Origin of the sequence: Pseudosulfitobacter pseudonitzschiae (assembly GCF_900129395.1) — a bacterium.
Classification (GTDB): Bacteria; Pseudomonadota; Alphaproteobacteria; order Rhodobacterales; family Rhodobacteraceae; genus Pseudosulfitobacter; species Pseudosulfitobacter pseudonitzschiae.
Genome location: NZ_FQVP01000003.1, coordinates 55,024 through 109,815, shown reverse-complemented (window position 1 = coordinate 109,815; position 54,792 = coordinate 55,024). Strand labels below are relative to the sequence as shown.

Here is a 54,792-nt window from a genome sequence, read left to right as displayed (position 1 = left end):
AAGACCGGCACGTCGACGGTGCAAAACCTGCTGCGGACCAATCGCGCCCTGCTAAAGCCAAACCTGGCCATGCGGCTGAAACCGCAGATGACCGACCTGCTGCACGCCACGCGCGGCTATTCGACGTGGCGTGACAAGATCTCGCTTGCCAAGGTTGCACGGCGGTTCGACCTGCTGCTGCAAGACCTGCCGGGGATGCCGCGCCGCACGCTGGTCATCTCTGCCGAAGAGCTTTCAGGCCATATGCCCGGCCGCGGCGACCTGGCGGATTATTCAGCCGCTCCAGAGTTGGCGCGCATCTATGTGGAGTGGGTGCAGCGGTATTTCCCGGCCTGCGAGGTGGCAATCTATGCCTCGACCCGCGATCCTGAAAACTGGCTGCGCAGCGCCTATTGGGAGCATGTGAAATCCTCCTCCATGACGCTGGATTTCACCGATTTTGTCGCCCGCTATGGCCATGCTGCCGATCTGGACGGGGTGGTGGATGACATCGCCGCCGCCGTGCCCTGCCGCGTGTTCCGCGCGCGGCTTGAGGCGGCGCAGACCTTGCGACTTGGCCCCGCGCAACCCTTGCTGGACCTGTGCAATGTGCCGCCCGAGACACTGGCACGGATCATGCCGCCGCCGGTGGCCAATGCCGCTCTGGATCAATCTGTGCTACAGGCCTTGCTGGAAGCGAACCGCACCTATACCGACCGTGACGCACGCAAGGCGGCCAAACAAGCCATCCTGGCCAGAGCCCAAGGAACAGACCGATGAAATCACATGGCCGCAAGAGCATTCGCGCGACGTTGAAGCCTTCGTCGCTGATGGACGAAACGCCCGATCTGGTCGGCGTCTGGCAGGCGCGGATCGTGACGCTGTTCCCCGGTGCCTTTCCCGGCGTGCTGGGCGAAAGCCTGACGGGGCGCGCGTTGCAGGACGGGTTGTGGCAGTTGCACACCCATGATTTGCGCGAACACGGGCTGACCAAGCACCGCAATGTCGATGACACCCCTGCGGGCGGTGGTGCGGGCATGGTGCTGCGCGCCGATGTGGTCGGCCCCGCCATCGCCGATGCGCAAAGCCATGCGCGCGGACGCTGGCCGATCCTGTACATGTCGCCACGCGGCCGACGGTTCGATCAGGCGATGGCCCGCGACCTGGCCCGGTGCGACGGCGTGACCATGCTGTGCGGACGGTTCGAGGGCGTGGACGAACGGGTGCTGGAGGCATTCGGCATCACCGAGGTGTCCTTGGGCGATTTCGTGATGACGGGGGGCGAACTGGCGGCGCAGGCGATGATTGACGCCACCGTGCGCCTGTTGCCCGGTGTGCTGGGCAACGCGGAAAGTGCGGTGGACGAAAGCCATTCGGCGGGGCTGTTGGAACACCCGCAATACACAAAACCTGCCGAATGGCAGGGCCGCGCGATCCCCGAGGTGTTGATGTCCGGCAATCACGCCAAGATTGCCGAATGGCGGCGCGAGATGTCGGAAAAGATCACCGCCGAGCGGCGGCCCGACCTGTGGGCGCAGCACAAAGACCGGCAAGGCGAGAAATAGACCCTATTTCTTGGTCTGCATCCGCTGGACCATTTTCAACACCATGCGGCGGGGCAACAGCGGGATGATCCAGTTCACCGCAAAGCCCAGCTTGGCATCGTTCACCGTCACCAGATCGCCGCGCATCATCGCGTCGTACCCGTGGCGGGCCACCGTGTCGGGCGTGGCCCCGCCGTTGTTCACCAGATCGGTGCCGTTCAGGTCGCTGACATCGGCAAATTCGGTTTTGACATAGCCGGGGCACAGCGCCGTGCAGGTCAGCCCGCGCTTGCGGTTTTCCTGATCAATCGCCTGGCTGAACGATTTGACGAAAGCCTTGGTGGCGAAATAGGTCGCCTGCAAGGGGCCGGGCATGAACCCGGCGGTCGAGGCGACGTTCAGGATTTTACCGCCGCCGTTCGCCACCATGTCGTTTGCGAACAGATGCGTCAGTGTCACCAGTGCTTTGATATTCAGGTCGATCATCGCAAGGTCGCGGGCCAGATCGCGCTCCAGAAACCGTCCCTGCCCGCCAAAACCTGCATTGTTGATCAGGATGTCGATGCTCAGCCCTGCGGCCTTCACCTGATCATACAGCGCCTGCGCGCCGCCTTCGGCCCCCAGATCCAGCGCAAAGACATGGGCGGTGACGTTATGCGCGGTCTGCACTTCGCTTGCCAATGCGTCCAGCGCATCCTTGCGTCGCGCGGTCAGGATGACATCACCGCCTTGCGCGGCGTGATAGCGGGCGAATTCCATACCGATGCCAGAGGAAGCGCCGGTGATCAGGGCGGTGTTGGGCATGCGTGCTGTCCTTTCTGCTCTGCTTCAAAACAAAGATAGCACGCATGCGCCGGTATTCATCTTTTAGGACAAAAGCCGTTTCAACGGTGCGATGCGCCGGATCACCAATGCATCCAGCGCCAGAACGGTCACCAACGTCAGCCCCGCCATCGGAAAGGCCAGCGAGACCGCCAGCCCCACGACCACAGCCCCCTTCCACAGCGGCATGTCACGCGGCAAGGGCGGTGCGGCCAGACGCAGGCCATTGCCGGCGCGACGCTTCCACCACATCACGACGCTGGTCAGACACAGGGCCAACACGCACAGGCAGAACAGCGTGTTCGCCAGAACGCTCCACAGGCCCAGCGTGCCCATGTGCAGGGCAATGCCCACCGCCATCGCCTTGCCCGCCAGTGAATAATCGTCATAGCGCACATCGGCCAGAATATTGCCCGTAAAGCGGTCAATGTGGGTGGTGCGGTCGGCTGTCGGGCTGACGCTGTCGTTGTTCATGGAATCGCGGGCCAGCGTCCAGACACCGTTCGCCCCGCTGGGCAGGTTCATCTGGTAGCGGCCTTCGAACCCGATCCGACGGGCCTGCGCGTCGATGCTGTCGATGTCCGGCGTCGCCTGCGCCGCAGGCGTGCCCGCCGTGCTGCCAGAGGCCGGCATCGGTGTCTGCTCCAACGCCCAGGGCACCTCTTTGGGGCCGTCGTTCATGCTGCCGTGGGTCTTGTCCGACAGGGGCACGTTGTCCCATTTCTCGGCCGGGAACTGGCTCCAGGCTTGCACCATCTTTTCGCCCCAGACACCCGACCATGACAGGCCCGACAGCAGGAAAAACACCAGCACCACGGAAATCCACAGGCCGATGGACCCGTGCAGCGACTTCCACGCACTGCGCCCCCCCTTGAACGACGGCACCAGCGCCCGACGCCCGCCGCCATCACGCGGCCACCACATGTACAGGCCGGTGGCGATAAGGACCATGCCCAGCGATGCGGCGATTTCCAGCATCCGGTCGCCGGTCACGCCCAGCAGCAACTCGGAATGGATATTGTCCGCCAGATCATACCACCCCGACCGACGCGGCCATGTCTGGATCACTTGGGCGGTATAGGGATCGACGGCGACCATCGTCGCCATATTGTCCACGTCCACACGGAACACCGCCGCACGGTCTGCGGCGCGCGGGGCGACATATTGCACCAGCACGCTGTCATAGACGGCGGCAAGGGCGGCGTCGGCCTGTATGCTGACGGCCAGCGGTGCCTCTTGCGGCACAACGGGGATGCGTTCGCCGTCACGACCGCCCAAAAAGGCGATCCACAGCATGGTCATGCCGGTCAGGGCAAGGATTGCGAAAAACGGGATGACATACAGCCCCGCATAGAAATGCCAGCGCCAGGCTGCGCGGTAAAAGGCAGACGTGTCGGATGACCGCGCAGGCGCGGCAGTGGGGTCGATCGAGACCATGGGAATGTCCTCTGACAAGGGTAAAGTGGGATAGGCGTGTGGTGTCAGAGAAGGATCGGCGGCCCGCGCGTATGGTTCTGGGTGCGCCCTTGTTGCCCGGCCACCAGTGCCGCCGTTTGAAACGTCGGCACATAGGCGCGGATTTGCAAGGCTGCGGGCACCATCAGCGGGCTGTGCAGCACCGCTTGGGCCACACCGGCGGACCAGTCACAGCGGTCGTGCTGTGCCTGGACCGGGTTGCCGCCGGCGTCCAGCGTCACGGTTGTGGTGCCGTCACCGGTACACAGCACCAGCGTGAAACCACCCGCCTGTGCGACAGGCATGGTGCCCGGCGTCAGACAGGAAAACGCCACGAACAACAGCACATGCACCGCGCGGATCAGCGCGGTTGACTTGCCGGACAAACGTGACACAAACGAAACCATGCAGGGGGTTTAGCAAAGCCACAGCATTGCGCCAGCGCAAAACCCGCCTGCGTCATTCTGCGCAGGAGCAACTCCCGTCACCTGCCCCCTTGACCGGGCCTGTCCATCCACCCTATACCGCGCAAGTTCGGAATCGGCCCATGCCGCCCGGACCGTTTGGCCTGTGGCATTCCTTCGATGATCCCGCACGGTGCGAAACGCATAACAAGGAACGGTGCTTGAACACTCCCTGCGGGCGGCGATGCCGGACCCGGCGAAGACAGGAAGCTCTGAGGCGCGCAAATCTTCGTGGAGCAACCACGAGCATAAAGGAGAAGGTCAGATGAACCTGATCGCACAGATCGAAGCGGAGCAGATTGCTGCGCTGGGGAAAGAAATCCCCGATTTCAAAGCGGGTGACACCATCCGCGTCGGTTACAAAGTGACCGAAGGCACACGCACCCGTGTGCAGAACTACGAAGGCGTCTGCATCGCGCGCAACAACGGCAACGGCATTGCCGGTTCGTTCACCGTGCGCAAGATTTCCTTTGGTGAGGGCGTGGAACGTGTGTTCCCCCTGTTCTCGACAAACATCGAAGACATCACTGTCGTGCGTCGTGGCCGTGTCCGTCGCGCCAAGCTGTACTACCTGCGGGCCCGTCGCGGTAAATCCGCGCGTATCGCAGAAGTCACCAACTACAAGCCCAAGTCGGGCGCCAGCGCGTAAGGAACCGGATCATGAAAGCCGATACACACCCCGACTATCACATGATCGACGTCAAAATGACGGACGGCACCGTGGTGAAAATGAAATCGACATGGGGCAAGGAAGGCGACCAACTGTCGCTGGACATCGACCCCTCCGTGCACCCCGCGTGGACCGGCGGCTCCAGCCGTCTGATGGACACCGGCGGCCGCGTGTCGAAGTTCAAGAACAAATACGCCGGTCTGGGCTTCTAAGCCTGACCGCAATCATGACGAAGGGCGCGGCCAGCGATGGCTGCGCCCTTTTTCGTTCTGGGGGAGGCAACGCACGCTGTGCTCAGGCAACCTTAACCCGTGGGCGGCATCCTTGGCCCCGTTGCAACACCCGCCGGCGTGGGCCATCACCCCCGTCGGCAGCCTACAGGACCAGAGGCGCGCGTGGCGCGTCATATCTGAACGGTTCAGACATGCAGGGATAAAATCCTGTCTCAATTCCGATCTGGCGGCGCCGCCTTTTTTACGGGCTTCCCACGATCCACATCAGATGAAATGAAACAACTGCCCCGGAGTTTTCCGCCGCAGACGTTCCGCGTGAGTGTATCTAACCCACACCGGCCCTTAGGTGCGGTATGGGGCAAGGTCCGGTGTGCTGGACGAAGCTGCTGTTCACCAAGCCCGGAATCAAGGCACGAAGTGCCGCCGGGCAGCGCCCGACCGCCCGTCACGCCGGAGGCGTGCCTAAGATAATCGGCGCACCTTTGGTGCGACGGGCGGGCGCTTCCTCACCGTCTTGCGGTTCTTCATCCTCACGCCAAAGTTTAGAAATAAAGTGGCACCTACGGATGTTGTGATGCCCACCCGCGGTCTGGCGCTGCCCTCTGTGGCAATGCCGCTCTGCCCCACAACCACCCCGCACACTGTCATTTTTGCCAGCTTTGCGCCTCTCCCTGCTTTTCACAGGTCGATCCACAACATATAGTGTGCCAAAGAAGGCAAACCGCACAGAAACAGCGGGTGCAAGGGGACAGGCATGGCGCATATTATCGTCGTCGGAAACGAAAAGGGCGGCGCGGGGAAATCCACCGTGTCGATGCACGTGGCAACCGCGTTGGCGCGTATGGGCCACAAGGTCAGCGCGCTGGATCTGGACCTGCGGCAGCGCACCTTCGGGCGTTATGTCGAGAACCGCCAAGGGTTCCTGAAAAGCGCCGAGCTGACCCTGCCCAGCCCGGAAGTGCACGAGCTGCCCGAGATTGACCCCGGCACGCTGAAACCCGGCGAGAACATCTATGACCACCGGCTCAGCGCCGCCGTCGCCTCGCTGGAGCCGGACAACGATTTCATCCTGATCGACTGCCCCGGCAGCCACACCCGCCTGAGCCAGGTGGCGCATTCGCTGGCCGACACGCTGATCACGCCGCTGAACGACAGCTTTGTCGATTTCGACCTGCTGGCGCGGATTGATGCGACGGGTGACAAGATCCTGGGGCCATCGGTCTATTCCGAAATGGTCTGGAACGCGCGGCAGTTGCGCGCGCAGGCGGGCTTGCAGCCCATCGACTGGATCGTGGTGCGCAACCGCATGGGCGCACAGCGGATGGTCAACAAGGAAAAGATGGAGCGCGCGATCAAGATGCTGGCCAAGCGCATCGGCTTTCGCATCGCCCCCGGCTTTTCCGAGCGTGTGGTGTTCCGCGAGCTGTTCCCGCGCGGGCTGACCCTGCTGGACCTGAAAGACATCGGCGTCAAACAGTTGAACATCTCGAACGTGGCCGCACGGCAAGAGCTGCGCGACCTGATCAAGGCGTTGAACCTGCCGGGCGTGACCGTCGATTTCTAAGACACCCGCTGCGCCAGCCGCAGCAACATGCGACGCAGGGCGGCCACGTCCTCGTCGCCCAGCATCTCGGCCAGCGCGTCGTCATAATCCTTGGCAATCTTGCGCAAGTCGCGATAGGCGGCCTGCCCCTGCGCCGTCAGCTCCAGATGCTCGGCCCGCCGGTCTTGCTCATCACGCACACGGGTCAGGAACCGCCGCTCGGCCAACCGCTGCACCGCGCGGCTGATCTTGGTCTTGTGCAGCCCCGACCGGTCGCGGATGTCCGATGCGGTCAACCGCCCGTACATTCCCAGATGGAACAACACCCGCCATTCATTGCGCAACATGCCATAACGGCCTTTGTAGACGCTTTGAAAATCCAGCGACGACGCCTCGGCGGCCTGGTTCAGCAGATAGGGCAGAAAGCTCTGCAGATCGAATGTGTCTTGATCGGCCATTTTCCACCCGTTGCTGTTGTTAGTTACAAATCCAACTATTACACATGCAACGAATCTGCAAGACTGCCGCATCAGGCACTGCACGGGAGGATCGCAATGAACACGCACACCACGCCCAGCACCATGGTTCAGGCACCCGACACCGGCGGCACCACCCCCGGCTATATGCCCGGCTTTGGCAACGATTTCGAAACCGAGGCCCTGCCCGGTGCCCTGCCCCAGGGCATGAACAGCCCGCAAAAGGTCAACTATGGCCTTTACGGCGAACAGCTGAGCGGCACCGCCTTTACCGCGCCCAGTCACCAGAACGAACGCACCTGGTGCTATCGCATCCGCCCCTCGGTGAAACATTCGCACCGGTACGCGCGCATCGACCTGCCCTATTGGAAATCCGCGCCGCACATCCCTGACAACGTGACCTCGCTAGGTCAGTACCGCTGGGACCCGGTGCCCCATTCCGGCCAGTCCTACACATGGCTCACCGGAATGCGTACGATGACCACGGCCGGTGATGTGAACACCCAGGTGGGCATGGCCAGCCACATCTATCTGGTCACCGACAGCATGGTCGACAGCTATTTCTACTCGGCCGACAGCGAACTGCTGATCGTCCCGCAAGAGGGCCGCCTGCGGTTCTGCACCGAGCTGGGTGTGATCGACCTTGCCCCGCAGGAAATCGCGATCATCCCGCGCGGGTTGCTCTACCGCGTCGAAGTGCTGGAAGGCCCCGCGCGCGGGTTCGTCTGCGAGAACTACGGACAGAAATTCGACCTGCCGGGCCGTGGCCCCATCGGCGCCAACTGCATGGCCAACCGCCGCGATTTCAAAACGCCGGTGGCCGCGTATGAAGACCGCGAAACGCCCAGCACCGTGACAATCAAATGGTGCGGCCAGTTTCACCAGACCCGCATCGGCCACAGCCCGCTGGACGTGGTCGCATGGCACGGGAACTACGCGCCGGTGAAATACGACCTGACCACCTATTGCCCCGTCGGCGCGATCCTGTTCGACCACCCCGATCCGTCGATCTTTACCGTGCTGACCGCCCCTAGCGGCGTCGAAGGCACGGCCAACATCGACTTTGTCCTGTTCCGCGAGCGCTGGATGGTGGCCGAGGATACTTTCCGTCCGCCGTGGTATCACAAGAACATCATGTCCGAGATGATGGGCAATATTTACGGCCAGTATGACGCCAAACCACAGGGCTTTGTCCCCGGCGGCATGTCGCTGCACAACATGATGCTGCCGCACGGGCCGGACAAGAATGCGTTCGAGGGCGCGTCAAATGCTGATCTCAAGGCCGAGAAGCTGGACAACACCATGTCGTTCATGTTCGAAACCCGGTTCCCGCAGCACCTGACCGAATTCGCTGCGAAAGAGGCGCCTTTGCAGGACAACTACATCGACTGCTGGACCGACATCGAAAAGAAATTCGACGGCACGCCGGGCAAGAAATAACGCCCCCGCGCCGATCTGAAATACCGGGCGGCCCGCGCGTGGCCGCCCACAATCCATAGGAACCACATATGCCCCTGATGAAAAGCTGGATCACCAGCGCCAATTCCGCCGACACCGACTTTCCGCTGAACAACCTGCCCTATGGCGTGTTCTCGGTCGGGGACGACGATCCGCGCTGCGGCGTGGCGATTGGCGACATGATCCTGGATCTGGCCGCTGCCGAAGATGCTGGATTGGTCACGCTGACCGAATACCCGCTGTTCGACGTGCCGTTCTGGAACGAGGTCATGGAAGAAGGCCCCGCCGTCTGGGCCGCCCTGCGCGCGCGCCTGATGCAATTGCTGTCCGAGGGCAGCGCCGATCAGGACAAGGTCGCACCGCTGCTGGTGCCAATGGCCGATGCCACGATGCACCTGCCGATGGTCGTGGCCGAGTACACCGACTTTTACGCCGGTCGCCACCACGCCACCAACGTCGGCACCATGTTCCGGGGCGCGGAAAACGCCCTGCCGCCGAACTGGCTGCACATTCCCATCGGCTACAACGGCCGCGCGTCGTCGGTCGTGGTGTCCGGCACCGACATCCGCCGCCCCTGGGGCCAGCTTAAGGGACCGAACGACGACAAGCCCCGCTTTGCCCCCTGCGCGCGTTTCGACATCGAACTGGAAATGGGCGCCATCGTCGGCACCCCGTCCGACGGCCCGCTGACCGTGGACGAAGCTGACGCTGCAATCTTTGGCTACGTGTTGCTGAACGACTGGTCGGCGCGTGACATTCAGGCGTGGGAATATCAACCGCTCGGCCCCTTCCAGGCCAAGGCGACCGCCACCACCATCAGCCCGTGGATCGTGACCAAGGCAGCGCTTGAACCCTTCCGCACCGACACGCCCGCGCGTGAATTCGAACTGTTGGACCACCTCAAGGACACCGGCCCGATGCTGTACAACATCGACCTGTCCGTGACCCTTACGCCTGCGGGCAAGGACGCCAGCGTGATCGCGCGCACCAACTACAACGAAATGTACTACTCCTCTGCCCAGCAACTGGCGCACCACACCACCGCAGGCAGCCCGATGACACCGGGTGACCTGCTGGGGTCGGGCACCATTTCCGGCGCAGAGAAATCCGAACGCGGCAGCCTGCTGGAACTGAGCTGGGGCGGCAAGGAACCCTTCACGCTCGACACCGGCGAAACCCGCAGCTTTATCGAGGATGGCGACACGCTGGGCCTGCACGGTCACGCGTCGGGCGACGGTTATCGCATCGGTTTTGGCCCCTGCATCGGCACCGTGCTGCCCGCGCTGGACGATCCGTACAAACGCTGACATCGCTTCATCTTGCTAGAAAAACGCCCGCCGGAGGCTCCGGCGATGACCAAAAAGGACCACATTCATGGCCAAGGCATTCGCGTCCCAAGGGGACATGACCGAAAAGAAAATCTCGTTCACCGAAGTCGGTGAGGGCCTCTATGCCTTTACCGCCGAAGGCGACCCGAACTCGGGCGTTATCATCGGCGACGACAGCGTGATGATCGTCGAGGCGCAGGCCACCCCGCGTCTGGCCAACAAGGTCATCGACTGCGTGCGCAGCGTCACCGACAAACCGATCAGCCACGTGGTGCTGACCCACTATCACGCGGTCCGCGTGCTGGGCGCGTCGGCGTTCAATGCCAACCAGATCATCATGTCCGACACCGCGCGCGGCATGGTCGCGGAACGCGGGCAAGAGGACTGGGACAGCGAATTCCAACGCTTTCCCCGCCTGTTCGAAGGCCATGAAAGCATCCCCGGCCTGACCTGGCCCACCACCACCTTCAACGACAAGATGACCGTCTATCTGGGCAACCGCCGCGTGGACCTGATGCATCTGGGTCGTGCCCATACGGCGGGTGACATCGTGGCCCACGTGCCCGACCAGAACGTGATGTTCACCGGTGACATCGTCGAATACCACTCGGCCTGTTACTGCGGCGACGGGTATTTCGGCGACTGGGGCACCACGCTGGACCGGATCAAGGCGTTCGACGTTGACGCCATCGCACCGGGGCGCGGTGACGCGCTGGTGGGGCAAGAAATGGTGAACGCCGCCATCGAAAACACCCGCGATTTCGTCGACAGCACCTATGCCGCCGCCGCCCGTGTCGCGGCACGTGGCGGGTCGCTGAAAGAGGCATGGGACGCCGTGCGCGAAGCCTGCGACCCCAAGTTTGCCGATTACGCGATCTACGAACACTGCCTGCCCTTCAACGTCGCCCGCGCCTATGACGAGGCCCGCGGCATCGCGCATCCGCGCATCTGGACCGACAAGCGTGACGTGGAAATGTGGGAAGACCTGCAATCATGACGACCTGGGGCGCGGTTTTTCTGGTGGTACAGGGGCTGGTCTTTGTCCTTTGGGCATTCCAGATGTTCCGCGCCCTGTTTCAGGCCCGCCGCATCGCCGTCGCCAAAAGTGGCAGGATGTGGCCCGGCCCTTTCGCTGCACTTGCCGCCTTGCGTGACTGGGCGCGCAGCCATCCGCGTGAGCGCAATCAGCTGCTTGTTACCACCGCCGTGCTTTTCCTGTTCATCGCACTTGGCCCGTTGCGTGCCACGCTCCACCCTTGAAGGACCCGACATGGCATATGATTACACCCCATTTCCTTATGTCGCCCCGCCCGGCCTGACAGAACCCGAAGCGCGCCACCCGGTTGTGATCGTGGGCGCAGGCCCCATCGGGCTGGCCATGGCCATTGACCTTGCGCAGCATGGCGTGCGCTCTGTGGTGTTGGACGACAACAACGTGGTTTCGGTCGGCAGCAGGGCGATCTGTTGGGCCAAGCGCACGCTTGAAATCTTTGACCGCCTCGGCGTCGGCGACCGGATGCTGGCCAAGGGCGTGACGTGGAAAGTGGGCCGCCTGTTCCATGGCGACAAACCGGTCTACAGCTTTGACCTGTTGCCCGAAGAGGGCCACAAATACCCCGCCTTCATCAACCTTCAGCAATATTACGTCGAACAGTATCTGGTCGAGCGGGCACAGGAACTGCCGGAGCTGATCGATCTGCGGTTCCTGAACAAGGTGACGGGGCATACGGACAAGGGCGATCACGTACTGATCGACGTGGAAACCCCCGATGGCACCTACCAGTTGGAAGCCGACTATTACATCGCTGCCGAAGGCGCTGGATCTCCCACCCGCAAGCGCATGAACCTGCCGTTCGAAGGCCAGACCTTCGAAGAGCATTTCCTGATCGTCGACGTCGAAATGCAGAAAAGCCCGTTCGAGAGCGACAGCCCCGAACGCTGGTTCTGGTTCGCACCGCCCTTTCACCACGGGCAGTCTGCGCTGTTGCACAAGCAGCCCGACAACATCTATCGCATCGACCTGCAACTGGGCCCCGACACAGACCCAAAGGCCGAGGCGACCGAGGAAAAGGTGATCCCACGGATCAAGGCCATTGTCGGGGATACGCCGTTCCGGCTGGACTGGATGAGCGTCTACAAGTTCCGCTGTGCCAAGCTGGACCGTTTTGTACATAATCGGGTGCTTTTCGTAGGAGACAGCGCCCACGTCGTGTCGCCCTTTGGGGCGCGCGGCGGCAATGGCGGCATTCAGGACGCGGACAACCTGGGCTGGAAACTGGCCGCCGTCCTGTCCGGCGATGCCCCTGCAACCCTGCTGGACAGCTACAACGAAGAACGCAGCCACGGCTCGGCCGAGAACATCCTGAATTCGTCCCGTGCCACCAATTTCATGACCCCGAAAAGCCCCATCGAAGCGCTGTTTCGCAACGCGGTTCTGGACCTTGCCGAAACCCACCCCTTTGCGCGCAAGCTGATCAACTCGGGCCGCTTGTCGCAACCCTGCTCGCTGCACGGAAAAGCCCTGCAAACCGGGGAGCACCCGATGGTGGGCCAATCGCTGATCGACGCGCCGGTGGGCGATGGCTGGCTGGTCGAACAGGCGCAGGGCGCGTTTACGCTGCTGAGCCTTGGTGCCGATGCCGCGCCTGATGTGGAGGGCATCCGCCCGCTGCACATCGCAGAACCTTCGCCTGAACTGTCGCGCCGCTATGGCACCGGGCACTATCTGATCCGCCCCGACGGCCATATCTGCGCCCGCTTCGACAGCGCAGACAGGGAACACATCACCGCCGCACTGGCCCGTGCCAAAGGACAAGCACGATGATCCTTCAAGACAACCTCGGACCGAATGGCGACACGATCTACAACGCGCTGATGCACGCCCACGAAGGGCTGACCGAGGCCGAAAGCCACGCCCTGAACGCCCGCCTTGTGCTGATGCTGATCAACGAAGTGGCCGATCCCGACCGCATCGCCGCCCTGCTGCAAGAGGCCCGCCGCCCCGCGTCGTCGGTGTAGTCAACGCGAAGGTCTATGGCGCGTACAGCCCCGTCCGGCAGGCCCGACTGATCACTTCGGGCTGCGCGCCCTGACCCAGCAGTTGCCCCACAGCCGCCGCCTGCGCCGCCTGCATCCGTGCGACCAGTTCCGCGTCGGACAGGTCGTGGCGGGTGACCTTGGCAAACCACGCTTCTTCCAGGATCAGGTCCTCGATCAGCGGATCGATCACCGCGCCGCCGCCACCGGGATAGCGGTAGTGCCCCACGCCGCCTTTCTTGCCCATGCGCCCCTCGGCCACCATGCGCGGCAGGATGGGCGACGCCGCCCCCTGCCTGCGGTCCAGCACCACGTCCAGCCCCAGCAGGTCCATCGCAGCACATGGCCCCATGGCATAGCCCGCCGCCTCCAGCGCCTCGTCCAGCTCCCATGGGTTCGTGTGAAACATCAGCAATCGATCCGCCGCCAGCCAAAAGCTGTCCTGCAAGGCGGCCGCGACCTCGGCTTCGGTCAAACGGAAATACTCTCGACAAAGCGGTGTTTGGCGATCACCGCCAGCAGGTCGTTCACCGAGGATTGCACCGGACGGTTGGCGGTGTCCACCTGTGCCTGTGCGCGCTCGTATTGGGGGGTGCGGGCGGTCAGCAGCGCCTTGAGCTGTTCCATCGCCGCCGGATTGTCCTTCATCGGGCGCAGGTCGCCTTGGGCACGGACACGCGCCATATGTTCGGCGGGGCTGGTGCGGACCCAGACTGTGTGGAAGCGGTCCAACAGGGTGGTATAGGTCTGCGGTTCGGCAACGATGCCGCCGCCCACCGCCAGGATCATGCGGTTTTCGCTCTGGATCACCTCGTCCAGCACCTCTTGTTCCAGATCGCGGTAGCCGTCTTGCCCATACAGCCCCATAACCTCGGACACGGGCATACCTGCGTGTTCCTCGATCAGCTTGTTCAGCTCCAGGAACGGGATGCCAAGTGCCGCCGCCGCAGCCTTGCCCAGCGTCGATTTTCCCGCGCCGCGCAGACCGACCAGACAGATCCGCTGTGCCCGCGCGCCGCCGGGCGCGTGCGGGGCCAGCATCGCGCGCACGCGGCCCTGAACCTCCGGTCCTGCAGCCTGGAACAGATGCGCGACGCGCAAGGTGTCATCGCTGAGCGGTGCGTCATCCGCCAGCAAGGCCGACACCGACACGCCCAGCGCATCGGCAACACGGGCCAGCAACAGGATGGAAATATTGCCCTGCCCCGTTTCCAGTTGCGCCAGATAGCGCGGCGACACGCCCGACCGGTCCGACAGCGTACGGCGCGGCAGTTTTTGTGCCTTGCGCGCCTCGCGCACCCGCTGGGCCAATCGCTGGATCAGCGGGTTGTCGGTGGGGGTGTTGGACTGGTCCGTCATGTCGTCAGGGCCGGATCAGCGGCGTGACCACCGCACGGATGTCCGGCGGCGCGGGCTGGCTTTTGAACACGTCCGCCACGGTAAAGACGCAGATAAACGTGCCCTCGAAGCACAGCACCTCGTCCTGGTAGCCATCCACGCGGAAGGTGATCGACTTTTCGCCCAGCCGCTGCGGCCACACGTGGCACATCAGCCGATGGCGCGGGGTGACGGGGCTGCGGAAATCCATCGCCAGATTGACGAAAGGCGTGCCGACATTGCGGTCCAGCTCCAACTGGAACCAGCCGTCACCGTCCAGATGCGCCTCCCACCAGGCGTTGATCGCATCCAGCGCAAAGACCGGCAAGCGGCCCGTATAGGCAATACGCGCCGGATCGCAATCGCCCCATGTCACTCGAATTTCATGAACAAAAGGCGAAGGCAGATTTGACACGTCAGTAGGTTTCCACATGATACCGGCCCTCTTCGCGCATCACGTCGCGCAAAGCGGTCCATTGCTGCCCGATACTTTCGGCAATCGAGGTCATGGCGCGTTCCACGCCTTCCTCCATCCCCTTCAGGCCACAGATGTAGATATACGTATTTTCATCCGCCAGCAAATCGGCAACCGCCTCTTCCTCGGCGATCATGCGATCCTGTACATATTCCTTGTTGCCGGTGCGCGAGAACACCAGATGCTGCTTCATCTGCGCTTCGGGCACTTTTTTCAGCGGGCCAAAATAGGGCAGCGAATCCGGTGTGCGCGCGCCAAAGAACATGGTCATCTGCGCCGTGGCCCCGCTGCGCTGGCGCTGCATGGTAAAGGCACGCATAGGCGCCGATCCGGTGCCGGTGCAGATCATCAAAAGCCGCGCCTTTGTGTCATTGGGCATCAGGAATGTCGCACCAAAGGGGCCGGTGACGTCCACGCTGTCGCCTTGCGCCAGATCGCACAGGTAGTTCGACGCCAGCCCCTGCGCCTCGCGTTTTACCGTCAGCGAAATGTTGTGATAGCCCGCGCGTTCACCGTCACGGGGGCTGGAGATGGAATAAAGCCGGGGCAGGTGTGCCTTGCCGTCGGCATCGGTGCCGGGCGGGATGATGCCAACCGACTGTCCCTCGAGCACCGGAAACGGCAGCGCGCCGGGGTCCAGGATGATGTGGCGCACGTCGTGGTCGGGATCGTCGGTCAGGCGATAGTTGCCCTGCACCGTCATCCTGGCCGGTTTGCCAAGGTTGTACATGTTGATTGCCGCCTTGGCCGCGCTGACCGGCGCGCGGGCCTTGCCGCCTGCCCCCTGATGCGCCTCGGCCAGAAGGGCCGCGATGGGGGCGGCCACCGCGTCGTCCCCTTCGGCGGGTGCTGCGGTTTCGATCTCTTGCTGGTCGGGCAGTTCGTCAAATTCGTACTGTTGTTCCAGTGTATAGGGCACATCGACCACACGCCATTCGTCGATCGACCCCGTGGGACAGACCGGAATGCAGTCCATGCAAAAGTTGCACTTGTCCACATCCACCACGACGTTGTTGTCGTCATGTTCAATCGCGCCCACCGGGCAGGTCATCTCGCAGGTATAGCAGCGGATGCAGATCTCGGGGTCGATCAGGTGCTGTTTCAGCGGTTGGTTCATGGGGCACGCCCGTTCAGGATCAGGTCCGGGATCAGCATCGCGTCGATCAGGGCCTGACACAGACCCTCGCAGCCTTTGCAACCGACACAGGGGCCTTGCAATGCCACCACGTCAGCAGCCAGTGCATGGGTTTGCGGCGCATAGGCCACGGTGCGTTTGGTTTGCATGGGTCGTCTCCTGAGCGAAGGGAAAACATGGGCCCGGGCCAAGGTTCCCCCCGCCCCGGGCCCACGTCATTAAGCCATGTGCAGTTTGACGTATTCGAAATCGCCGGGCTTGTTGTCGATGCCAACCTTGGGCGGGGCGATCCACGAGGCATATTGGCCGGGTTCATAGCAAGGCTTCATCAGCGACTGGATATAGTCGCCATCGGCCTTGGTCGGCAGCCATTCGTTCTGACGTTTCGCCCATTCCTCGGACGAGATGATGTTGCCATCGGGGTCCACGGCCACGGCCGAAAACACGCCGATCTGGCGGTGGAACCCTTCGTGCGGCAGCTTCAGTTCAAAGTCGACGCCCGCCTTGGCGATCTGTTTGTTCCAGCGGCCCACGCCACCGGCGGCGTCGCGGACATAATCGTCGCGCAGGCGCATGTTGATGGCGGTCAGGGCGGGGACGTCTTCGGTCACGATCTTGCCGTCCTTGATCGAGGTGACGGGATAGGTGGCATCGGACAGCTTGTGGTCGTCGTCGATCCGCTGCTCCATGTACCGGCCCTTGATACCGCAGTTGAAGGCGTTGGCGGCGTTGGTCGACACCTCTTGACCGAACAGGTCCAGCGACAGCGTATAGTGCAGGTTCAGCTTTTTCTGCATCGTCGGCAGGTCGATGACGCCCAGATCGCGGATCTTGTTGATGTCATAGGGATCGGTAATGCCATGTTTCGCCATCGCCTCAAGCGTCGCCTGAATGGTGCGGCCCACGCCGGTTTCGCCGACGAACATGTGGTGTGCTTCTTCGGTCAGCATGAACCGGCAGGTGCGCGACAGCGGGTCGAAACCCGACTGCGCCAGCGATTCAAGCTGCATCTTGCCGTCGCGGTCGGTGAAATAGGTGAACATGAAGAACGACAGCCAGTCCGGCGTTTCCTCGTTGAACGCCCCCAGCATTCGCGGCGCTTCGTCCGAGCCGGACGAGCGGACCAGCAGATCGTCGGCCTCTTCCCGGCCATCGCGGCCAAAGTATTTTTGCAGCAGATAGACCATGGCCCACAGGTGGCGGCCCTCTTCCACGTTCACCTGGAACAGGTTGCGCATGTCATAAAGCGACGGCGCGGTCAGCCCGAGGAACCGTTGCTGTTCGACCGACCCCGGCTCGGTGTCGCCCTGAATGACGATCAGACGCTTCAGCATGTTGCGGTATTCGCCCGGCACTTCCTGCCAGGCGGGTTCGCCATAGTGTTCGCCCATCGGAATGGTGCGGCCCTCGACCTCGGGGGCCAGCAGGACGCCCCAGCGGTATTCGGGCATTTTCACATAGTCGAACTTGGCCCAGCCCTTGGGGTCCACGCTGACGGCGGTGCGCAGGTAGACCATCGATTCCTGGAAATTCTGCGGGATCAGGTCGTTCCACCAGTTGATGTAACCGGGGTGCCATTTCTCCAGCGCCTTCAGCACCTTCTTGTCCTGGCTCAGCCCCACGTTGTTGGGGATCTGGGTGTCGTAGCTTACGTTGATCAGGTCCATCATCTTCGTTCTCCAATCTGGTGCGGCGCGCTGTCCGTATCGCGGACGGCTGCGCAGGTTCAGTTACACACGTTCCATGTTGTAATCGCCGCGCTTGCCGGTGCCGTAGCGTTGCAGCGCGCCATCTGCACCAACCGCGTTGGGGCGGTTGAAAATCCAGTTCTGCCATGCGGTCAGACGGCCAAAGATGCGGGTTTCCATCGTTTCGGGTCCGGCAAAACGCAGGTTCGCCTCCATCCCTGTCATCGCGTCGGGCGAATAGCTGGCGCGTTCTTCCATGAAGATGCGGATCTCGTCCTCCCAGTCGATGTCGTCCAGGATCATGGTGACAAGGCCCAGTTCTTCGGCCTCTTCGGCTTCAAGCTGTTTGCCTATCGCGGCCTTGGCCTTGTCCACCGCCTCGGGTTCGCCCAGGAAACGGGTTTCCAGACGGGTCAGGTCGTTGGACATCGGCATCGGGCCAAAGTTGGCAGCCGTCAGGGTGATCGTCGCCAAGGGGCGGTTGTCGCCGTCAAATTCGTCTTCCATCATATAGGTGCGGTCGACCGAGAACAGGATTTCCGCCAGAATTCCGGTAAAGCACGACCCGTGTTCCACCAGCGCCACCATGCTGCGCGAGGTCACGTCGATGCGTTTCAGGATACGCTTCCAGTATTTCAACACTTCGTTGGCAAGCCAGTGATCGGCGTGGTCCATCAACAGCGCCTCGTGCGCGGCAAAGCGTTCGGGGTCACCCTGAGAGCGGAACACCAACAGGCCCGCGTCCATCTCGTTCAGGCGCAGATGCAGGATGGCATCGTCCAGCTGCCGCGCCAGACGCAGCATGTAAGCCGCAGCACCCTGTGCGGTGAAAGTGTCCATATCGGCGGGCGCGTCCTCTTCGGGGCCTTTGATCGTGATCGTGGCGCGGCGGGCCTCACGGTCCAGCGCCACCTCGATCAGCTCATAGGACAGGCTGCCATCGTCGGCGATGGTGCGGTCGATGGGTGTCAGGGTGATGCCCTGCGCCACATCTGCCTTGGCCGATGCCTCTGCGAATTCGCGGGCACGTTCCTGCACGGTTTCGTCAAATTTCGAGTTGGCGATCACCTCGTCCACCAGCCGCCAGTCCTGCGCCCGCTTGCCGCGCACGCCTTCCTCTGTGGAACAGAAGATATCGGCGCGGTCGCGGCGCACCTTGCGTTTGTCGGTGACGCGGGTCAGCCCGCCGGTGCCCGGCAGAACCGCCAGCAAGGGCACCTCGGGCAGGGACACCGAGGACGTGCTGTCGTCGGTCAGCATGATATGGTTGCACGCCAGCGCCAGCTCATAGCCGCCGCCTGCGCACGCCCCTTTGACCGCCGCGATGTATTTCTGGCCGCTGTCGGCCTCGGCGGCTTCGAACGTGTTGCGCGTTTCGTTGGTGAATTTGCAGAAGTTCACCTTGTGGCTGTGCGCGGCACCGCCCAGCATGCGAATGTTGGCCCCCGCGCAGAACACCTTGTCCTTGCCCGACTGCATCACCACGACCTTGACCTCGGGGTGTTCGAACCGCATCCGCTGCACCACATCGGCCAGCTCGATGTCCACGCCCAGGTCATAGCTGTTCAGCTTCAACTGGTAGCCGTCGAACAGGCCCGCGTCTTCGTCCACGTCCATGAACAGGTTGGCCACGGGGCCGTCATATTCGACACGCCAGTGGCGGTATTTGCTGGGATCGGTGCGGAAATCAATGATCTTGGTCACGGTGCAAGTGTCCTTTTGGCGGGGTGCAGAACAGGCTGCACTGGCTTCTTGTGTAGTATAATTACAAACTTTCGCTTTCCGAACCAACGATTAGGCGCGATATTGCGTATATATGGCATTATAGTTCACCATCAGCGGCTTCAGCGGCCAGTTCCGCAGCATTCGCGGCCCATTCCAGCAATTCGGTTGGCGTCGCACCGGGAATCGGGCGGCTGGCGCGGCCTGCGACCAGATGTTCCTGCACCATGGCGCACAGACGCAGCGTGGCCTTGGGCCGGCCCATCGCCAGCTTCAGCCGCGCGTTGGCCAGCTGGATCACCGCCTGCACCATGTGTCGTTCGGCGGAGGGATCGGGCAGCGCCAGCCAGACAGCTTCCAGAACCTCGTGGCATTCCCAGAAATATCCGGCGTGCAGATAATCCAGACCGGCCCGCATCGCGGGGCTGTCGAAAGGGTCGGCGTTGACCGTTTTCAGCGGATCGAACCAGCCCTCGGGGTGGCGGGCCGTCTGGCCGGGCACATAGGCGTGCGCCGGCGCAGGGGTGCCGCCGGGCAGCTCAGGCAAGTTCCACCTCGGCCTCTTCCATGCGCTTGAGCCGCGCGCAGAATTCGGTGATGGCGGCGACGGTCTGCTCGGTCGCCTCGCGGTGGGGCGCGTGGCCGACACCATCAAGGACCAGCGTTTCCAGTGGCGAATAGATACGGCTGTCAATCTCGTCGATCTGGGCCATCGTGCCGTAAGGATCGGCCGTGCCCTGCACCGCCAGCACGGGAATACGCCAGTGGTCGATGCTGTCCGCGACATTCCATTTGGCATAGTCGGGATGCGTCCAGATGTCGTGCCAGCCGTAATAGGCGTTGTCGGGATGGGCGTGGTATTTGGCCAGCTTCTGTTTGAGGTCACCGTTTTCATAGGCGTCCCTGGTCGCTGCAATCGCGGCCAGCCCACCCGGCTCGGTAAAGAAATGCGGCGCGATCAGGATCAACCCGCGCACCCGCATGTCGCTGACGCTGCCCGCATATATCGCGGCAATGGTCGCGCCATCCGAATGGCCCAGCAACACGCAGTCCTGCACACCGGCTGCATCCAGCAGCGGCCCCAGCACGTCCACCGCCTCGCGCGTCTGGTAATCCAGCGGGCGCGGCAGGCTGGCGGCGCTGGACTGCCCGTAGCCCGCCCGCGAATAGGCCAGCACGCCAAAGCCTGTCTGATCGGCCAGCGTCTGTGGCAAGTCATGCCATTGCGCCACGCTGCCCAGCCCCTCGTGCAGCATCACCAGCGTGGGTGCATCCCCCGGTGCCGCGCCAAAACAGGCGTATTCCAGCGATGCCCCACCCACTTCGATAAATCCGTTGGTCCAGTCCATCATGCATCCTCTCGCAGTTTGAAACGCTGGATCTTGCCGGTTGCCGTCTTGGGCAATTCATCGACACAGGCGATCCAGCGCGGATATTTCCATTTGCCGATTTTCGTTTTCACATGCTCTTTCAGCGCGGCCTCGATGCCGTCGGGTGACACGCCTGCGTTCAGCACCACGAACGCCTTGGGCTTTTCCAACCCGTCGTCATCGCGCGCGGCGACCACTGCGGCCTCGAGCACATCGGCGTGGCTGATGATGGCGCTTTCCACCTCGAACGGGCTGACCCAGATGCCCGAGACCTTGAACATATCATCAGTGCGCCCGCAGTAGACGAACCGCCCGTCATCGCGGCATTCGTATTTGTCGCCGGTGCGGGTCCAGGTGCCCTCGAACGTGGTGCGCGTCTTGGCGCGCTGGTTCCAATAGCAACTGGCGGCGCTGTCGCCCTGCACCAGCAGTTCGCCCACCTCGCCGGTGGCCACGTCCTGCCCCGCCTCGTCCACCAACCGCACCGCATAGCCCGGCACCGCCACGCCCGAGGTGCCATAGACCACATCACCGGGACGGTTGCTGAGGAAGATGTGCAGCATCTCGGTCGATCCGACACCATCGAGGATCTCGACACCTGTGTGTTTCTCCCAGCGCGTTCCCACATCCTCGGGCAATGCCTCGCCCGCCGAGATACAGCGGCGCAGGGGCGCGCTTGCCGCGCCGTTTTTGTCCATGTAGGCAACCAGCGCGGCGTAGAGTGTCGGAACCCCGCAGAACACGGTGGGCTGTTCGGTGTTCAGAATATCCACGACGCTGTCCGGCGTGGGGCGTCCCGCAAACAGCACGGTGGTCGCACCAACCGCCATCGGAAAGGTCATCGCATTGCCAAGGCCGTAGGCGAAAAAGAACTTGGCTGCCGAGAACACAACATCATCCTCGCGCACGCCCAGCACCTGTGCGCCGTAGGTGTCTGCGGTGGCTTTCAGGCTGGAATGAATGTGGTGCACGCCCTTGGGCTGGCCGGTGGACCCAGAGGAATACAGCCAGAACGCCACCTCGTCCGCATTCGCGTCAAAGGCCACGGTGGGGGCGTCGGCGGTGTCCAGGAATGTCTGATAGGATATGGTGCCGTCAGGTGCTGCACCCCCGATCACGACAACGGTTTTCACGAACGGATTGTCGGCCAGCGCCGGTGCGACCGTGTCATACAGCACATCCGACACGAACAGCGTCGTGGCACGGCTGTCACGCAGGATCGCGTCATAGACCGATGTGGCCAGCAGCGTGTTCAGCGGGACCGGAATGACCCCCGCCTTGAGCGCACCCCAGAAGATTTGCGGGAATTCGATGGTGTCCAGCACCAGCATGGCGACCCGCTGTTCCGGCACCACGCCGTGCGCGGCAAAAGCGGTGGCGACCCGTCCCGAGGCATCGGCCAACGCACCGTAGGTCAGGCTGCGTCCGCTGCCATATTCCCGAAAGGCAACCTTGTCGCCACGCCCCTCTTCAACGTGACGATCAACAAAATAGCTGGCTGCATTCGCGCTGGCTAAGCTGGACATTGACGCTCCTCCCAAAGACATCCCTATTGTGCGCTATCGTGCGCCAATTTCCGGATATCGCAACAGGAGCGCCAACTTTGCGCAACTTAGTGCAAGATTTCACAGGATCGTGACGGTTGCAGGGTCCGCATCATCATAAAGCCGGTCCACCAGACCCGCGCGACGGGCCAGCAATCTGGCAAAGTTGATATTGCCCTTGGCCGTCGCCTCGCCCTCGCCCATGTCGGGCGGGTCCGACAGAATCAGAGCGCGGGTGACGCGTGTGGCAGATCCTGTCGCCTCTGTCGCCCTGACCCGCAAGCGGTCGCGCAGGATGTCGGCCAGCGCGGGGCAGGTACAGGCACCCTTGTCCGCCTCCAGCGTCATCCCGGCCTTGGCGATGGCCGCGCGGTTCGGCACGATCAGGATGCCGATCTGGTCGCGCCCCTGCCCCGTCACCACGATGTCGGCGGCATAGGGGGCCAGCAACGCCAGCATCTCAAGCCGCAGGTTCGCCGCCTGCACCCATGTGCCGGTCATCAGTTTAAAGTCTTCGGACATGCGCCCGTCAAAGCGCAGACCAAGGTTGGGGTCGGCCTCATCGACAAACCGCATCGCATCGCCGGTGATAAAGAACCCCTCGTCGTCGAACGCCTCGGCCGTTTTGGCGGGGTTGTCCAGATAGGCCCGCATGATCGACGGCCCGCTGACCCGCACGTCACAGCGCATGTCGGCGTCAGGCACCAGCTTGACCGTGATCCCCGGCAGGGGCACGCCGACGATACCGGCACCGCGTGCAGGCACCTGTTGCAGCAAGGCCCCCGGTGCGGTTTCGGTCAGCCCCCAGGACGAGGTGATCAGCGGCACGCGGCCGCCGGTCTGGGCGGCCAGCGCCTCCAGCCCGGCCCATGTCTCTTGCGGCAAGGACGCACCGGCGTAAAAGATCATGTCGAGGTCGCGGAAATACGTCTCGCGCAGGGCCGCATCGTTCTGAAGTGCTGTCAGAAGCTGGGCAAAGCCCACAGGCACGTTAAAGCTGACCGTGCCGGACACCAGCGACAGGTTCTCCAGCGTGCGCCCGAACAGCGCGGGAAGCGGTTTGCCATCGTCGATGTACAGGCTGCCGCCGCCCGACAGCACCATGTTGAAATTATGCGAGCCGCCAAAAACGTGGTTCCACGGCAGCCAGTCCACGATCACCGGCGGACGCTGGCGCAGGAACGGCAAGCCTTGGGCGAGCTGGGTCTGGTTGGTGGTCATCATCCGTTGGGTGGTCAGAACCCCCTTGGGGTCCGAGGTAGAGCCTGATGTGAGCAGGATCTTGGCCACCGTATCCGGCCCGACCGCGGCAAAGGCCGCATCGACACCGGCATCGGAATGGGCCAGCAGATCGGCCAGCGGCGTGGCGCCGGTATCGCCCGGATCGGACGCAATCGCAGGACAGTTCGCCCGCGCCAGCCCCGCCGCATAGGCCGCGCCATCGGCGGCAAAAACGCGGGCGGGCTTGACCAGGTTCACCACATAGTCCAGCCGTCCGTGTGCTGCGGGGATCAGCGTGTACTGTTCGGCCACGGGCACCGTCGGCACGCCGACGTAATGCGCCCCCAGCGTCAGCAGCGCGTGGTCGATGCTGTTGCCCGACAGGATCAGCACCGGCGTGTCCGGCCCCATGCCCTGGCCCAGCAGCCACCCCGCAATCGCCCGCGCCTTTTGCCGTGCGCTGGCGTAGCTTTCGCGCCGCCAGCCTGCGCCCGACCGTTCCGCCAGAAACACCGCGTCGGGCGTGGTCTGCGCCCAATGGTCCAGCCAGACGCCGCTGTTGCGTGCCACCTCGCCCAGCGGTGCATCCGCCCGCAGCAGAATGGACCCGTCCGCGCGATCCTCGCGAGTCACGGAATGTGGGGCAAGGATCGGCGTATGGGACATCTGGGAACCTCTAGGGAATCAGGAACAGCGTGATGGCCGGAAAGGCGACAAGGATCGCCACCCTGACGATGTCACTGCCGACAAAGAACATCACCGCCTTGTAGGTCTCGGTGATCGGGGTCGTGCGGTCCATCGCGTTGATGATGAACAGGTTCATCCCCACGGGGGGCGTGATCAGCCCGACCTCGACCACGATCAGCACAAGGATACCGAACCAGATCGCCACATGTTCGGGCGACATGCCGAAATCCATCGCCGAGATGACGGGGAAAAAGATCGGCACCGTCAGCAGGATCATCGACAGGCTGTCCATCACGCAGCCGAAAATCATGTAGAACACCAGAATGATGATCAGCACGACCCACGGGCTGAGGCCCTGCCCCAGCACGTAATCGGCCATGAACTGCGGCACGCCCGACAGCGCCAGAAAGCCGTTGTAGAACCCCGCCCCCAGCACGATGAAAAAGATCATCGCGGTGGTCTTGGCCGTGCCGATCAGCGAATCGCGGAACACCGCCCAGTTCAGGTTGCCCGACACCAGCGCCACCAGCCCGGTGCCCGCGGCCCCCACGGCAGAGCCTTCGGTGGGCGTGAACCAACCCGCGTAAATCCCGCCCACGACAAGGCCAAAGATCAGCAGAACCGGCCATGTCTCGGCCAGAGCCTTCCAGCGTTCGGACATCGGTTGCGGTGCGCGGGTGCCTGCGGAATCGGGGTACAGGCGCACATAGATCGAAATGGTGATGACATAGCCGACCGCTGCCAGAATGCCGGGGATGAACGCGGCCAGAAACAGCTTGGCTATGTTCTGTTCGGTGATGATCGCGTAGATCACCAGAATGACCGAGGGCGGGATCAGGATGCCCAGCGTGCCCCCCGCCGCCAGTGTCGCGGTGGAAAACCCGCCCGAATAGCCATAGCGGCGCAGTTCCGGCAGGGCCACGCGGCTCATGGTGGCGGCGGTGGCCAATGACGACCCGCAGATCGCGCCAAAGCCTGCGCAGGCGCCGACGGCGGCCATGGCCACCCCGCCGCGCCGGTGGCCCAGAAAGCTTTCGGCGGCCTTGAACAGTGCGGTGGACATGCCCGACAGCGTGGCGAACTGGCCCATCAGCAGGAACATCGGGATGATCGTCAGCGAATAGCTGGAAAAGGTCGAATAGGTCTCGGATTTCAGCTTGGCCAGCAGCGGCGTCGGGTTGCCGTTCATGGCGAAATACCAGCCGCCAAAGCCGCACAGCAGCATGGCAAGGCCGATGGGCGCGCGCAAAAAGATCAGCCCCAGCAGGATCGGGAACGACCAGAACCCAAGCTCGATACGGCTGAGGTCGGACAGGGGCAAAAGGTCAAGGAACCATTGCATCGCGGATTATTCCCCTATCTGATCGCTGGGCATGACCGCGCGGCCCAAGGCCACCTCGGCGATGCGGGCACAGGCGCAATACACCGCCGTGATGGATGCGACCGTGGCCGCAACAACGCTGGCGGCATAGCTCCACCAGACGGGAAATTGCAGAAACAGCGTGGTTTCACCGTTGTTCACATAGCGCATCATCCCATCGGCCAGCCGGAAGGTCAGGAACACGATGGTGGCGGCCAGCACGATCTCCCAGAACGCGCGCAACGCCGCCAGCCCACGTGGCGGCAGGGCGGATGTGAACACATCCACCGTCGCGTGACCGGAATAAAGCTGGCAGACCGGAAAAAACGCAAAGATGGCAAAGGCCACGCCTGCCTCAAGCAGCTCGTACGAGCCGTTGATCTCGCCCACGCCTGCATTGATCGCCCAGTTTGACAGCCCCCCAAAAGCGGATTGCGCGATGCCGGTGTGAAACAGCTTGTTCAGACTGCGCCCGATGATCGACAGCGTTGTCAGCACAATCAGTGCACAAAGAACAAGACCACCAAGAACGGCAGTGGCGCGGGCAAGCCAGGTGACCAGGCGTGTCATGAGGACTCCGGGTTGTGGGTGGGGAATACGAGGAAAAGCAGCGACATGTGCCTCCACATGCCGCTGCGCACAGGTCCGATTACTGGCTGTATTTTTCCATCAGCATGGTGGCTTCGTCGATCAGCGCCTGACCGTCGATGCCTTTGCTCTCCATGTCAGCGATCCAGGCGTCATAGACGGGCTGGGCCGCGTCACGCCATGCTTTGGCGTCCTCTTCGGACACGGTCACGATGTTGTTGCCCAAGGCAACTGCCGCTTCGCGCGCCGGTCCATCGGCATCCGCTTGCGTGCCACCGGCAAAGACCGAGAACTCGACGCCGGAGTTGTCGTCGATCACCTTTTTCAGGTCATCAGGCAGCGAGTCGTAGCGGTCCTTGTTCATCGCCAGAACAAAGGTCAGGACGTACAGCGCCTTGCCTTCGAACTCGGTGTGGTTTTTCACCAGTTCCGGCACTTTCAGCGCGCTGGTGACTTCCCACGGGATGGTGGTGCCGTCGATCACGCCCTTGGACAGACCTTCGGACACGGCGGGGACGGGCATCCCAACGGGGGTGGCCCCCAGAACCGACAGATAGTCGTTGATCAGGCGCGACCCGCCGCGGATCTTCAGACCGGCCATATCGGCCGGCACCTTGATCTCGCGGTTGGCGTGGATCATGCCCGGACCATGTACCCAAGTGCCCAGAATATGTACATCTTTGAACTCGGTGTCCTTCATGTGCTCTTCGAACATTTCCCAATAGGCGCGGCTTGCGGCGCGGGCATTGGTCATCATGAAGGGCAGTTCGAACACTTCGGTCGATGGATAGCGACCGGGGGTATAGCCGACAACGGTCCAGACGATGTCCGCGACGCCATCAATTGCCTGATCCATCAGCTCTGGCGGAGTGCCGCCCAGTTGCATCGAAGGATAACGGTCGACCTTGATACGCCCGCCGCTGTCCTTCTCCACATTGTCGGCCCAGACATCCAGCACCAGACGCGGCACGTTGGCCTGCGCTGGCAGGAACTGGTGCAGGCTCAGCGTGACCTCCTGAGCCGACGCGGGTGCCGTTCCCAGCCCCAGCGCCAGCACGGCGGCGCCTGCAAGCGACAGAAATGATTTACGAGTGATGGTCATGGTCGTCCTCCCTAATGACCCGCTCTTGTGGCGGGTCTGACGTGTGTCGTTGCGGCGAATTGGTAGGGCAAGGTCGTTGGGCTGTCACCCAATTTTGTAACCTTTGCCCCCTCCTAAACCAAAGTCACCGATCTGTAATTGTGCACGATAGAACAGATTCCAGTTAAACGGTGATCACAATTTCAGACAGCCCGGCGCAGGACACCCCGAAAGCCTTTGTTTTCATGGCGAATATCGCATGGTCGGGTGCAAGATTTCTGCAAAATAATGCCATATCAACCCACATACAGCGCAAAAATCCCCCTTTGTTGGCGTCGCAATGGCGGCGTATCTGGCGATGTCGTCTGGAAGTCCGCATGCGTCTCTGCGCAAATGCGCGCAACACACGGAACGGAACGTTTATATGCCTTTTACCCTCGCCGACGGCCGCGCCGAGCTGCGCCCCACGGGGTTGATCCTGCTGATCGGGGCAATTGGCGCTGCGGTTGCGAACGGGCTGGGCGCGCCGCTGCCCTTTCTTTTGGGCGCATTGATTCTGGTTGGTGCCTGGTCCGTCTGGCGCAGCGCAGGACAACCCGACACCGCGGCGCGACCCGTGTTGCAAACCATGCGCAAGGCCAGTGTCTCGTTGATTGGTGTCATGATCGGGGCGACGTTTTCGCCGACACTTCTCGAACAGTTGCCGCAACTGTGGCTGTCCGTGCTGGCGGTGGTTCCCTTCGTGGTCTGTACCCATGCCGCCAGCTTTCTGATCTATCGCAGGCTGGCGGGTTTTGATTCCGTGACCGCCTTTTTCGCCGCGATGCCCGGCGGGCTGATCGAAGCGGTGACCCTGGGCGAAGCCGCAGGGGCCGACCCGCGCGTGCTGAGCACCCAGCATTTTGCCCGCGTCGTTCTGGTGATCATCGCCATCCCCACCGCCTATTACCTAGCCACCGGCATCGTGGTCGGAAGCGCGGCGGGGCAAGCGTTTGACGCCACGCCAGCGGGGCTGCTGGACCTGGCGGAAATCGCAGTCCTCTGCGGCATCGGTATCTGGCTGGGCCGTGTGCTGCGCCTGCCTGCATCCTACATGATCGGCCCCATGCTGCTGAGCGCCATTGCCCACGGCAGCGGCGTGCTGGACGTGGCAAGCCCGCGCTGGCTGCTCTCTGCCGCACAACTGGTCATCGGGGCCGGTTTGGGGGTGCTGTTCGCCGGATCGTCCCTGCGCAGCCTCGCGCGGGCGTTTGGCTTTGGCTGTATCAGCGTGGCGGTGATGCTGTCGGTGGCCGTGGGCTTTGCTGCGATTCTGGCGCCATGGTCCAGCCTGCCGTTGATTGCGCTGATCATCAGCCTGGCCCCCGGCGGTGTGACCGAAATGGGCCTCGTCGCACTCAGCCTGGGAATCAGCCCGGTGGCCGTGACGGTCCACCACCTGTTCCGCATCGTGCTGGCGGTCAGCATTGCAGGCTGGGCCCTGCCAAGGTTGCGCAGGCCTGACCAGCAATAGATCGTGGCGCAAGCGGCGGGCCGTCAGTCGGGCCTGCCGCATGGCAATCCGTCAAGTCCCGGGATGTTGGTGAAAGGTGGTGGCGTGGGGGAGACTTGAACTCCCGCACTCAGACTGCCGCGCAAGCGGCGGGCGTCAGTCGGGCCTGCCGCATGGCGATCCGTCAAGTCCCGAGATGTTGGTGAAAGGTGGTGGCGTGGGGGAGACTTGAACTCCCGACCTATCGATTATGAGTCGATCGCTCTAACCAACTGAGCTACCGCGCCATCGGCGTGCGAAGTATGACAGGCACGCGGTCAGGTCAACCCTGAAACGGACGTTATCCTTCGCGAACTGTATCTATCATCAATTGGACGTTGTCCGGGTCGGCATCTGGCGTGATTCCATGGCCCAGATTGAAGATATGCGGCCCATTGGAAAACGCTTTCACAATCGCCCGTGTCTCGTCCACCAGCGCCTGACCGCCCGTCACCATGTGATGCGAGGCGAGATTGCCCTGAACACAGCCATCAACTTGCACATGGGCGGCCGCCCATTCGGGCGCGACCGAATTGTCCAAGGCCACACAGTCCACGCCGGTTGCCTTGGCAAAGCCCACGTATTTCTCGCCCGCCTCACGCGGGAAGCCGATGATCGGAATGCCGGGATGGCGCGCCTTGAGGGCTGCGGTGATCTGGCGGGCCGGCTCAAGGCTGTAGCGTTCGAAATCAGCGCCTTTCAGTGATCCGGCCCAACTGTCGAAAATCTTGACCACTTCGGCACCGGCGTCGATCTGCGTCGACAGGTATTCGATGGTGGCCTGCGTGATCCGCTCCAGCAACGCCTCGAACAGGGTCACATTCTCGGCCTTCAGCGCGTGGGCCGGTCCCTGATCCGGCGTGCCCTTGCCGGCAATCATATAAGTGGCCACGGTCCACGGCGCGCCGGCAAAGCCGATCAGCGTGGTCTCGCGCGGCAATGCTTCGGTCAGCAGGCGCACGGTCTGATAGATCGGCGACAGGGTTTCGTGAATGTCCGACACCGGACCCAGCTTGTCGAAGTCCGCCTGCGTGGTGACCGTGCTGAGGCGCGGACCTTCGCCGGTGACAAACCACAGGTCCGCGCCCAGCGCTTGCGGCACCAGCAGGATGTCGGCAAAGAGGATCGCGGCGTCAAACCCGTAGCGGCGGATCGGCTGCAAGGTCACCTCGCAGGCCAGTTCGGGATTGTAGCACAGCGACAGGAAATCCCCCGCCTGCGCGCGCGTCGCCTTGTACTCGGGCAAATAGCGCCCCGCCTGCCGCATCATCCAGATTGGCGGCACATCCAGCGTCTCGCCTGCAAGTGCGCGCAAAATCGTTTTGTTCCCGGTCATCCGCTGTCCCCTTGTTGTCATGGGGTGAGGTCTATTGGCGCGGGGCACTTGTCAAGTCGGGCCTGCGATGGCAGGACACCGTGACACACCTGTTTCCCAGCCGAAGGCCCGCGTGACGTGACCCTGCCCTCCCCCGACCGCCCTCTGAAAATCGGCACCCGTGGATCGCCGCTGGCGCTGGCGCAGGCTTACGAGACGCGCGACCGGCTGGCGGCGGCCTTTGACCTGCCGCACGCAGCGTTTGAAATCGTGGTGATCAAGGTCACTGGCGACCTGATACAGGACCGTGCGCTGAAAGAGATTGGCGGCAAGGGGCTGTTCACCCGCGAGATCGAACAGGACCTGTCGGCGGCCAAGATCGACATCGCGGTACATTCGATGAAGGACATGCCCACCGAACAGCCCCCCGGCCTGCTGCTGGACACCTACCTGCCGCGCGAGGATGTGCGCGACGCGTTTGTCTCGCTGACCCACAGCGCCATTGCGGATCTGCCGCAGGGGGCCACTGTCGGCACCTCGTCGCTGCGCCGTCGCGCGCAATTGCTGCACCGCCGTCCCGACCTGAATGTGGTCGAGTTTCGCGGCAACGTGCAAACCCGCCTGCGCAAGCTGGACGACGGCGTGGCCGTGGCGACATTTCTGGCCTCTGCCGGCCTGAACCGGCTGAACATGACGGATGTGCCCGCCACCCCCATCGACACGGCCGACATGCTGCCCGCCATTGCCCAAGGCGCCATCGGCATTGAACGCCGCGCAGATGATGCCGCAACCGCGCAGTTGCTGAAGGCCATCCACCACACGCCCACCGGCCAGCGTCTGGCCGCGGAACGCGCCTTTCTCGCCACGCTGGACGGGTCGTGCGAAACCCCCATCGCGGGGCTGGCCGTGCTGGACGGCGACACGCTGACCCTGCGCGGCGAAGTGTTGCGCCCCGACGGGTCCGAAGTGATCAAAGGCACGCGCACCGGGCCCATTGCGGCGGGCGCTGATATGGGCCGTGATCTGGCGCAGGAACTTCTTGCAAGTGCAGGCCCCGACTTCTTCGACTGGCATTAGTCTGGGGCACCAACCCCCTTCATCTTGCCAAATAAACTCCGGGGACGGCGCGCCAGCGCCGGGGGCAGCGCCCCAAAGGCTACGTTGCGTCCCGCTTGACGCAAAGGCCCGGCACGCCCCACGCTGACCCCATGACACCCGGCAAAGCCTATCTGACCAGCGACGAGATTCGCCCCCTTGCCCGACGCTCGAACCTGATGGGCGCGTGGTTGGTGGCGCATTGCTGGGGCACGATTGCGCTGGCGATCGGTCTGTTTGCGCTGTGGCCAAATCCGGTGACGTTCCTGCTGGCGGTGGTGCTGATCGGGTCGCGGCAGTTGGGGCTGGCGATCCTGATGCACGAGGCCGCGCACAGCGCGCTGTTCAAGTCGCGCAAGTTGAACGACTGGGTTGGCGAATGGCTGTGCGGCTGGCCGATCATGGCCGATTTGCACGCCTACCGGCACTATCACCTGACGCATCACCGGTTTACGCAGACCGACAAGGACCCCGATCTGGTCCTCAGCGAGAAGTTTCCGACCAGCCACGCGTCGATGCGGCGCAAGTTCCTGCGGGATCTGACGGGACAGACGGGCATCAAGCAACTGGCGGGACAGATCATGATGTTCGTCCGGCTTGCGGGCGACGACGACGCCATGGACGCGGCCAAATCGAAATCGGCGCAGGCGTTCAAGTCCAACACGCTGGGCCGCGCCCTTCCGGTGTCATTGGGCATCATCGTTGCCATCGGCCTGATCGGGGAGTGGTGGTGGGGGCTGGCGTTCTGGCTGTTGCCTTACCTGACGTGGTTCCAGTTCGTCCTGCGCGTGCGCAACATTGCCGAACATGGCGCGGTCGAGCGGTCGGAGAATCCGCTGCAAAATGTCCGCACCACCCATGCGGGGCCTGTCGCCCGCGCGCTGGTGGCGCCCTATTACGTGAACTATCATCTGGAGCATCACATGGTGATGCATGTGCCCTGCTGGCAATTGCCAAAGATGCACGCTCTGCTGATCGACAAGGGGCTGGGTGACAGGATGCGCACCGCCCCCAGCTACCGCGCCGCGATGATGGAAGCGGGCTGGCGCAGTGCGCCGCCGCAGTCAGCTTAAGCCCGTTTCAGACCCATTTGGCCAACGGTGGAAGGCTCATCAGCACCGCGTTGGCGTCGTGGCCGGTTTCCAGCCCGAATTTTGTCCCGCGGTCATAAACCAGGTTGTATTCGGCATAGAGGCCACGGTGCACCAGTTGTGCGTCCTTGTCGGCGTCGTCCCACGGCATCACCCGCCGCGCCGCCACCAGCGGCACAAAGGCCGGCAGGAAGGCACGCCCGATGTCCTGGGTCAGGGCGAAATCCGCGTCCCAATCGCCCGTCGAATGATCGTCCATAAAGATACCGCCGACGCCCCGCGCCCGCTTGCGGTGGGGGATGTAGAAATAGTCATCCGCCCATGCCTTCAGACGCGGGTACAGGTCGCTGCCATGCGGGTCCAGATGCGCCTGTTGGGTTGCATGAAAATGCGCCGTGTCCTGGACATATTCAATGCAGGGGTTCAGGTCGGACCCGCCGCCGAACCACCATGCGTGCGGGGTCCAGAACATGCGGGTGTTCATGTGGACCGCAGGCGCATGCGGGTTCTGCATATGGGCGACCAGACTGATGCCCGACGCCCAAAAGCGCGGATCGTCCTTCATCCCCGGAATGCCCTTGCGTGCCGCCATGGCATGTTGCGCGCGTTCGCCCAGCGTGCCGTAGACGGTCGAGACATTCACGCCAACCTTTTCGAACACGCGCCCGCCGCGCATCACGCTCATCAGTCCGCCGCCTGCGTCCGAACCATCGTCCGACGCGCGTTTGGTTTCGGTCACCTCGAAGGCACCGGGAGCTGCATCGGACAGCGGGCCGGTGTCGTGGCTTTGCTCGAGCCCCTCGAATGCGGCCACGATCTCGTCGCGCAGGCTGCGGAACCATGCGCTGGCTTGGGCCTTTTGGGCGGTGAACTCTTCCGTCATGTAGATACCTTAGTGTGCCGGTGCGCGGACCGGGTCCAACAGGCTGCGCCCGCCGTCCACGGTGATCGTCTCGCCGGTGATGAACCCTGCGCCTTCGGATGCCAGGAACTGCACCGCATCCACCAATTCGCTGGGGCTGGCGATCCGTTCCAACGGGGTGTGGTTTTCGATGTCCTCGCGCCATTCACGGTGGTCCATGATCGACGACTTGAGCGAGGCGGACATGACCGAGCCGAACGCCACGGCGTTGACGCGGATGCGGTCATGCGCCAGCGCCAGCGCCATCGACCGCGTCATCTGTTCCAGCGCTGCCGAGGCGATGGAATAGCCCAACAGCTCGGGGCGGGTGTGGCGGGCGGCGATGGACGACAGGTTGATGATCGAGCCAACCTGCCCCTCGGTCTGCCCTTCGGCCTGTTTGATCATGCGTCGCGCAACCTGCTGGGTCAGGCGCAACGAGGTCATCAGGTTTTGCTCCAACAGGGTTTCCACGCTGGTGTCTTCGATATCCAGCGCATCCGTTGGCATCACCTGGCGCGAGGCATTGACCAGGATGTCGACGCCGTCAAAGGCGTCGATGGTCGCCGAGACAAGGTTGGCGATGGTCAGACGCTGGCGCAGGTCGCCGGCAAAGTAACGTATCTTGCCCTCGTCCGTCTTGTCACCCAACTGCTGGATCAGCGCCTTTTCATCCATGTCGGCGCACATCACGTTGGCGCCCTTGTCGGCGAACTGTCGTGCGATGGCCAGGCCGATGCCGTTGGCCGCCCCTGTCACAATCGCCGTCTTGCCTGAAATCGAAAATGACATCGCCTGATCCTTATGTCCTGCGTCTGGGCTTGGTCGCCCGCGTCAATTTGAACCGTCCGTCGCCGCCCATGTCTTCGACGCGGGCAAACTGTTGTTCCAGCGCCGTCTCGTAAGGCAGATGGCGGTTCGCAACCATCCACAAGCTGCCTTGCGGGGTCAACACCCGTGCTGCCGCCGCCACGAAGGCCTGTCCCAGCGACGGGTCGGCATTGCGCGTGGTGTGAAAGGGCGGGTTCATCACAACCGTGTCGATGCGCCCGTCAGGTGTCCAGCGCGTCGCGTCCGCCCAATGATACTGGGCGCGCGGGTCGGTCACGTTGCGTTTGGCACATTCCAGCGCAAGGTGGTGCGCCTCGACCAGATGCACGGCCTGCACATCACTGCGGGTCAGGATGTGCGCCGCGAGAAAGCCCCAGCCCGCCCCCAGATCGGCAACCTGTTTGCCCAGCTTTTCGGGCAAGGCCGCCGCCAGCATTTCAGAGGCCGGGTCGATGCCATCGGCCGAGAACACCCCCGGAGCGGTCCAGAACCCGCCGTCTGTCAGCGCGGGACCTTGCGCCCAATCCGCGAACGCATCCGAGGATTTCATCCAAAAAAGCTTGCCATGTGCCTTGTTGATGGCCTCAGTCACCTCGGTGCGCTTGCGCGTGTCCTTGCGGATGCTGTCGATGCCGTCGGTTTTCTGACCGTCGATCACGACCGGACCATCCGTTACGGCGCAGGCCTGCGCAATCAGCACATGCGCCTCGGACTTGGCGCGCGGCACACAGACCACGGCGGCGTCATAGCGTCCCTCGGGGGCCGTCCGGCAGGTCAGACCCATGCTTTCGAAATAGTCATGAACGGGGCGCAGGGGTGAGATGACCTCGCAGCCTGCGAGCGCGCCCAGATCTGCGCCGACAGCGGGTGCGAAAACGGCGATGCGCCCGGACGCGTCGAAACCCGCCTCGACCGCCAAGGGCAACCGCGCGCCGATCATGGCGCAACCTGTCGGAATGTCATCAAAACCTCATCACGCTTCCCTGTCAGGGAAACGCATCCATGACTGTGCGAACACATCGCGCTCAGTCTTCTTTTTCCATGGTGCATTGCAGCGGATGCTGGTGACGCCGGGCGAAATCCATGACCTGCGCCACTTTCGTCTCGGCAATCTCGTGGCTAAAGACACCGACGACGGCCAGTCCCTTTTTGTGGACGGTCAGCATGATCTCGAACGCCTGCGCGTGGTTCAGGCCAAAGAACCGTTCCAGCACCAGCACGACGAATTCCATTGGCGTGTAGTCGTCGTTCAGCAACATCACCTTGTACAACGGCGGCCGCTTTGTTTTCGGCTTGGTTTCGGTGATGACAGAGCTGTCGCCCTCATCGTCCCCTTTGCCCGCCATCATATGCGCCTGTCCGAGTTTCAAAGCCGTCACCCAAATCTGTTGTCAGTCTCTGTTGCCTCTATATAACGTCCATGCGCCCCATGAAAAGAGGCAGTCCCGGCTATGGCTCAAACCTTAACGACTATTGCCTTCGATGCGGACGATACGCTGTGGCACAACGAGCGTTTTTTCAAGCTGACGCAAGAGCGGTTCGCGGAGCTGCTGGCCCCGTACACCGATGGCGATGCGCTGATGTCGCGGCTGCTGGAGGCCGAGCGGCGCAACATCCGGCACTATGGGTTTGGCATCAAGGGTTTCATGCTGTCTATGATCGAGACGGCACTTGACGTCACCGACAACGCCGTGCCCGGCGCCGTCATTGCCGAGTTGATCGCCGCAGGACAGGATATGCTACAGCATCCCGTCGACCTGCTGCCCCATGCCGCCGAGGCGTTGCGCGCAGCACAGGCCATTGGTCCGGTGCTTTTGATCACCAAGGGCGATTTGCTGGACCAGGAACGCAAGATCGCCCAATCGGGGCTGGGCGATGTATTCGATGCGGTGCAGATCGTGTCGGCCAAGACGCCCGAAACCTATGCCCGCATTTTCGACGCCTACGATGGTGCGGCGCGCGGCATGATGATTGGCAATTCGATGGCGTCTGACGTCCGCCCCATGCTGGAAGCGGGCGGTTGGGGCGTGCATGTGCCGCACGATTTGCTGTGGGATCTGGAACACGCCGAGCGCCCGGAAGATCATCCCCGATTCCACGAGATCCCCGATCTGGGTGCGCTGCCTGACCTGCTTTCGCGCACAGGCTGATTTTCGCCGCCTGACTGCCACATTCCGAACACATTACTTGGTGTGGACACGCTTGACGGATCAACCCCTACATATGGCAGAAAGCCGTCGGCGGATTTCCAGTTTCCCCTTTATTATAAGGGTTTATTACAAATTCAACCTATGCTACCCTTTACTTAATAAATCGGTCACTCGAACAAATCGGGGGCCACGAGGCAGATAAAAGGCAGGTTTCCAGTGAAGGTTCGGCGCGCTCAGCCGGCCCGTTTCGGGCTATTTCTTTTCGTCGCATTCTGGATGCTGGTGGTTCTTCCGCTCAGCGCCATTGCTGCGCCCTATGCCGCTTATGTGATCGACGCCCGCACGGGCGAGGTCCTGCACGAGCAGAACGCCAACGCGCGCCTGCATCCTGCGTCGCTGACCAAGATGATGACCCTTTATATCGCCTTTGAGGCCGTCGAGAAGGGCGAGATTTCGATGGACACGATGGTGACCGTCTCGAAGAAAGCCGCCTCGGAAGAGCCGTCCAAACTGGGTCTGCGTCCGGGGCAAAAGATCAAGCTGCGCTATCTGGTGCGCGCCGCTGCGGTGAAATCCGCAAACGATGCCGCCACCGCAATCGGCGAGGCCATCAGCGGATCAGAGGCCGCATTTGCCCGCCGTATGAACCGCACGGCCAAAGCAATGGGCATGACCCGCACCACCTTCAAGAACGCCAACGGTCTGACCGAGGAGGGCCACCTGAGCACGGCCCACGACATGACCGTTCTGGGCCGTCACCTGCTGTATGACTTTCCGCAATACTACAACCTGTTCTCGCGCACCTCGGCGGATGCGGGCGGCAAGACCGTCTATCACACCAACCGCCGTTTTCTGGCGTCCTACAAGGGTGCCGACGGGATCAAGACCGGCTACACCCGCGCCGCGGGGTTCAACCTGACAGCTTCGGCGCAACGTGGAAACGAACGCGTCATTGCAACCGTGTTTGGCGGCAAGTCCACAGCGTCGCGCAACGCCAAGGTTGCCGAACTGATGGATCTTGGCTTTCGCCGCGCGCCCAGCAACGCGCCTGTCCGCAAACCTTCCACGCCCGCCTATACCGATGAACCCGTCGTGGTCGCCAGCAATGGCGAGACCCCGCAGGGCGCGGGCAAGACCATTCGCGTCACAGGTGCCGTCACCCGCAGCCTGCGCCCCTCCCTGCGCCCCGGCGAGACGCCGCAGCCGGTTCTGGTGGCCCAGGCCCCGCCACCGCCTGCCGTGTCACCCAACGACATCGCCGCCGCGCTGGTCGAGGCACAGGCCGCAGCGATTGCCGACGCCAAACCCGTCACCGTGGCCAAGGCTGCACCCAAGTCGACTTCGGTGCGCCCCGAAGCGCGCCCCGAAGACGTGGTTCTGGCCAGCGTCGACACCTCAGCCGCCGCCACAAAGGCCGTCGCTGCCGAGACAGAGCCCGAAGTCGTCACCCGCCTGTCCACCTCGGGCGGGCACCATTGGGGTGTGAACGTGGGCCGTTACCCCAGCCACTATGCGGCGGAGAAGGTATTGCTGAAAACCGCCCTGTCGGAAATGGCCACGCTGGACGGCGCGCTGCGCAAGGTCGTGCGTCGCCCCCAAGGTTACGAGGCGCATTTCGTTGGCATGACCCGCGACACCGCCGATTTGGCCTGTCGCAGGCTGCAAGCCCGCAACGTCACCTGCTTTATGGTCGGCCCCTCGTCCTAGACCCTACGCTGGCACCTGACGGGCCAGCCAGCGCACAAAGGTGCGCAAACCCGGCCGCATGACACCGGGCCGCGTCACCAGATGATAGCCCGCCCCTGCCCGCGGCTCTTCAAACAACTGCACCAGACGCCCTTCCTTGATATCCGCCTCGACAAAGGCACGCACGGTCACCGCGATCCCCTGCCCGCCCCGCGCCGCATCCAGCACCAGATTGCCCGGCATCTGCATATAGGCCGCCACCGCGCCCTGTTCGACGCCATGATTGTGCAGCCACGTGGTGCTTTCGGTCGTGCCCAGTTCTTCCAACCACGGCAAACAGGCCAGATCGGCGGGGCTGTTCACGGGTCGCCCTGCGATCAGCGTGGGCGCCGCGACAACGACGATGGGCGATTCCACCAGCATCTGGCAGGTATAGTTCCCCCACGGCCCGACCCCGTAGCGGATTGCCAGGTCTATTCCGCCAGGGCTGAGATCAGCCAGTTTGGGCGTGGGGTCGATCAACAGCTTGATCCCCGGATAATCCGCCTGAAACGCGGGCAATCGCGGCATAAGCCACGAGGCGGCAAAGGTCGGCGTGGTCGAGACGTGCACCGCGCGCGCATCGCTGATACCGGTGATATCCTCGACCGTACGGGCGATGTTGCCGAACCCTTCACTGCACGCCTGCGCCAGCGCAGCGCCTGCTTCTGTCAGTTCCAGCTTGCGGCCTGTGCGGTCCACGAGCGGCACGCCCAGATGATCCTCGAGGCTGCGGATTTGCTGACTGACGGCGGCGTGGCTGACGCCCAAAGTGTCCCCTGCCCCCACCAAGGTGCCCTTTTCGGCAAAGGCCGCAAAAGCCCGCAGCGCGGCGAGCGGCGGCATGTGTCGCCAATCCATATGAAACCCCAGCTTACATAACGAAAATCCAATTGAGTCGCATGATCCGCGTGTTGGTCCCATATTTCAAGGACACAAGCGCAACACCGAAAGGAAACATCATGCTTGCTATTCTTGCAGATACTTTCAGAACCGCAACCCGGACCGAAAAGATGCGGGTTTATGACGCCCCGGACAAGGCCTCGCGCAAGCGCTGGCTGCCCGAGGGGCACTGGTTCGTACAGCCGCAACGTGACACAGATCCAACCGAGCTGTGAGTGGATGGATGGCTGAACTGAACGCGCGGATTCCCGTGGCGTCTCGCATGGCGCCGCGCACCGGCGCGCCTTGCGCAGATTCTGGCCTATCGCGAAAAAACATTGCCTGAACCACGACGGAAAAGCTGTTCTTGTGCGTTATACTTTCAACCAACGCGAAAGGAGTGCACCGCATGAAAATCTTCATCATGGCAATCGGTTTGACTGTTGCGCTGACTTTGGGCGTGGTGGCGGTCAATCTGCCGAAAGAACAACCCGTTACCTGGCTGGCGGCCCTTCAGGTGCCTGCCGTCCAGACCTCTGTCTTGACGACAGTACAATAAGCCCCGACGCCTTAGTGCGTCGCTTGCAGCAGCGTCCGGGTATAGTCCGTTTGCGGATTGTCGAACATCTCGGCCGCGGTGCCGTGTTCAACCACATCGCCCTGTTTCATCACCATCACCTGATGTGACATCGCCCGCACGACTTTCAGGTCGTGGCTGATGAACAGATAGGCCAGCCCGTATTTCTTCTGCAAGTTGCGCAGAAGTTCGACGATCTGCACCTGCACAGTCATGTCCAGCGCGCTTGTGGGTTCGTCCAGCACCACCAGCTTGGGGCGCAGCACCATGGCACGGGCGATGGCGATGCGCTGGCGCTGGCCGCCTGAAAACTCGTGCGGGTAACGGTCCATCGTGGCGGGGTCCAGGCCCACCTCGACCATGACTTCGCTGACCAGTTCGCGGCGGTCGCGGTGGGCGTCGACCTTGTGCACTGTCAGTCCCTCGGCGATGATCTGGGCGCAGGTCATGCGCGGGCTGAGCGCCCCGAACGGGTCCTGGAACACGATCTGCATTTCCGACCGCAACCGGCGCAGTTCGCGCGTCGACCATTTGCGCACGTCCTGCCCCATGTAGACGATCCGCCCCTCGGAGGAGATCAGCCGCATGATGGCCAGCGCCAGCGTCGTCTTGCCCGAGCCGCTTTCACCGACGATCCCCACGGTTTCGCCCGCGCGCACCGTCAGGCTGGCGTCATTCACCGCCTTTACATGACCGGTGGTGCGCCGCATCAGGCCGGTCTGGATCGGGAACCAGACTTTCAGGTGTTCGATCTCGGCCACGACAGGCGCATCCGCGGCCACGGGTTCGGGTGCTCCCGAGGGTTCGGCGTTCAGCAGCATCTTGGTGTAGTCGTGCTGCGGGTTGGCGAAAATCTCTGACGTGGGACCGCTTTCGACCACTTCGCCGTGGCGCATCACGAACACGCGGTCGGCGATGCGGCGCACGATGCCCAGATCGTGGGTGATGAACAGCATCCCCATGTTCTCGGTCTGCTTGAGGTCGGCCAGCAGGTCGAGGATTTGCGCCTGAATTGTCACGTCCAGCGCCGTGGTGGGTTCGTCCGCGATCAGCACGTCGGGCTGGTTGGCCAGCGCCATGGCTATCATCACACGCTGACGCTGCCCGCCGGACAGTTGGTGCGGATAGGCACCCAGACGGCTTTCGGCGTCGCGGATGCCGACCTTGTCCATCAGTTCCAGGATACGCGCACGCGCGGCCTTGCCGGTCAGCCCCTGGTGCAGGGCCAGGCTTTCGGTCAGCTGCTTTTCAATGGTGTGCAGCGGGTTGAGCGAGGTCATCGGCTCTTGAAAGATAAAGGAAATGTCGTTGCCCCGCACCTTCCGCAGAAGCGCATCGCTGGCTCCGATCATCTCTTGCCCGTCATAGGTGACAGAGCCCGAAACATGCGCGCTGTCGCCCAGCAGCGACACGGTGGACAGTGCCGACACCGACTTGCCTGAGCCGCTTTCGCCCACCAGCGCCACGGTTTCCCCGCGCGAGACCGAGAAAGAGACGCCTTTGACGGCATCGGTCAGTGCGCCGTCCTGGCGGAACGACACGCGCAGGTTTTCCACCTTGAGGATGGGATCAGTCATGAAAAGGTCTTTCGCGGATCAAAGGCATCGCGGATGCCCTCAAAGATAAAGATCAACAGCGACAGCATCACCGCGAACACGGTGAAGGCGGTAAAGGCCAGCCACGGTGCTTGCAGGTTCTGTTTGGCCTGCAAGGTCAGTTCGCCCAGCGACGGGGCCGACGATGGCAGGCCAAAGCCGAGGAAGTCGAGGACCGCCAGGGACGAAATCGTGCCGGTGATGAGAAAGGGCAGCATGGTCAGTGTCGCCACCATCGCGTTGGGCAGCATGTGGCGGAACATGATCGTCATGTTCCCCACGCCCAGCGCCCGTGCCGCGCGCACGTATTCCAGGTTGCGCGCACGCAGGAATTCGGCGCGCACCACGCCGACCAGACCTGTCCAACTGAACAGCACCAGCAGGAACACAAGCAGCCAGAAACTGCGCCCCAATATCGCGAACATGATGATGATGACATACAGGCTGGGGGTCGAGGACCAGATCTCGATGATCCGCTGAAAGATCAGATCGACCCAGCCTCCGAAAAACCCCTGAACCGCGCCCGCGATGATCCCGATGATGCTGGCCACGCCGGTGACGATCAGCGTGAACAGGATAGACAGCCGGAACCCGTGGATGACCCGCGCCAGCACGTCACGTTTGGTCGCGTCGGTGCCCAGCAGGTTCTGACGGTTTGGCGGCAAGGGTGCCGCGCCGGGACGGTCCACGGCGGTGTTGAACGAATAGGGGATCAGCGGCCAGATGGACCAGCCGCGGTCAATCTTCTGTCCGTCGATCTCGCCGTCTGCCGCATCAGCAATCAGCGCGTCGGGGTCGTCGAAACAGGCATCCATGCCGCCCGTGGCGATCAGGCATTTCACCTCGGGGTCGCGGTAAACGGCCTCGGTCTGGAAATCGCCGCCAAAGTCGGTTTCCGGGTAAAAGTTCCAGATCGGCGTGTAGAATTCGCCCTGATACCGGACGAGGATCGGTTTGTCGTTGGCCAGAAACTCGGCGAACAGGCTCAGCCCGAACAGCACCGCGAAAATCCACAGCGACCAGAAGGCACGGCGGTTTTTCCTGAAGTTGTTCCAGCGGCGTTTGTTCAGTGGTGACAGGCCAAAGGTCCGGCGGCGCGGGGCCAGAACCGGTTGCGCGATGGCGGGATCGGTTTCGTGCACCATCAGCCTTCCCTCCGCTCGAAATCAATGCGCGGATCGACCAGCACATACATCAGGTCCGACAGGATGCCGACCAACAGACCGATCAGGCCAAAGATGAACAGCGTGCCGAATACGATCGGGTAGTCGCGCGCCACCGCTGCCTCGAACCCCAGACGCCCCAGGCCATCCAGCGAAAAGATCGTCTCGATAATGATCGAGCCGCCAAAGAACACGCCGATAAACACCGCCGGAAACCCCGCGATCACGATCAGCATCGCGTTGCGGAAGACGTGGCCATACAGCACGCGGCGCTCCGACAGCCCCTTGGCGCGGGCGGTCATGACATAGTGTTTCTTGATCTCGTCGAGAAAGCTGTTCTTGGTCAGCAGGGTCAGCGTGGCAAAGGCACCGATTGTGCTGGCCAGAACCGGCAGCGTGATGTGCCAGGCGTAGTCCTTGACCTTGCCCCAGGCGCTGAGCGTGTGAAAATCGTCCGAGGTCAGGCCGCGCAGCGGGAATATCTGCCAATAAGACCCACCAGCAAACAGCACCAGCAGCAGGATCGCGAACAGGAAGCCAGGGATGGCATAGGCCGCGATGATGGCACCCGACGTCCACGTGTCGAATTTAGACCCGTCCTTGACCGCCTTTCGGATGCCCAGCGGAATCGAGATCATATAGGCGATCAGCGTCGACCAAAGCCCCAGCGTGATCGACACGGGCAGCTTTTCGATGATCAGATCGACCACGCTGACCGACCTGAAATAGCTCTCTCCGAAATCAAAGCGCATATAGTTCCAGATCATCCGCAGGAACCGCTCTGCGGGCGGCTTGTCAAAGCCGAACTCTTTCTCAAGCTCCTTAATGAACTCGGGCGGCAGGCCGCGGGCACCGATGTATTTGCTGTCCGACGCCGTGTTCAGCGCGTCCATGCCACCGGCATCGTTGTTGCCACCGGCAAAGCCCTCGAAGACGTCACCGCCGCCCTGGGCGCGGGCGATGGCCTGTTCGACGGGACCGCCGGGCACAAATTGCGTCAGCACGAAGTTGACCAAAAGGATACCCAGTAGCGTCGGTATGACCAACGCCAGCCGTCTTAGAATATAGGCACCCATCTGTTACCTCAGCGCGCCCGACGCACGCAGGGCGTCGGCTTTGTCCTGATTGTACCACCAGAAATCCATGTACCCCAATTCAAAGGGCGGGATGACATCGGGGTGTTCGTACTGGTCGTAATAGGCGACCCAATGGCTGGGATTGTACCAGACCGGGATCATGAAGAATTCATAGCGCAGCGCGCGGTCCAACGCCTTCAAGGCGATCTTTTCGTTGGCGCTGTCTGGTGCGTTCAGACCCGCATCGATGATCGCATCGACCAGGGGGCTGGACAGACCGGCAGGGTTGAACAGCGAGAACGCCGATGATTCCGAGCCATAAGCCTGATCCAGCCCGGTGTGGGCGATCAGGAATGTCAGGTACTGGTCATAGACCAGATCATAATCACGGTCCCGCTCGCGGTTGGTGTATTGCGACGGATCAACTTTTTCCAAGGTGATGTCGACGCCCAGCTTTTTCACGTTCGAGACATAGTTTTCCATCACCCCCGACAGCGTACCCGACGCCGACGAGTTAAACAGGAAGTTGAGCTTCAAAGACTCGCCGTTGGCATTGCGGCGAATGCCATCGTTGCCCACGGCCCACCCGGCCTCGTCCAGCAGTTGCATCGCGGCGCGGGTGTTGCGGCGGTCCAGCAAACGTTCGGGGCTGGAGGTGTGGGGGACAAGCGCAGGCTCGGTCAACATCTCGGGCGGAACCAGATCGCCAAGGCTTTTCAACAGTTCCAGCTCTGCCCCTTCGGGCACGCCGTTTGCCATGACGTCCGTGTCCTGAGTGAATGAGGCGCGTTGTTTGAACAGGCCATATTGCAGGCTTTCGTTGGTCCATTCAAAGTTGAAGGCCAAAGCCAGTGCCTGGCGCACGCGACGGTCTTTCAGCGGTTCGGAACCAAGGTTGAACACGATGCCCGTGGGTGTGGGAGGCGAGCCGTCTGGCAAATCCTCGACCTTGATCGCGCCGCTTTCCACCTTGGGGAAATCATAGCCCGTCGCCCATTTCTTGGAATCACTCTCGCGGCGGAAGGTATACACCCCGGCCTTGAAGGCCTCGAAAGATGCTGTGTCGTCACCGAAGTATTCGACGCGGATCTGATCGAAGTTGTTCCGGCCCACGTTGAACGGCAGGTCATTGCCCCAATAATCCGGGTTCCGCTTGTAGACGATACGGCGGTTCACATCGACGCTGTCGATGACATAGGGACCAGAACCGGGGGAAACTTCCATGCGGCCTTCGTTCAGGCCCGCGCCCGTCTTTTCGTACCACGCCTTTGACCATGCGGGCACCGCACCGACCTGATCAATCAATGTGCGCCGCGAAATGCCGGGGGCGAAATAGAATTTAATGGTGTGGTCGTCGATCACCTCGACCTTGGGGATGCGCTTGCGCACCCCGTCTGCATAGGATTTCAGCCCCTCGTCCAGCAGCAGGTTGTGCGAAAACTCGATGTCATAGGCCGTGACCGGCGTGCCGTCCGAGAACTTTGCCTCGGGGCGCATGTGGAAAATCACCCAGTTCTTGCCTTCGTCGTATTCCAGGCTTTCCGCCAGCAACCCGTAGGATTCGGCATAGACATCCGCAGGCACCGCAGCGCCGGTTGGCCCTTCGCCCAGCAGGCTTTCGTACATCATCGACGACAGCGCCCCGGCGCGTCCCTTGCGGGTATAGGGGTTCATCGAATCAAAGGTGCCCACCACGCCCAGCGAGATTTCACCGCCCTTGGGCGCATCCGGGTTCACATAGGAAAAATGTTTGTAATCCTCGGGATAGCTCAGGTCGCCGTAAAAAGAGTAACCATAAGTATCAATGATCTTTTCATCCGTCGCGGCATTGGCATCCGTGGCCGCCGCATCGTCAGCCCAGACAGGCAAGGCCAGCAGCAACGCCAACAACAGCGCCAAACCTGCGGCCCAAACGCTTTTATCCGTCGTCGTACGGCAGGCCCTGGCGATAGCGCGGGCCTTGGGGCTGCGGTGGCGTAACATCATGATACCTGTCCTCCTTGGTGGGGGTCGTTTTTGGCGTTGGTTTCAACGCAATATGGCACATCTACGCTAAAGGGCCAGCCGCACCGGATACAAGTTGCGTTTCCGTGAACGGCGGTGAAACGTCAAATAAAAACCAGAGCGCAAGAAAAAGGCCGCCTGCGGGATGCAAGCGGCCTTTGACAATCTACAAATAACAGTTCGATCAGTTCGAAACGCTTTGGATATAGGCAATCACGTCCGCACGATCCTGCGGCTTTTTCAGACCGGCAAAGCCCATCGCCGTGCCCGAGATATAACCACGCGGGTTTTCGATGAAGTGGCTGATTTCCTCGGGTGTCCACACACCACCGTGGCTGGCCATGGCCGCCGAATAGCTGAAGCCTGGAACCGATCCAACCTCGCGGCCGACAAGACCGTCAAGGTGCGGACCTGTGCCGTTCGTGTCGTCAAGCTTGTGACAGGCCGAGCATTTGCGGAAAACCTTGGCACCGCTTTCGACGTCGGCATTGGCCATCAGCTCGTCAAAGTTCACCTCTTCGGCAGGGGCGGCATCGCCACTGGCGTCGGCCACTTCGATGACATAGGCCGCCTCGCCATGGCTTGCAGGGTGATACAGCCCTTCGGCTGCCCACTTGCCCAGCAGGAAAATAAGAAGCGCGCCACACAGCGCCCCGGCCACCTTTGTCGTCGTCATAGTGTCGAACATTTGTCTCGCATCCACGTCTATGGGTTTGGCGCGGTTTCTACGGCTTCCCCTTGGCTGTGGCAAGGTGTAGTTACCGCGACCAATCGCCCTGCCCCCGCAAATCATCGCGGGGCCTACGACAAAGGACCAATCATGCCGGAACGTATCGCCTTTCAGGGAGATCTGGGCGCCTACAGTCACGAAGCCTGCCTGAACGCACGGCCCGGGGCGATTCCCGTACCCTGCACCACCTTTGACGACGTGATTGATGCCGTGAACAGCGGTGCCGCCGATCTGGCCATGTTGCCGGTCGAGAACACCACCTATGGCCGCGTGGCCGACATTCACCGGCTGTTGCCGCAATCGGGGCTGCGTATCGTCGGTGAAGCCTTTGTTCGCGTGCGTATCGCTGTGATGGCAAACCCTGGCCAGACACTGGACGACATCAAACATGTGCGCGCGCACATGGTGCTGATTCCGCAGGCGCGTGCCTTTTTGAATGCCCATGGAATCACCGCCGAAACCGCAGCCGACAGCGCCGGTGCCGCCGCCGATATCGCGGCCTCTGGCGAAATGGGCGTGGGCGCGTTGGCCTCGAAGGTCGCGGCCGAGATTCACGGGCTGACCGTTCTGGCCAACGACATCGAGGATCAGGGCCACAACACGACGCGTTTCCTGCTGATGGCACCGAAAGCCGACTACAGCCGCCGCGCCGATCGCATGATCACCACCTTTGTCTTTGAGGTGCGCAACATTCCCGCAGCCCTTTACAAGGCGATGGGCGGCTTTGCGACCAACGGGATCAACATGACCAAGCTGGAAAGCTATATGGTTGGCGGCGCGTTCACCGCGACCCAGTTTTACGCAGACATCGAAGGTCACCCCGAAGACCCCGGTGTGGCGCGGGCCTTGGAAGAGTTGGATTATTTCACCAACATGATCAACATTCTGGGGGTCTACCCCGCCGCACCCGGACGCGACTGACGCGAACACAACCTATGCGATTAACCGTTTGCGTTGAATCCCGGCACGGCGTATGACCTTTGTCAGCCCTTGATTTGTATTGGTATTTCAAGGGCTTTCAATTGCCGATCCGCTGTAAACTCACTTCTGAAATGAGCCTGCCAGATGCCAGATTCTTTCGAAAAATACAGTCTGACCTGGCACATCACGCCGGACATATTGGGTGTGCTGAGTGCCAGCGGCAAATTCGAAAACACCAACCCTGCTTGGTACAGGGTTTTGGGCTGGTGTGCCCACGAGGTCGAGTCACAGGAATTTTTCCAATTTGTTCACCCCGATGACATCGCCAGAACCGAAACTGCCTTTGAGATCATCCAGCGCGGCAAGCCGATCATGGGCTTTGAAAACCGCTATCGCCATCAGAACGGCAGCTATCGCTGGCTGTCATGGAACTGTGTCCCCGAAGGCGACAGGTTCTATTGTTCAGCCCGCGACGTCACCGAGGACAAGCTGAACCGCGCAAACCTGAAGAACCGCGAGGAAGAGGCCCGTTTTCGTGAGCAGTTCATCGCGATCCTGGGCCACGACCTGCGCAACCCGCTGGCCGCGATCAACGCCGCGACCCGGATGTTGCAACGCAAGGAAGAAGACCCCGCCAAGCAGCAGCTGATGGCCGGCATCCAGGATTCGGTCTCCCGGATGTCTGCGCTGATCAACGACATGATGGACTTTGCCCGCGCACGGCTGGGCAATGGCATCAACCTTGCGACCCCGACAGACTGTGAATTGCACAAGATCCTGAACCAAATGCTCGAGGAAATCCGGCTGGCCCACCCGCAGACCCGGTTCGAAGCGGAATTAGACTTTGCCGATCCGGTGCGGGTCGACAGCATGAGGATCACACAGCTGGTGTCGAACCTGCTGGCAAATGCCGCGACACATGGCGACAATGCCGACCCCGTGCGTTTGCGCGTCACGGACAAAAGCGATCATTTTGTCCTGTGCGTTCACAACAGCGGGACTCCGATCCCCGCCGAGCGGCAAATCGGTATTTTCGAACCGTTCTCGGGATTTGAACCGGACAAAGATCAAAAAGGGCTCGGCTTGGGCCTGTATATCGCCGACCAGATCGCCCGCGCGCACGGGGGCGCGATGCAAGTGGCATCGGACGAGACCGGAACGCGGTTTACATTCACGATGCCCCGCGCCGCCTAGGCCGAGCGTTTATAGCGCTCTTCCATGGTTTTGGCGTATTCGGCCACGCGCAGCTTGAACCGTTTGGTCAACGATGTCTTGGCCAGCTTCAACGATTGCACCAACAGGCGCGCTGACAGGTTCAGCGGCACGATGTCCAACGAGATTGCCACCCGCGTGCGCGTGCGCGACAGCGCCATCAGTTCGATATGGAACGTGCCCTCAAGCCCGGCCGAGCGATAGGTCAGAAGCATCTCTTGCGGGCGGTCGAAACGGCTCATCTCCAGCTGCAGCTTGCGCATCTTGCCGCGCATTGAAAACACGACGTCCCACATCATCCCGACACCGGGCTTGGGCAGCCGGTCAACGCGCTGCACTTCAGCACCGCGACGCATGGCCGAGCGTTCAAAACCCTCGAAATCGCAGAGCATGTCAAACACGCCTTCGACAGGGGCTTCGATGTCCTCTCGGGTTGAAAATTTCATGGCACTGCCCGCTCTCTTTTGAGATTTTCTATCAGCTTCATCTTAATCCAAAGTATCCGCAAGCCAGTTCTCCAGCAAGAAGTGCGCGATTGCCCCCTTGCGCGCAGGCAACAAGCGCGGGTGCTCTCCGGCAAAGGCCTGAACCATTTCCTCGCGGCTGACCCACATGGCATCCTCGATCTCGACCGGGTCAATCTGGATTTCGTCCGTGGTCGCCACGCCGTGACAGCCGAACATCAACGACGCCGGGAACGGCCAGGGCTGGCTGGCCAGATAATCGACCTGGCCCACGCGCACACCGCTTTCCTCGAACACCTCGCGGCGCACGGCAGCCTCCAGCGTCTCGCCGGGTTCGACAAAGCCCGCCAACAGCGAATACATGCCGTCGGGCCAGCCGGGCGAGCGCCCCATCAGAACAGAATTTCCGTGTGTAATCAGCATGATAACTACGGGATCGGTGCGGGGAAAGTGGCTGGTGTGACAGGCCGGACAGGCCCGCCGCCATCCGGCATCGGCGATCTCGCTGGCCGCGCCGCATTTGGCACAGAACCCGTGGCTGTCGTGCCAGCCGAGGATCGCCTTGGCCGTCGCGGCCAGTTCCGCGTCGCGCGGGCTGAGCCAGGTCATGATACGGCGCAATTCGGCAAAAACTTCGAGATCGTCCAATGTCGGGTGATGCTGTTCGCTGGGGTCCAGAAATCCGCCAAGGGCGGCCATGTCGGTCTGGTCCGGTTCCCATTTCGACAGGTCAAAGGCAAAGCGCGGCGCGCCGTCCTCTCGGCCCAGAAAGATCGGCGCGTCAGTCGCGTCCTTCAGGATCGGGTGATCCATCGGCAGACGCATCAGGATCGTGGGGCGAATGCGCACGATCAACGGCTTGCCACGCCACAGCACGATCGCACGGGCATCGGGATGCGCACGCGCCTCGGCTATGGCTTGTGGGTTCGCGCGTATCTCGCCTGCGCGATCCAGCGCCGAACCTCCGAATGTCACCGTTTCCGCGTGTCGCATCTGACTTGTCTCCCTCGCACCGGAGTAACCTGTGCCACGCGGGCCGGAATGGTTCAATCCCACGAAATCCATGCCGGTCAGGCGTTTGCGCAACCTAAAGGCAAGGCACCGCGCAGGATTTTCTTCCCGTGATTGCCCGTGCGACACTCGACACGCACCGCGAATCCCAAAAATCGGTGCAGGCAAACGGTTGCCATGCCGGCGCACGCCCCCTATATGGGGCATCGAGAGGTTGGCGCGGGCGAGCGCCTCGCCAACCCGGTCAGATCCGGAAGGAAGCAGCCGTAACGAGTCCCGCTTGGGTCGTTGTCCAATCTCTCACCTACGCCCCTTGCCCGGCAAAGCGGCGTGTTCCCCTTACAGCTTTTGTGCGGCAAACGTATCGCATTGATCAATCTGCCCGCTGTCATAGCCGCGCTGGAACCAGCCGGACCGCTGTTCCGATGTGCCATGGGTAAACGTATGCGGTTGCGGCACTTGCCCCGCCTGACGTTGCAGGTAATCATCACCGATCTTGCGCGCCGCATTCAACGCCTCTTCCAGGTCGCCCCGCTCCATCAGGCCGCGCACTGACTGCGCCCAGACGCCCGAGAAACAATCCGCCATCAGCTCAAGCCGCACGGTCAGCGCGTTCGCCTCGGCGGTGCTGGCCTGTTGGCGGGCCGCATTCACCTGTTCCAGAATGCCCAACTGGTTCTGCACATGGTGGGCAACCTCATGCGCGATCACATAGGCGGCGGCAAAATCTCCATCCGCGCCCAGGCGCTGTGACAGCATGTCGAAAAACTGCGTGTCGAGATATGCCTTTTGATCCACCGGGCAATAGAATGGCCCCGTCGCGCCGGATGCACCGCCACAGGGGCTTTGAGTGACGCCGTCAAAGACAACCAGAACCGGCGGCGTATATGCGCGCCCCACTTGGTCGGCAAAGATTTGCGTCCAGACCTGTTCGGTCGTGGCCAGAACCTGCGATGCAAATTGCGTGCCTTCGGGGTCCGCGGGCTGCGCGGGCGCGCCCTGTTGTGTCTGCTGCTGACCTGCGCCCTGCACCAGCGGCGTCACGTCGATGCCGGTGAAATAGCCGACGGCCAACACCACCAGCAGACCGACAACACCGATGCCACCCGCAGCGCCCGCACGCCCGCGCCCGCGGACCTCGACATTCCGGCTGCCCTTGATTCCCCGCAAACGCATGATCTTTCTCCCCTTTGGCAACAACACCGCTTGTCAGCCAACACATTCGCACCAGATTAGTTCAATGTCAGACAGAAATGAATTGGCCGAAGAACGAACCCACTGGGCTGAGGATCGCACCAGCCTGGCCAACGAACGCACCTTTGCGGGCTGGATGCGCACTGGCATGGGTGCCATCGCGGTCGCGATCGGCCTGAAAGCCGTGTTCGGCGCGTTTGAACCCACGTGGATGGCAAAAGCGGTTGCATCGATCTTTCTGGCCGCCGCCTTGTTCATGTTCTGGTCGGCCCAGCGACAAGCCTCGCGCACGCACGGGCGTCTGAGCCAGCGCGACGCGTCGATCAAAACGCCGCGCTATTTCATCATCGTGGCATCGGTCATGGCGTTTGGTGCGCTTGGCACTGGCGTCATCCTTTGGTCATTGTAGGCTTGGACGGTAGACGCCGCCGCCCCCAGCACATAGGTTTGGCCGGTCACTCGAATCCAGCAAGGTTGCCATGACCGACACAGTCCCCGCCCAATATCAGGTACTGGCCCGCAAATACCGGCCCGAAACCTTTGCCGATCTCGTCGGTCAGGATGCGATGGTGCGCACGCTGAAAAACGCGTTCGACGCCGACCGCATCGCGCAGGCGTTCATCATGACCGGCATTCGCGGCACCGGCAAAACCACCACGGCACGGATCATCGCCAAGGGCATGAACTGCATCGGCCCGGACGGCAACGGCAAGCCGACGACCGAACCCTGTGGCAAATGCGAGCATTGCGTGGCGATCATGGAAGGCCGCCACGTGGACGTGATGGAAATGGACGCCGCATCGCGCACCGGCGTGGGCGACATCCGGGAAATCATTGATTCCGTCCACTATCGCGCGGCCTCGGCCCGCTACAAGATCTACATCATCGACGAAGTGCACATGCTGTCGACCAGTGCGTTCAACGCGCTGCTGAAAACGCTGGAAGAACCACCAGCCCACGTCAAGTTCATCTTTGCCACCACCGAGATCCGCAAGGTGCCGGTGACGGTGCTGTCGCGTTGCCAGCGGTTCGACCTGCGCCGGATCGAACCCGAGGTGATGATCGCGCTGATGCGCAAGATTGCCAGCGCCGAAAACGCCGAGATTGCCGACGACGCGCTGGCGCTGATCACCCGCGCCGCCGAAGGGTCGGCGCGCGATGCGACGTCATTGCTGGATCAGGCCATTTCGCACGGTGCGGGCGAGACGACCGCCGAACAGGTCCGCGCCATGCTGGGGCTGGCCGACCGGGGCCGCGTGCTGGACCTGCTGGACATGATCCTGCGCGGTGATGCGGCTGCGGCCCTGACCGAGCTGGGCGCGCAATATGCCGACGGGGCCGATCCGATGGCCGTGCTGCGCGATCTGGCCGAAATCACCCATTGGGTCAGCGTTGTCAAAATCACGCCCGAAGCATCGGAAGACCCGACAGTATCGCCCGACGAACGCCAGCGCGGTCAGACCATGGCCGAGAACCTGCCGATGCGGGTGCTGACGCGCCTGTGGCAGATGCTGCTGAAAGCCTTGGACGAGGTTGCCGCCGCCCCCAATGCGATGATGGCCGCCGAAATGGCGATCATCCGCCTGACCCATGTCGCCGACCTGCCAACGCCCGAGGAACTGGTACGCAAACTGAACAGCACGCCGCCCCCCGGCCCCGGCGGCAACGGCGGCACGGTCGGTGGCGCGGCATCGGGCGGTGCCACGCAAGCCTATGCCCAGGCCGCCCGCCCTGCAGGACACAGCGGTGGCGGCCCCACGGCGGCACTGGCGGTCGACGCTGACAGCGCGCTGGCCCGTTTCCCGACCTTCGAGCATGTGGTCGAACTGATCCGAACCAATCGCGACGGGAAATTGCTGATCGACGTGGAAACAACGCTGAAGCTGGCCGCTTACCAGCCGGGGCGCATCGAGTTCGTGCCCGCCGAGGGCGCGCCGCACGATCTGGCGCAGCGGCTGGGCGCGCGCCTGCAGACATGGACCGGCAACCGCTGGGCTGTGACAATTGTCAACGACGGCGGCGGCAAGACCATCGCCGAGGTCCGCGACGCCGCCGAACTGGAACAACGTGCCGAAGCCGAAGCGCACCCGCTGGTCCAGGCGGTCATGGCACAGTTTCCCAAGGCACGGATCACCGCGATCCGCACGCCAGAAGAGATTGCAGCCTCGGCGCAGGTCGAAGCCCTGCCCGAGGTCGAGGACGAATGGGACCCCTTCGAAGAAGACTGACCCTTGCCCTGAAGGGCGCGCGACATCACATATCAGATCAAAGACACACCCAAGGAGACAACGATGCTTAAAGGACTGGGCGGGCTGGGCGACATGGCCGGCATGATGAAAAAAGCCAAGGAAATGCAGGACAAGATGGCGCAGATGCAGGACGACCTGCAAAACGTCATGGTCACCGGCGAATCCGGCGCCGGCCTGGTCAAGGCAACCGCCACCGCCAAGGGCGACCTGACCGCACTGGACATCGACCCCAGCATCTTCAACAGCGACGACAAGGAAGTGGTCGAGGATCTGATCCTCGCGGCCATCAAGGACGCCCAGGCCAAGGCCGCCGCGAAGTCGCAGGAAGAACTGTCCAAGATGACCGAAGGTCTGGGCCTGCCCGCAGGCATGAAACTGCCGTTCTGACGGCCGTTCATCTTGCCCCTTATACTCCCCCCGGAGGGTCGGCCTGCCAAAGGCCCCCACCGGGCAGGAATGCAACCCAAGGACCACGCGTGAGCTCGACCGACGACATCGACGCCCTGATCGAGATGATGGCGAAATTGCCGGGCCTTGGCCCCCGGTCGGCACGGCGCGCGGTGCTGCACCTGATCCGCAAACGCGCCTTGCTGCTGACGCCACTGGCCGACGTGATGCAGACCGTCGCCGCCACCGCGCGCGAATGTCTGAACTGCGGCAATGTCGGCACCACGGATGTCTGCGATATCTGCACGTCGAACAAACGCCAGAACGGCGAATTGTGCGTGGTCGAGGACGTGGCCGACCTGTGGGCCATGGAACGTTCGGGCATGTTCAAGGGGCGCTATCACGTGCTGGGCGGCACGCTGTCGGCGCTGGATGCCATCGGCCCCGAAGAACTGCGGATTCCGCGCCTGATCGACCGGATCGAGGCCGAGGACGTGCGCGAGGTCATCCTGGCGCTGAACGCCACCATCGACGGCCAGACCACCGCGCACTATATCGCGGACCAGCTTGAAGGCCGTGTGACGATGACCACATTGGCCCAGGGCGTGCCCGTCGGCGGAGAGCTGGATTACCTCGACGATGGTACGATCACGGCCGCGCTGCGCGCCCGCAAACCGGTCTGAACCCGTTGTAAAACGATAAAAGGTCGCCTGCTCCTCCCAAAGCAGACGACCCTATTCCGCGCGATCTATCGTTCAGAGAACGATCACATCCAGCGGCGGAAATCCGTTGAACCCGATGCTCGCATATGTGGTGGTATAGGCCCCACAGTTGCGAATCATTACCTTGTCTCCGGCACTCAGACCCACAGGCAACAACATTGGACGCTTTTCGTAAAGTACATCTGCACTGTCGCACGACGGGCCGGCCAGAACGCAGGGGCCCATTTCCTCGTCATCACGCGCCGTCGTGAACTGGTAACGGATCGCTTCGTCCATGGTTTCGGCCAGGCCCGAGAACTTGCCAATGTCCAGGTAAACCCAACGGTGCATGTCGTCATCCGACTTGCGCGACACCAACAGAACTTCGGCTGCGATGTGACCGGCCTCGGCCACCAGACCACGGCCCGGCTCTGCCATCACGTAGTCCACAGCACCGAAACGAGCACGTACGGCATGCATCACGTCCGAGGCATAGCTGCGCGGCGCGTCGATGGATTCGCCGTAGAAGGCAGGAAAACCGCCGCCCAGGTTCAGAACATTCAGGTCGTGACCGGCCTCTTTCGCCATGGTCCAGACTTTGGCCATTTCATCCAGAACAGGGTTCCAGAAGGCAGCGCGGCGGGTCTGGCTGCCGACGTGGAACGAAATGCCCACGGGGCGCAGACCCAGCTCAACAGCCATATCCATCAGCGGCACGACTTTCGCCGCAG

At 62.4% G+C, this 54,792-nt stretch carries 56 protein-coding genes, 1 tRNA gene, 1 other RNA gene and 1 pseudogene (2 of these 59 cut by a window edge); 25 read left to right on the top strand and 34 right to left on the bottom strand.

From position 1 onward, the window contains the following. Together BUC08_RS08505 and trmD are read left to right on the top strand one after the other, a co-directional pair. Nucleotides 1-759, top strand: the 3' portion of a protein-coding gene (locus BUC08_RS08505; protein ID WP_037927991.1) for a hypothetical protein. The gene continues 36 nt to the left of window position 1, outside the view; only the last 759 of its 795 coding nucleotides appear in the window; the start codon falls outside the window, past its left edge; its stop codon occupies nt 757-759. Continuing rightward, the gene (gene trmD / locus BUC08_RS08500; RefSeq protein WP_037927988.1) at nt 756-1,544 is read left to right on the top strand and encodes a tRNA (guanosine(37)-N1)-methyltransferase TrmD; all 789 of its coding nucleotides are present in this window, start codon (nt 756-758) and stop codon (nt 1,542-1,544) included. The genes BUC08_RS08505 and trmD overlap by 4 nt, the downstream gene beginning before the upstream one ends. A 3-nt stretch (nt 1,545-1,547) precedes the next feature. Here the strand turns inward: trmD and BUC08_RS08495 are convergent, their stop codons facing one another. The 3 genes from BUC08_RS08495 to BUC08_RS08485 form a co-directional block, all read right to left on the bottom strand. Continuing rightward, nucleotides 1,548-2,327 (bottom strand): SDR family NAD(P)-dependent oxidoreductase, encoded by a 780-nt coding sequence (locus BUC08_RS08495; RefSeq protein ID WP_037927985.1) that lies wholly within the window; start codon nt 2,325-2,327, stop codon nt 1,548-1,550. Between the two features lie 63 nt (nt 2,328-2,390). After that, entirely contained in the window at nt 2,391-3,782 is a 1,392-nt protein-coding gene (locus tag BUC08_RS08490) for a PepSY-associated TM helix domain-containing protein (RefSeq protein WP_037927983.1), read from the bottom strand. Nucleotides 3,783-3,826: 44 nt separating this feature from the next. Further along, entirely contained in the window at nt 3,827-4,195 is a 369-nt protein-coding gene (locus tag BUC08_RS08485) for a hypothetical protein (protein WP_143186705.1), read from the bottom strand. A gap of 334 nt (nt 4,196-4,529) precedes the next feature. On the opposite strand from BUC08_RS08485, the gene rplS reads away from it, so the two are divergent. The 3 genes from rplS (at nt 4,530) to BUC08_RS08470 (ending at nt 6,731) form a co-directional block, all read left to right on the top strand. Then, nucleotides 4,530-4,913 (top strand): 50S ribosomal protein L19, encoded by a 384-nt coding sequence (gene rplS, locus BUC08_RS08480; RefSeq protein WP_037927979.1) that lies wholly within the window; start codon nt 4,530-4,532, stop codon nt 4,911-4,913. Between the two features lie 11 nt (nt 4,914-4,924). Further along, nucleotides 4,925-5,146 (top strand): 50S ribosomal protein L31, encoded by a 222-nt coding sequence (rpmE, locus tag BUC08_RS08475; protein WP_028957141.1) that lies wholly within the window; start codon nt 4,925-4,927, stop codon nt 5,144-5,146. Between the two features lie 775 nt (nt 5,147-5,921). Then, nucleotides 5,922-6,731: a division plane positioning ATPase MipZ gene (locus BUC08_RS08470; protein WP_037927976.1), complete on the top strand. Its 810-nt coding sequence runs from the start codon at nt 5,922-5,924 to the stop codon at nt 6,729-6,731. Here BUC08_RS08470 and BUC08_RS08465 read toward each other — a convergent pair. Beyond that, nucleotides 6,728-7,168: a MarR family winged helix-turn-helix transcriptional regulator gene (locus BUC08_RS08465; protein ID WP_037927973.1), complete on the bottom strand. Its 441-nt coding sequence runs from the start codon at nt 7,166-7,168 to the stop codon at nt 6,728-6,730. The two genes, BUC08_RS08470 and BUC08_RS08465, sit on opposite strands and share 4 nt — an antisense overlap. 96 nt (nt 7,169-7,264) lie before the next feature. Here BUC08_RS08465 and hmgA point away from each other — a divergent pair, with 96 nt between their 5' ends. From hmgA to BUC08_RS08435, 6 genes are all read left to right on the top strand, one after another. Further along, nucleotides 7,265-8,626 (top strand): homogentisate 1,2-dioxygenase, encoded by a 1,362-nt coding sequence (gene hmgA, locus BUC08_RS08460; RefSeq protein ID WP_037927971.1) that lies wholly within the window; start codon nt 7,265-7,267, stop codon nt 8,624-8,626. A gap of 68 nt (nt 8,627-8,694) precedes the next feature. Beyond that, entirely contained in the window at nt 8,695-9,951 is a 1,257-nt protein-coding gene (gene fahA, locus BUC08_RS08455) for a fumarylacetoacetase (RefSeq protein ID WP_037927968.1), read from the top strand. 67 nt (nt 9,952-10,018) lie between these two features. After that, the gene (locus tag BUC08_RS08450; RefSeq protein ID WP_037927965.1) at nt 10,019-10,969 is read left to right on the top strand and encodes an MBL fold metallo-hydrolase; all 951 of its coding nucleotides are present in this window, start codon (nt 10,019-10,021) and stop codon (nt 10,967-10,969) included. Next, a complete protein-coding gene (locus BUC08_RS08445; protein WP_037927962.1) occupies nt 10,966-11,232 on the top strand; it encodes a hypothetical protein in 267 nt (88 codons plus the stop codon). Before BUC08_RS08450 ends, BUC08_RS08445 begins: the two co-directional genes overlap by 4 nt. Nucleotides 11,233-11,242: 10 nt before the next feature. Next, nucleotides 11,243-12,796, top strand: coding sequence for an FAD-dependent oxidoreductase (locus BUC08_RS08440; protein WP_037927960.1), 1,554 nt, complete (start codon nt 11,243-11,245; stop codon nt 12,794-12,796). Beyond that, nucleotides 12,793-12,990, top strand: a complete 198-nt coding sequence (locus BUC08_RS08435) for a DUF2783 domain-containing protein (RefSeq protein WP_037927957.1) — start codon at nt 12,793-12,795, stop codon at nt 12,988-12,990. Before BUC08_RS08440 ends, BUC08_RS08435 begins: the two co-directional genes overlap by 4 nt. A gap of 13 nt (nt 12,991-13,003) precedes the next feature. Here the strand turns inward: BUC08_RS08435 and BUC08_RS08430 are convergent, their stop codons facing one another. From BUC08_RS08430 to BUC08_RS08370, 14 genes are all read right to left on the bottom strand, one after another. Beyond that, a complete protein-coding gene (locus tag BUC08_RS08430) occupies nt 13,004-13,483 on the bottom strand; it encodes a 3-hydroxyacyl-CoA dehydrogenase family protein (protein ID WP_037927954.1) in 480 nt (159 codons plus the stop codon). After that, nucleotides 13,480-14,367 carry a helix-turn-helix transcriptional regulator gene (locus BUC08_RS08425; RefSeq protein ID WP_037927952.1) on the bottom strand — a complete coding sequence of 296 codons (888 nt, stop codon included), beginning with the start codon at nt 14,365-14,367 and terminating at the stop codon, nt 13,480-13,482. The genes BUC08_RS08430 and BUC08_RS08425 overlap by 4 nt, the downstream gene beginning before the upstream one ends. Before the next feature lie 4 nt (nt 14,368-14,371). After that, complete coding sequence (locus tag BUC08_RS08420; RefSeq protein WP_037927949.1) at nt 14,372-14,818, bottom strand: acyl-CoA thioesterase; 447 nt, start codon at nt 14,816-14,818, stop codon at nt 14,372-14,374. Beyond that, a complete protein-coding gene (gene boxA, locus BUC08_RS08415) occupies nt 14,802-15,977 on the bottom strand; it encodes a benzoyl-CoA 2,3-epoxidase subunit BoxA (protein ID WP_037927947.1) in 1,176 nt (391 codons plus the stop codon). Before boxA ends, BUC08_RS08420 begins: the two co-directional genes overlap by 17 nt. After that, nucleotides 15,974-16,144, bottom strand: a complete 171-nt coding sequence (locus tag BUC08_RS24775) for a hypothetical protein (RefSeq protein ID WP_169741852.1) — start codon at nt 16,142-16,144, stop codon at nt 15,974-15,976. The genes boxA and BUC08_RS24775 overlap by 4 nt, the downstream gene beginning before the upstream one ends. Before the next feature lie 69 nt (nt 16,145-16,213). Further along, the gene (gene boxB, locus BUC08_RS08410) at nt 16,214-17,665 is read right to left on the bottom strand and encodes a benzoyl-CoA 2,3-epoxidase subunit BoxB (protein ID WP_037927944.1); all 1,452 of its coding nucleotides are present in this window, start codon (nt 17,663-17,665) and stop codon (nt 16,214-16,216) included. A gap of 60 nt (nt 17,666-17,725) precedes the next feature. After that, nucleotides 17,726-19,387, bottom strand: coding sequence for a 2,3-epoxybenzoyl-CoA dihydrolase (boxC, locus tag BUC08_RS08405; protein ID WP_037927942.1), 1,662 nt, complete (start codon nt 19,385-19,387; stop codon nt 17,726-17,728). A gap of 118 nt (nt 19,388-19,505) precedes the next feature. After that, nucleotides 19,506-19,952 carry a DUF309 domain-containing protein gene (locus BUC08_RS08400; protein ID WP_037927939.1) on the bottom strand — a complete coding sequence of 149 codons (447 nt, stop codon included), beginning with the start codon at nt 19,950-19,952 and terminating at the stop codon, nt 19,506-19,508. Further along, nucleotides 19,945-20,754, bottom strand: a complete 810-nt coding sequence (locus BUC08_RS08395) for an alpha/beta fold hydrolase (protein ID WP_318173650.1) — start codon at nt 20,752-20,754, stop codon at nt 19,945-19,947. Before BUC08_RS08395 ends, BUC08_RS08400 begins: the two co-directional genes overlap by 8 nt. Then, complete coding sequence (locus BUC08_RS08390; RefSeq protein ID WP_037927935.1) at nt 20,754-22,301, bottom strand: benzoate-CoA ligase family protein; 1,548 nt, start codon at nt 22,299-22,301, stop codon at nt 20,754-20,756. Before BUC08_RS08390 ends, BUC08_RS08395 begins: the two co-directional genes overlap by 1 nt. 99 nt (nt 22,302-22,400) lie before the next feature. Next, nucleotides 22,401-24,206 carry a feruloyl-CoA synthase gene (locus BUC08_RS08385; RefSeq protein WP_037927932.1) on the bottom strand — a complete coding sequence of 602 codons (1,806 nt, stop codon included), beginning with the start codon at nt 24,204-24,206 and terminating at the stop codon, nt 22,401-22,403. Nucleotides 24,207-24,216: 10 nt separating this feature from the next. Further along, a complete protein-coding gene (locus BUC08_RS08380; RefSeq protein WP_051694518.1) occupies nt 24,217-25,569 on the bottom strand; it encodes a TRAP transporter large permease in 1,353 nt (450 codons plus the stop codon). A 6-nt stretch (nt 25,570-25,575) separates the two neighbouring features. Then, on the bottom strand, nt 25,576-26,157 hold the full coding sequence (locus BUC08_RS08375; protein ID WP_037927929.1) for a TRAP transporter small permease: 582 nt from the start codon (nt 26,155-26,157) through the stop codon (nt 25,576-25,578). Between the two features lie 79 nt (nt 26,158-26,236). Continuing rightward, complete coding sequence (locus BUC08_RS08370) at nt 26,237-27,277, bottom strand: TRAP transporter substrate-binding protein (RefSeq protein ID WP_037927924.1); 1,041 nt, start codon at nt 27,275-27,277, stop codon at nt 26,237-26,239. 403 nt (nt 27,278-27,680) lie between these two features. On the opposite strand from BUC08_RS08370, the gene BUC08_RS08365 reads away from it, so the two are divergent. Continuing rightward, on the top strand, nt 27,681-28,769 hold the full coding sequence (locus tag BUC08_RS08365) for an AbrB family transcriptional regulator (RefSeq protein ID WP_051694515.1): 1,089 nt from the start codon (nt 27,681-27,683) through the stop codon (nt 28,767-28,769). A 189-nt stretch (nt 28,770-28,958) separates the two neighbouring features. Here BUC08_RS08365 and BUC08_RS08360 read toward each other — a convergent pair. Beyond that, nucleotides 28,959-29,035, bottom strand: a tRNA-Met gene (locus BUC08_RS08360). 53 nt (nt 29,036-29,088) lie between these two features. Further along, nucleotides 29,089-30,123, bottom strand: coding sequence for a uroporphyrinogen decarboxylase (hemE, locus tag BUC08_RS08355; protein ID WP_037927921.1), 1,035 nt, complete (start codon nt 30,121-30,123; stop codon nt 29,089-29,091). A gap of 117 nt (nt 30,124-30,240) precedes the next feature. On the opposite strand from hemE, the gene hemC reads away from it, so the two are divergent. Both hemC and BUC08_RS08345 read left to right on the top strand, forming a co-directional pair. Next, complete coding sequence (gene hemC / locus BUC08_RS08350; RefSeq protein WP_037927918.1) at nt 30,241-31,179, top strand: hydroxymethylbilane synthase; 939 nt, start codon at nt 30,241-30,243, stop codon at nt 31,177-31,179. Between the two features lie 131 nt (nt 31,180-31,310). Next, entirely contained in the window at nt 31,311-32,270 is a 960-nt protein-coding gene (locus BUC08_RS08345) for a fatty acid desaturase family protein (RefSeq protein WP_037927912.1), read from the top strand. 7 nt (nt 32,271-32,277) lie between these two features. On the opposite strand, the gene hemF is transcribed toward BUC08_RS08345, so the two are convergent. The 4 genes from hemF to clpS all read right to left on the bottom strand — a co-directional run bounded on the left by hemF (nt 32,278) and on the right by clpS (nt 35,369). Continuing rightward, on the bottom strand, nt 32,278-33,171 hold the full coding sequence (gene hemF, locus BUC08_RS08340; RefSeq protein WP_037927910.1) for an oxygen-dependent coproporphyrinogen oxidase: 894 nt from the start codon (nt 33,169-33,171) through the stop codon (nt 32,278-32,280). Nucleotides 33,172-33,180: 9 nt separating this feature from the next. After that, nucleotides 33,181-33,981, bottom strand: a complete 801-nt coding sequence (locus BUC08_RS08335; protein WP_037927906.1) for an SDR family NAD(P)-dependent oxidoreductase — start codon at nt 33,979-33,981, stop codon at nt 33,181-33,183. Nucleotides 33,982-33,991: 10 nt separating this feature from the next. Then, the gene (locus BUC08_RS08330) at nt 33,992-34,960 is read right to left on the bottom strand and encodes a class I SAM-dependent methyltransferase (RefSeq protein WP_037927903.1); all 969 of its coding nucleotides are present in this window, start codon (nt 34,958-34,960) and stop codon (nt 33,992-33,994) included. Nucleotides 34,961-35,045: 85 nt separating this feature from the next. After that, nucleotides 35,046-35,369: an ATP-dependent Clp protease adapter ClpS gene (clpS, locus tag BUC08_RS08325; protein WP_037915897.1), complete on the bottom strand. Its 324-nt coding sequence runs from the start codon at nt 35,367-35,369 to the stop codon at nt 35,046-35,048. Nucleotides 35,370-35,471: 102 nt separating this feature from the next. Here clpS and BUC08_RS08320 point away from each other — a divergent pair, with 102 nt between their 5' ends. Both BUC08_RS08320 and BUC08_RS08315 read left to right on the top strand, forming a co-directional pair. After that, entirely contained in the window at nt 35,472-36,170 is a 699-nt protein-coding gene (locus tag BUC08_RS08320; RefSeq protein WP_037927900.1) for an HAD family hydrolase, read from the top strand. A 276-nt stretch (nt 36,171-36,446) separates the two neighbouring features. Then, the gene (locus BUC08_RS08315; protein WP_081855423.1) at nt 36,447-37,877 is read left to right on the top strand and encodes a D-alanyl-D-alanine carboxypeptidase family protein; all 1,431 of its coding nucleotides are present in this window, start codon (nt 36,447-36,449) and stop codon (nt 37,875-37,877) included. 3 nt (nt 37,878-37,880) lie between these two features. Here the strand turns inward: BUC08_RS08315 and BUC08_RS08310 are convergent, their stop codons facing one another. Beyond that, the gene (locus tag BUC08_RS08310) at nt 37,881-38,741 is read right to left on the bottom strand and encodes a LysR family transcriptional regulator (protein ID WP_318173652.1); all 861 of its coding nucleotides are present in this window, start codon (nt 38,739-38,741) and stop codon (nt 37,881-37,883) included. A 116-nt stretch (nt 38,742-38,857) separates the two neighbouring features. Here BUC08_RS08310 and BUC08_RS24590 point away from each other — a divergent pair, with 116 nt between their 5' ends. Both BUC08_RS24590 and BUC08_RS24585 read left to right on the top strand, forming a co-directional pair. Further along, nucleotides 38,858-39,013, top strand: coding sequence for a hypothetical protein (locus BUC08_RS24590; protein WP_156024893.1), 156 nt, complete (start codon nt 38,858-38,860; stop codon nt 39,011-39,013). A 173-nt stretch (nt 39,014-39,186) separates the two neighbouring features. Continuing rightward, nucleotides 39,187-39,336 (top strand): hypothetical protein, encoded by a 150-nt coding sequence (locus BUC08_RS24585; RefSeq protein WP_156024892.1) that lies wholly within the window; start codon nt 39,187-39,189, stop codon nt 39,334-39,336. Between the two features lie 11 nt (nt 39,337-39,347). Here the strand turns inward: BUC08_RS24585 and BUC08_RS08305 are convergent, their stop codons facing one another. From BUC08_RS08305 to BUC08_RS08285, 5 genes are all read right to left on the bottom strand, one after another. After that, nucleotides 39,348-40,931 (bottom strand): ABC transporter ATP-binding protein, encoded by a 1,584-nt coding sequence (locus BUC08_RS08305; RefSeq protein ID WP_037927892.1) that lies wholly within the window; start codon nt 40,929-40,931, stop codon nt 39,348-39,350. Further along, nucleotides 40,928-42,094, bottom strand: coding sequence for an ABC transporter permease (locus tag BUC08_RS08300; RefSeq protein WP_081855414.1), 1,167 nt, complete (start codon nt 42,092-42,094; stop codon nt 40,928-40,930). Before BUC08_RS08300 ends, BUC08_RS08305 begins: the two co-directional genes overlap by 4 nt. Further along, entirely contained in the window at nt 42,094-43,188 is a 1,095-nt protein-coding gene (locus BUC08_RS08295; protein WP_037927889.1) for a microcin C ABC transporter permease YejB, read from the bottom strand. Before BUC08_RS08295 ends, BUC08_RS08300 begins: the two co-directional genes overlap by 1 nt. A 3-nt stretch (nt 43,189-43,191) precedes the next feature. Further along, on the bottom strand, nt 43,192-45,174 hold the full coding sequence (locus tag BUC08_RS08290) for an extracellular solute-binding protein (protein WP_037927886.1): 1,983 nt from the start codon (nt 45,172-45,174) through the stop codon (nt 43,192-43,194). Nucleotides 45,175-45,376: 202 nt separating this feature from the next. Continuing rightward, nucleotides 45,377-45,880, bottom strand: coding sequence for a c-type cytochrome (locus BUC08_RS08285; protein ID WP_037927884.1), 504 nt, complete (start codon nt 45,878-45,880; stop codon nt 45,377-45,379). Between the two features lie 132 nt (nt 45,881-46,012). On the opposite strand from BUC08_RS08285, the gene BUC08_RS08280 reads away from it, so the two are divergent. Both BUC08_RS08280 and BUC08_RS08275 read left to right on the top strand, forming a co-directional pair. Beyond that, nucleotides 46,013-46,843, top strand: a complete 831-nt coding sequence (locus BUC08_RS08280) for a prephenate dehydratase (protein ID WP_037927882.1) — start codon at nt 46,013-46,015, stop codon at nt 46,841-46,843. Nucleotides 46,844-46,987: 144 nt separating this feature from the next. Continuing rightward, nucleotides 46,988-48,037 (top strand): PAS domain-containing sensor histidine kinase, encoded by a 1,050-nt coding sequence (locus BUC08_RS08275; protein ID WP_037927879.1) that lies wholly within the window; start codon nt 46,988-46,990, stop codon nt 48,035-48,037. Here BUC08_RS08275 and BUC08_RS08270 read toward each other — a convergent pair. Beyond that, entirely contained in the window at nt 48,034-48,501 is a 468-nt protein-coding gene (locus tag BUC08_RS08270) for an SRPBCC family protein (protein WP_037927876.1), read from the bottom strand. The two genes, BUC08_RS08275 and BUC08_RS08270, sit on opposite strands and share 4 nt — an antisense overlap. Before the next feature lie 42 nt (nt 48,502-48,543). Continuing rightward, the gene (gene nudC / locus BUC08_RS08265; RefSeq protein ID WP_037927873.1) at nt 48,544-49,512 is read right to left on the bottom strand and encodes an NAD(+) diphosphatase; all 969 of its coding nucleotides are present in this window, start codon (nt 49,510-49,512) and stop codon (nt 48,544-48,546) included. A gap of 225 nt (nt 49,513-49,737) precedes the next feature. Here nudC and ffs point away from each other — a divergent pair. Further along, an RNA gene (gene ffs / locus BUC08_RS08260) (signal recognition particle sRNA small type) lies at nt 49,738-49,836 on the top strand. 33 nt (nt 49,837-49,869) lie between these two features. Here the strand turns inward: ffs and ypfJ are convergent. Then, on the bottom strand, nt 49,870-50,706 hold the full coding sequence (gene ypfJ, locus BUC08_RS08255; RefSeq protein WP_037927870.1) for a KPN_02809 family neutral zinc metallopeptidase: 837 nt from the start codon (nt 50,704-50,706) through the stop codon (nt 49,870-49,872). 64 nt (nt 50,707-50,770) lie between these two features. Here ypfJ and BUC08_RS08250 point away from each other — a divergent pair, with 64 nt between their 5' ends. The 4 genes and pseudogenes from BUC08_RS08250 to recR all read left to right on the top strand — a co-directional run bounded on the left by BUC08_RS08250 (nt 50,771) and on the right by recR (nt 54,043). Beyond that, nucleotides 50,771-51,133 carry a YidH family protein gene (locus tag BUC08_RS08250; protein ID WP_037927865.1) on the top strand — a complete coding sequence of 121 codons (363 nt, stop codon included), beginning with the start codon at nt 50,771-50,773 and terminating at the stop codon, nt 51,131-51,133. Nucleotides 51,134-51,200: 67 nt separating this feature from the next. Continuing rightward, nucleotides 51,201-52,952, top strand: a pseudogene (locus tag BUC08_RS08245) (DNA polymerase III subunit gamma/tau); the annotation flags it as partial. A gap of 63 nt (nt 52,953-53,015) precedes the next feature. Then, nucleotides 53,016-53,360 (top strand): YbaB/EbfC family nucleoid-associated protein, encoded by a 345-nt coding sequence (locus tag BUC08_RS08240; protein WP_028957097.1) that lies wholly within the window; start codon nt 53,016-53,018, stop codon nt 53,358-53,360. Between the two features lie 89 nt (nt 53,361-53,449). Beyond that, nucleotides 53,450-54,043: a recombination mediator RecR gene (gene recR / locus BUC08_RS08235; RefSeq protein ID WP_037927856.1), complete on the top strand. Its 594-nt coding sequence runs from the start codon at nt 53,450-53,452 to the stop codon at nt 54,041-54,043. A 72-nt stretch (nt 54,044-54,115) separates the two neighbouring features. Here recR and BUC08_RS08230 read toward each other — a convergent pair whose 3' ends face one another. Further along, nucleotides 54,116-54,792, bottom strand: the 3' portion of a protein-coding gene (locus tag BUC08_RS08230; RefSeq protein WP_037927854.1) for a type III PLP-dependent enzyme. 502 nt of this gene lie beyond the right edge of the window; only the last 677 of its 1,179 coding nucleotides appear in the window; its start codon lies off the right edge, out of view — the gene reads right to left on this strand; its stop codon occupies nt 54,116-54,118.

What these genes read in the sequence shown, in the direction of transcription:
- trmD (WP_037927988.1), top strand. Translation starts at nt 756, where the DNA reads ATGAAATCACATGGCCGCAAGAGCATTCGCGCGACGTTGAAGCCTTCG.
- BUC08_RS08495 (WP_037927985.1), bottom strand. Translation starts at nt 2,327, where the DNA reads ATGCCCAACACCGCCCTGATCACCGGCGCTTCCTCTGGCATCGGTATG.
- BUC08_RS08490 (WP_037927983.1), bottom strand. Translation starts at nt 3,782, where the DNA reads ATGGTCTCGATCGACCCCACTGCCGCGCCTGCGCGGTCATCCGACACG.
- rplS (WP_037927979.1), top strand. Translation starts at nt 4,530, where the DNA reads ATGAACCTGATCGCACAGATCGAAGCGGAGCAGATTGCTGCGCTGGGG.
- rpmE (WP_028957141.1), top strand. Translation starts at nt 4,925, where the DNA reads ATGAAAGCCGATACACACCCCGACTATCACATGATCGACGTCAAAATG.
- BUC08_RS08470 (WP_037927976.1), top strand. Translation starts at nt 5,922, where the DNA reads ATGGCGCATATTATCGTCGTCGGAAACGAAAAGGGCGGCGCGGGGAAA.
- BUC08_RS08465 (WP_037927973.1), bottom strand. Translation starts at nt 7,168, where the DNA reads ATGGCCGATCAAGACACATTCGATCTGCAGAGCTTTCTGCCCTATCTG.
- hmgA (WP_037927971.1), top strand. Translation starts at nt 7,265, where the DNA reads ATGAACACGCACACCACGCCCAGCACCATGGTTCAGGCACCCGACACC.
- fahA (WP_037927968.1), top strand. Translation starts at nt 8,695, where the DNA reads ATGCCCCTGATGAAAAGCTGGATCACCAGCGCCAATTCCGCCGACACC.
- BUC08_RS08450 (WP_037927965.1), top strand. Translation starts at nt 10,019, where the DNA reads ATGGCCAAGGCATTCGCGTCCCAAGGGGACATGACCGAAAAGAAAATC.
- BUC08_RS08445 (WP_037927962.1), top strand. Translation starts at nt 10,966, where the DNA reads ATGACGACCTGGGGCGCGGTTTTTCTGGTGGTACAGGGGCTGGTCTTT.
- BUC08_RS08440 (WP_037927960.1), top strand. Translation starts at nt 11,243, where the DNA reads ATGGCATATGATTACACCCCATTTCCTTATGTCGCCCCGCCCGGCCTG.
- BUC08_RS08435 (WP_037927957.1), top strand. Translation starts at nt 12,793, where the DNA reads ATGATCCTTCAAGACAACCTCGGACCGAATGGCGACACGATCTACAAC.
- BUC08_RS08425 (WP_037927952.1), bottom strand. Translation starts at nt 14,367, where the DNA reads ATGACGGACCAGTCCAACACCCCCACCGACAACCCGCTGATCCAGCGA.
- BUC08_RS08420 (WP_037927949.1), bottom strand. Translation starts at nt 14,818, where the DNA reads ATGTGGAAACCTACTGACGTGTCAAATCTGCCTTCGCCTTTTGTTCAT.
- boxA (WP_037927947.1), bottom strand. Translation starts at nt 15,977, where the DNA reads ATGAACCAACCGCTGAAACAGCACCTGATCGACCCCGAGATCTGCATC.
- BUC08_RS24775 (WP_169741852.1), bottom strand. Translation starts at nt 16,144, where the DNA reads ATGCAAACCAAACGCACCGTGGCCTATGCGCCGCAAACCCATGCACTG.
- boxB (WP_037927944.1), bottom strand. Translation starts at nt 17,665, where the DNA reads ATGATGGACCTGATCAACGTAAGCTACGACACCCAGATCCCCAACAAC.
- BUC08_RS08395 (WP_318173650.1), bottom strand. Translation starts at nt 20,754, where the DNA reads ATGGACTGGACCAACGGATTTATCGAAGTGGGTGGGGCATCGCTGGAA.
- BUC08_RS08390 (WP_037927935.1), bottom strand. Translation starts at nt 22,301, where the DNA reads ATGTCCAGCTTAGCCAGCGCGAATGCAGCCAGCTATTTTGTTGATCGT.
- BUC08_RS08385 (WP_037927932.1), bottom strand. Translation starts at nt 24,206, where the DNA reads ATGTCCCATACGCCGATCCTTGCCCCACATTCCGTGACTCGCGAGGAT.
- BUC08_RS08380 (WP_051694518.1), bottom strand. Translation starts at nt 25,569, where the DNA reads ATGCAATGGTTCCTTGACCTTTTGCCCCTGTCCGACCTCAGCCGTATC.
- BUC08_RS08375 (WP_037927929.1), bottom strand. Translation starts at nt 26,157, where the DNA reads ATGACACGCCTGGTCACCTGGCTTGCCCGCGCCACTGCCGTTCTTGGT.
- BUC08_RS08370 (WP_037927924.1), bottom strand. Translation starts at nt 27,277, where the DNA reads ATGACCATCACTCGTAAATCATTTCTGTCGCTTGCAGGCGCCGCCGTG.
- BUC08_RS08365 (WP_051694515.1), top strand. Translation starts at nt 27,681, where the DNA reads ATGCCTTTTACCCTCGCCGACGGCCGCGCCGAGCTGCGCCCCACGGGG.
- hemE (WP_037927921.1), bottom strand. Translation starts at nt 30,123, where the DNA reads ATGACCGGGAACAAAACGATTTTGCGCGCACTTGCAGGCGAGACGCTG.
- BUC08_RS08345 (WP_037927912.1), top strand. Translation starts at nt 31,311, where the DNA reads ATGACACCCGGCAAAGCCTATCTGACCAGCGACGAGATTCGCCCCCTT.
- hemF (WP_037927910.1), bottom strand. Translation starts at nt 33,171, where the DNA reads ATGACGGAAGAGTTCACCGCCCAAAAGGCCCAAGCCAGCGCATGGTTC.
- BUC08_RS08335 (WP_037927906.1), bottom strand. Translation starts at nt 33,981, where the DNA reads ATGTCATTTTCGATTTCAGGCAAGACGGCGATTGTGACAGGGGCGGCC.
- BUC08_RS08330 (WP_037927903.1), bottom strand. Translation starts at nt 34,960, where the DNA reads ATGATCGGCGCGCGGTTGCCCTTGGCGGTCGAGGCGGGTTTCGACGCG.
- clpS (WP_037915897.1), bottom strand. Translation starts at nt 35,369, where the DNA reads ATGATGGCGGGCAAAGGGGACGATGAGGGCGACAGCTCTGTCATCACC.
- BUC08_RS08320 (WP_037927900.1), top strand. Translation starts at nt 35,472, where the DNA reads ATGGCTCAAACCTTAACGACTATTGCCTTCGATGCGGACGATACGCTG.
- BUC08_RS08315 (WP_081855423.1), top strand. Translation starts at nt 36,447, where the DNA reads ATGCTGGTGGTTCTTCCGCTCAGCGCCATTGCTGCGCCCTATGCCGCT.
- BUC08_RS08310 (WP_318173652.1), bottom strand. Translation starts at nt 38,741, where the DNA reads ATGCCGCCGCTCGCCGCGCTGCGGGCTTTTGCGGCCTTTGCCGAAAAG.
- BUC08_RS24590 (WP_156024893.1), top strand. Translation starts at nt 38,858, where the DNA reads ATGCTTGCTATTCTTGCAGATACTTTCAGAACCGCAACCCGGACCGAA.
- BUC08_RS24585 (WP_156024892.1), top strand. Translation starts at nt 39,187, where the DNA reads ATGAAAATCTTCATCATGGCAATCGGTTTGACTGTTGCGCTGACTTTG.
- BUC08_RS08305 (WP_037927892.1), bottom strand. Translation starts at nt 40,931, where the DNA reads ATGACTGATCCCATCCTCAAGGTGGAAAACCTGCGCGTGTCGTTCCGC.
- BUC08_RS08300 (WP_081855414.1), bottom strand. Translation starts at nt 42,094, where the DNA reads ATGGTGCACGAAACCGATCCCGCCATCGCGCAACCGGTTCTGGCCCCG.
- BUC08_RS08295 (WP_037927889.1), bottom strand. Translation starts at nt 43,188, where the DNA reads ATGGGTGCCTATATTCTAAGACGGCTGGCGTTGGTCATACCGACGCTA.
- BUC08_RS08290 (WP_037927886.1), bottom strand. Translation starts at nt 45,174, where the DNA reads ATGATGTTACGCCACCGCAGCCCCAAGGCCCGCGCTATCGCCAGGGCC.
- BUC08_RS08285 (WP_037927884.1), bottom strand. Translation starts at nt 45,880, where the DNA reads ATGTTCGACACTATGACGACGACAAAGGTGGCCGGGGCGCTGTGTGGC.
- BUC08_RS08280 (WP_037927882.1), top strand. Translation starts at nt 46,013, where the DNA reads ATGCCGGAACGTATCGCCTTTCAGGGAGATCTGGGCGCCTACAGTCAC.
- BUC08_RS08275 (WP_037927879.1), top strand. Translation starts at nt 46,988, where the DNA reads ATGCCAGATTCTTTCGAAAAATACAGTCTGACCTGGCACATCACGCCG.
- BUC08_RS08270 (WP_037927876.1), bottom strand. Translation starts at nt 48,501, where the DNA reads ATGAAATTTTCAACCCGAGAGGACATCGAAGCCCCTGTCGAAGGCGTG.
- nudC (WP_037927873.1), bottom strand. Translation starts at nt 49,512, where the DNA reads ATGCGACACGCGGAAACGGTGACATTCGGAGGTTCGGCGCTGGATCGC.
- ypfJ (WP_037927870.1), bottom strand. Translation starts at nt 50,706, where the DNA reads ATGCGTTTGCGGGGAATCAAGGGCAGCCGGAATGTCGAGGTCCGCGGG.
- BUC08_RS08250 (WP_037927865.1), top strand. Translation starts at nt 50,771, where the DNA reads ATGTCAGACAGAAATGAATTGGCCGAAGAACGAACCCACTGGGCTGAG.
- BUC08_RS08240 (WP_028957097.1), top strand. Translation starts at nt 53,016, where the DNA reads ATGCTTAAAGGACTGGGCGGGCTGGGCGACATGGCCGGCATGATGAAA.